Source organism: Mycobacterium sp. E802 (genome assembly GCF_001666875.1).
Lineage (GTDB): Bacteria > Actinomycetota > Actinomycetes > Mycobacteriales > Mycobacteriaceae > Mycobacterium.
In genome coordinates this window covers 1-56719 of the sequence record NZ_LZJD01000093.1, presented here as the reverse complement: position 1 = coordinate 56719, position 56719 = coordinate 1, and the positions used below count along the sequence as shown (strand labels likewise).

Sequence of the window (56719 nt, the reverse complement as noted above, 5' to 3'; positions counted from 1 at the left end):
GCATAACCGGTGACCGGCAGCTCTGGGTCGATGCCGCCCTGCATGCACACCTCGGTCGCCCCGGCGACGTGTGCCTCCCAGGCTCGGTCTGCGACCTCGTCGGTGGACAGCGAATAGGCGTCGGCGTCGCCTTTGCGTTGGGCGAACGCGCAGAACCGGCAACCGGTGTAGCAGATGTTGGTGAAGTTGATGTTGCGGTTGACGACGAACGTCACGTCATCGCCGACCACGTCGCGGCGCAGCGAATCAGCCAGCGCGGTAACGGCTTCCAATGCCGGCCCGTCCGCGGTAGCCAGCGCGAGGTACTCGTCGTCACTGCAGCCACCCGGATCACGCTCGGCGGATCGCAGGGCGGCCAGCACATCGGTGTCGATGCGTTCGGGGGCGCGGGCGGCCAGCTCGTGCACCTTGGCGCGGATCGACTCCCAATCGCCGAACGCGCTGTCGAGGTCACTGCGGGTCTCCGTGAGCCGGCCCTCGGAGTCGATCGCGGCATGCAGATCGATGCGGCCCAACGATTCGGAGGCCTCGTCGGGCTCCTGCCACGGCCGCCCCACCGGGTCGACGTCGAGGGCAAACCCGGTGTCGGGATCGGCCAGCGCATCGACATGCCCACGCACCCGCGGATCAATCCACGCCGCACCGGCCTGCACATACTGCGGTTGGGCGGTGAGCCGTTGCACCAGGTCATACCCGGCCTCGGCGGTGACGTCGGCCAGATCGTCCAGGGCCGGCCAGGGGCGTTCGGGGTTGACGTGATCGGGGGTCAGCGGGGACACCCCACCCCAGTCGTCGACCCCGGCGCCGATCAGCGCCAGGCATTCGTCACGGGACACCAGGTTCGGTGGGGCCTGGATCCGCATCTTGGGCCCGAGCACCAAGCGTGTCACCGCGATGGTCGCCAGGAAATCGTCGATCCCGGCATCCGGCGTCGAGGCCATCGCCGTGTGGTCCTTGGCCCGGAAGTTCTGCACGATGACTTCCTGCACATGACCGAACTCTTTGTGGGACTTGCGGATCGCGTGCATCGTCTCGGCACGTTCGGTCAGCGTCTCGCCGATGCCGACCAGCAGACCCGTGGTGAACGGAATCGACAACCGGCCGGCATCATCCAATGTGCGCAGGCGCACCGCCGGATCCTTGTCCGGGCTGCCGTAGTGCGCCTCGCCCTTGACCTCGAACAGGCGCCGCGACGTGGTCTCCAGCATCATGCCCATCGACGGTGCGACCGGCTTGAGGCGAGACAGCTCCGACCAGCTCATCACGCCGGGGTTCAGGTGCGGCAAGAGGCCGGTCTCCTCCAACACCCGAATCGCCATCGCCCGCACATAATCCAGCGTGGAGTCATAGCCACGCTCGTCGAGCCACTGCCGAGCCTCGTCCCAACGCGCCTCCGGCCGGTCCCCCAGGGTGAAAAGCGCCTCCTTGCAACCCAACTCCGCGCCGCGCCGGGCCACGTCGAGAATCTCGTCGGGCTCCATGTACATGCCCACGCCCTGCGCCCGCAGCTTTCCGGGCACGGTGACAAAGGTGCAGTAATGGCAGGTGTCGCGGCACAAATGCGTCACCGGGATGAACACCTTGCGCGAGTAGCTCACCGGCAACCGCCCCGCGGCGCCGCGGCGGCCGGCCGATTCCAAGCCGGCGTCACGCACCCGGGCCGCACTGGCGCACAGATCGGCCAGATCCTCACCACGGGCCGTCATCGCGATGGCGGCCTCGTCGACGTTGAGGGTCACGCCGTCGCGGGCGCGGCGCAGCACGCGCCGCAGGGCCCCTGATGTAGGCGCTGCAGACTTCGGTGGGACGGCCGGGGTGGGCAGATCGGCGCCGTGCTGGGGGTTCAGAGCCACTCCCGTGTAACCCCGTCGGTGTGCACAATCATCCACGCGTCTCACATTCTGAAACCAATGCGCCCGCCATATCGGCCACAGTAGACCCAGGCCATCAGGCGAGTGCGGGGCCCTTCCGGGACACAGACTCTAAAGGAGCAACGAACAGGTTGGCGACCAAGTAAGTTGTTTCCATCGGGAAGGGGAGCCGAGGGGAGCCGCGATGCCCATATCCGTCCGTTCGTATCTGGTTGCGGGAGCCGCCGCGGCCACCGCGACAGCCATTGCTGTGACCCCGATTCACGTCGCTCCGGCCGATATCGCCGTCCCCGCTCACCCCACCTCCACGCAGCCCCAGCTGTCTCAAGCCATGATCGATCTGCTCGCCGCGGCGAGCCGGATGACCGCCGCGGTCACGCCCAAGCCGTCCTCCGGCGGTGCCCCGGCGTTGAGCGTGGCCCCGGCTGCCGCGACGACGGCACCGGTTACCCCACAGCCCACCGCGATTGCCATCGCGCCCAATCTGGCCAACACGATCGATCAGCTGTACGGGGATATCGAGCCGTGGGTTCAGTACGGCTTCGAGGTGGCGGCCTCCATCCTCGGCTGGGTCCCATGGGTCGGCTGGGTCGCAGGCGGCCTGCTCATGGATGGCTACACATTCGGTGAGTCCCTCGTCGCCAGTGGCGTCTACAACTTCACCGACTGGCTGCGCGGTGACGGCGGGATCGTGACCAACCTCGCCGACTTCGGCGCCGATGCCGTCCTGGCTGTCGCGTGGCTGGGCCTGGATGTGGTGAACACGTTCATTCCGCTCCCGCCGATCCCGTTGCCTCCGCGCCCGCCGTTGCAAGGGCCGTTCCTGGCCAGCACCCTGGCCGCACCGGCGACCACGCTGGCGGGAGCGATCCAGAATCCGCTCGCCTCCCTCACCGACGCGCTCACCAAGGCCGGTGAGGACTTCGCCACCGCGATCAAGAATCTTCCTGGCCGGCTGGCCGAGGGCACCACCGCAGCCGATGAGAATCCGGTCGTCCAAGCCGTCGGGAACGCCGTCGAGGGCACCGAGGAAGCTTCGAAGAAGCTCGCGACCGGCGTGGCCGACACCATCAAGGCCGTTTCCGGCTACGCCGATGCGCAATTCGAACAGGCCACCGACGCCGTGAAGCTCAAGACCGCACAGAAGCACGGCGCCGCCGTCGTGCCAGATGTCGTCAGCCAGTCTCTGCGCGGCGCCGGGCCGGACGCAGCCGTCGACAACACCCAGTCCGAATCGGACACCGTCGTCACAGAGATCGAGCAGACGGGGCCGGACACGCGGCGAGCCCACGTGGTGCGCTCCGGGCGCGATGGTCTCCGCGGCGCCGTCGGCAACACCGCGGCGGACGTGAAAAAGGCCACCGACAGCGTGCGTTCGGCGTTCAAGGCTGCCCGCGACAGGTCGGGCGCGCACCGGGCCGACAGGACCGACACCAACGCGAAGAAGGCCACGTCGGAGCGCGGCAAGTCCAAGACCGCCGGCGGCAAGAAGTCCGGCGACAACAAGTAAGTCAGCGGCGGTGACGCCGGCGCAGCATCGCCACCGCCGGCAAGGCACCGACCACGATGAATATCAGTGAGCTGTAGGCCATCAGCCCGCGACCGGCGAAGATCAGGTCTTCCCCGGGGCCGCCGAATGTCATCAAAACGACGGTGGCCAGCCAGGTCCACAGCGGCAGTGCCGCGATTCGCATGGAATCGGTCCAGTGCATGGCCGCCCACACCAGCGCGGCGTTGAGTGCACCGGAGGCCAGTGCACTAACCGGAAACGGGATCGAGCCGACGTATGACGGCAGCAGTAATGCACCTACGACGGCGGAAATGACGCCGTCAACCGCGAGCAGTGCCAGGACGATGCGACCCAGCACGAGGTCTGAGGGCGGAGTCAGGTCGGAATGCTGTCGAGCAGACCAACCAGCGAACCCACCACCCACTGGAAGTTGTCCGCACGGTCCTGCCAGTGCTGCAGGTTCGGATCCAGATCGGGGTCCATGAATGTCCCTTCGACGCCTCTGATTCAGGAGGAGCTTACCGCGTCCGGTTTCGTCCATTCCAGGTTCAGTCCGGCCAGCAGGTCGGTTTCCCAGCCCTGACCGTTCCGCTCCCCCGCCTCGCCCGAAACAAGCACGTAGTGCTCCTCACCGAGGATCGGCAGGGCGAGTTTGTTGGACAGAGCGAAAGCCTCACCCGTAGTGGCGACGGTGACCTGCGTGGCGTGCGCGCGCATCGCGGCCACCTTGGCCGGCAGCTGCGCGGTGACGTCAACGACGGCGTCGATCCGGTCGTCCGGGTAACCGAACGGAACATCGCCGACGTCGATCCGAATCCAGTCCTCGGGCACATCGTGCAGACCTGTGAGTCCGGCCCGCATGGCCGTGCTGGCCATGACCGTCCAGTAGAACTTCGGAACGGACCAGCCGCTTTCGGCAGCCGCCGCGACCGCCGCCGTGGTGACGCGATGGGCTTGTTTGTGGTCGGGGTGTCCGTAACCGCCGTCGGGGTCGTAGGTGACGACGACGTGCGGACGCAGCTCTTCGATGATCGTCACGAGTTCACCGACGGCCTCGTCCATGTCGGCATCGATGAAACGACGGTGTTTGCGCCCCGGCGTACCTTCCATACCGGAGTCACGCCAGTGGCCCGGGCCGCCGAGGAATCGTGGCGCTTCGAGGCCGAGTGCGCCCAGCGCCTTGGTGAGCTCGCTGATCCGGTACCCGCCGAGTTGGTCGGCGTGGTCGACGGCCAATTGCGCGTACTGGTCGCCGATCACCTCACCCTCTTCCCCGAGGGTGCAGGTCACCACCTGCACATCGGCGCCCAGGGCGGCGTAATGCGCGATTGTGCCGCCGGTGGTGAGGGTTTCGTCATCCGGGTGAGCGTGGACAAAAAGCAGGCGTGGCGCTTCGTTGGGCATCGTGAAGAACGATAGTCGCGTATCGGCGGCCGCCGCGGGACCGGGCGGAAGCCACAACGAAATCCGTATTTTTTGTACCTGACCGACGCTGCCAGTTAGTTGCTGATGCAAGCGCTGGCGGAGGCGACTCGCCCCGGCATCGCAAGTGCTCTGCGTCGCATCGCCAGGTCCGTTGTTTTACACGTCACACCCTTATGTCTAATGTGCTCGCGCTAACTGTCGAGCCGGCGAGACGCTCCCATTACCGCTGGGTAACCTGATCGCACCTATTCGCGGGCCGTTCGCTGGCAAATTGTTGTCAGCTTCAGTCATGTATTTGCTACACAGCCCATCCAGGGCGCCCACATATCGATACTTGCGGTATCGCAACAATGTGGTATGTCGATGTAAAATCCCGGCTACCTGCGGTACAGCCGGTTGTTTCGCGACGTTTGCCGAGCAGTACGACCGTTCTGGTAAGCAAGGAAAAAGTTTCAAGTCTTTGCAGACAACTGAACTTACTTTCGGGTAACTTCTGCGCCGCCCTAGTTACGCTCCCGTAAGGAGATTCAATGCAACTCGCTGCTCGGTCGTACTTGGCCGCGGGGGTGGCACTCGTCGGTGCCAGCGCCATCGCAGTCAGCCCCATGGCGCCGCCTGCGCCAGACGTCCACCTTCCGGCGATTCAGGTGTCATCGGCCTCGGTAGCGCTGTCCGCCCAGGCCAATCCCCTCGAATTGTGGGCCGAGGTCATCGGAGCAGCCTTCGAGAACATCGACGGCCTGGGCCAGCAGATAGCCGCCGACCCGGCCCCGATTCTCACGCAGATCATCGCCAACCAGCTGCACACCGTGAATGTGCTGAACGGGGCGGCGCAAACAACGATCAACGGACTCAAAGAAGCCTTGGGAACTGAGGGGTGGGCCAGCTTTACCAACGCGTTCAAGGACTCCCTCGATCTGATCGCTGCCGGCGATTTCGAGAACGGCCTGGGCGGCGTGGTATCGAGCCTCGTGCTGCTGGCCCTGCCGCTCCAAACAGGAATCGGCCAGGCGTGGCCGGCGATCGCCCAGCCCTTCGTCAACCTGGGCCAGTTCGTCGCCAAGGTGAACGACAATGTGCCTGCGCTGCTGGCCAACGGACTCCTGACTCCGTTGATGGCCACCGCCGCCGCCACCGGCCACAGCATCGACAGCATCGTCAGCGCGGCGAAGTCCGCCGACTTGGCAGAGTTCGCCACGGCGCTGCTCAATACGCCAGCCACAGTCACTGGCGCCTTCCTCAACGGATACGACGTCGCAGGCTCTCACTCCGCCGGCTTCCTCACGGCCGCAGAAGGATGGCTACCCGGCGGCGCGGTCGCCACGATGATCAAGACACTGTCCAACATCGCCGACTCGATCAAGACACCCGGCGCGGACCGCGGCAACCTCTTCCGCAATCTTCCGGGCCTGACGGCTACGCCCGAGGCGGCTGCGGTGAACACGACCCTGGTCGCCGCCCCCACCGCAGTGACGCTTGATGTGGCACCGGCCAAGGCTCTGACGGCCCGCGTCGCTGACGCACCCGCCGCAGCGATCACCACCGAATCGAAGCCGGCCGCCGCCCAGGCCGAGAAGGCGGAGTCTGCCCCGATCGCTAAGGCCGACGCCACTTCTGACACCGACGCCGCCGCCGAGGGCGACACCGCCGACGATGCCACGACGGGCGTCACCAAGCTGTCGACTAAGGCATCGCCTAAGGCCGTCAAGGCACAGACGAAGGCGACCTCCGCCAAGGCCGTTGGGGACCAGGTGAAGTCGGCGGTCAAGAAGTTGACCAGTGGACTGAAGAAGGACAAGATCACCAAGAAGGCCACGGAGAAGAAGGCTTCGTCGAGCGCCTCCGCCAAGGGCTCCGACGACAAGTAACCACACGCGCCACCCGCAGGCCCCTCCGCAAGCGCGGAGGGGCCTGCGCTTCTTCGGAAGATCTCAGCCGCGACTCAGGTTTGGGCGGCATCGGAACGCTGCCGGCTCCCATCGAGGCAAAATGGCAACTCACGACATTTGCTTGCTCAGACAATCACCTGGCGAAGTCGCAGTCATGGATGACGGCAGGATCAGCGCTGGTTTGCCACCGCCATCCCCGATGCACCCCTAAATTCCTTGCGCGCCTAGCTATTTCACGTTGCGTACGACTCGATTAGCCGGTCGGCGATCGCCAGATTTCGGTTTTCAAAATCTATGAATTTGTAAACTTACTCTCAGGTAGCTTCTCGCCCGTCGGGGATTGCATCTATCTGGAGGAGAAGCCATGCAAGCCGCAGCCCATCCCTATCTCGCCGCCGGTGTCGCGCTGGTCGGGGCCGGCGCCATTGCCATGAGTCCGGTGGCGCCACCGATGCCGGACATCTCCGTTCCGGCCATCACCTCGGCTCAGGTGAACCTGTCGGCAGCGGCCGACCCCATCGAGGCCTACGCGCAACTGTTCTCGAACACCATCGCCAACGTGTCTACCCTCATCGACACCGAGATCACCGACCCGGCACCGGTACTGTTGCAGGTCATCTCGAACCAACTCGCCACCGCCAGTTCGCTCTTCGAAGGACTTCAGGGAGCCGGCGAGGGACTTGCGGCCATCCTCGACCCGGCCAATCCGGTCGGGATCCCGGCCCAATTGCAGCTTGCCGTGTCAGATTTGTTGGCCGGCAACATCAACGGCGCGGTGGCGAATGCCTGGAGTGCACTTCTCAGTCCCGTGTTGAACGCGGCGCTACCGCTACTGGAGCCGATCACCGCGGCCATCAGGCAGCCGATACAGAACTTGCTCAATGTGGTGGACACCCAACTTGCCATCCTCTATCCGGTGCTGGGGGCGATCAACGTCGGCTACGTGACGGTCACCGCCGCGGGCAATGTCGGGCAGGACATCCTCGACTCGATCCGGACGGCCGATCCGATCGGTGCCGTCAACGCGCTGCTCAGCGGCCCCGCCGTCATCACCGACGCGCTGCTCAACGGCGACGCGTTCGGCGGCGGTGTGCTCGGTCCGGGTCTCGGTCTGTTGTCGACCCTGCGGCAAGCCCGCGACATGATCGCCGCCGCGATCACTCCCCCCGCCGCCGACGCGACCGTGCGGTCGACAGCCAAACTGGTCACCCTCGACGTCGCCCCGGCAGTCGCAAAGACCATCCCGGCCGCCGAAACCGGCGGCGCCCTATCGCAATCCGCAGCCGACAGCGAGGCGGTCAGCAAGGCGTCCGGGGCCTCCGAGGACTCCGAGGCGCCCGCGACCCCGACGGCCGACGAGACGGGAGAGGCGAAGCAGAGCCTCGAAACTGAACCGGGCAAAACCGCAACCATGATGAACAAGCGCGTGAAGATGGTCACCGGAGTACGCGAAGGCATTCAGGGCACCGTCAAGGGGATGACCAAAGGGTTGAAGAACGCTGCCGAAGGGTTGACCGGCAAGTCCGGTAAGACGGACAAGGCGGGCAAGGCGGACAAGAGCCGGACGACGAAGTCACGGTCGTCGGCCAAGACCTCCAGCTCCCGCTCCGGCGACGCGGCCTGATTCACGACCGGTTCAGCGGGCCTCGACGGATCGATTCCGCGGGGCCCGCTGAGCTGTCATCTGGTCTTGGTCCAGTCGCCGGCATCACCGACGATGCCGACGGGTACAGCGCCGGTCAGGCTCACGTTCTGCACGCTGGGGCCGGCCGCGACGATCGTGGTGTCCTGCAGGATCGGCAATACCGTCGACATGTTCCACAGCCGTGGCTCGACAGCCTGGATGACCTCGGCGATGTTTTCCGAACCCTCCAGTGCGGCATCGATTTTCGGCTGCATGCTGCGATCGCAGATGCCGGTGATGTTGCTCGGCGCCTGCACCAGGGCATCGGAATCAGGGGCCGGCGCCGGTTGGGTCGGCGTCGGGGTGGTAGTCGGTGTGGCGGGCGCAGCACTGGTGGTCGGCTTGGAAGTCGGCGACGGTGGCACCCCGGGCACCGCGGTCGAGACCGCTGTCGCCTCCAGGGCCCGGCAGCCGTAGCGCGACGCAAGGCTGGTCGCCAGATCCCCTCCGGCCTGACGCCAGCCGACGACGGCGTCCACCCGGTTGTTGGTCAGCGCCTCGCCATACAGCGCAACGGGATCGAGGGCCAGCACCGAGGCGTCGATACCGACGTTGCGCAGTTGGTCGGCGGCGGTGTTGGCCACCGCTATCGAGGTCGGATCATTGGATGCCACCCCCAGGACCAAAGACAAGACCGCACCGTCCTTGGTGATGCGCTGCCTCTCGTTGGCCGGTTCGGCCGGCGCGCCAGGCGCCGGCGGCTCAGCCGGCTCCACCTGGTAACCCGAGGCGCGCAACAGATCCAGTGCGGCCTCCCGCGACATCGCCGGAGGCGCCGTCGGCACGTAGCCCGGATCCGACGGGGAGCGCACCTGGGCCTGCGCCAAGGTCACGGTGTTGTCGTCCCCCGCACCCACCGAGGCCAGCAGGTCGACGTCGATCAGACCCAGGATGGCCTTCCGCACCTGGACTTCCGCCAAGGCGGGCTGCTGGCCGCGCAACGTCAGCTGCATCACCCGCGGGGTGACGATCCGCGCGGTACGGACATCGGGGATGGCACTCAGCTGCGCGAAAGTAGCTGCGCCACCGTGGACTTGGGCCACCTGGGTATCGCCGTTGCGGATCGAGTCGGCCAGTGCGGCCGGTGCGCCGCCCCGGCGGAACAACACCAGATCCGGCTTGGCCGGCACACTCCAGTACCGGTCGTTGCGGGCGAGCAGGATCTCGTCGCGCTGTGGGTCGATACTTTCCACCCGGAACTGTCCGCCGGTGACGGGCAGCGCCCGGGCCAGCCCGGCACCGAAGCCACCGGGAATGTCCTTGACGATGTGGGCCGGCAGGATGTCATTGAACAGCTCGCGCCAGGCCGGATAGGGCTGAGAGAAGGTCACCACGGCCTGTTTGCCGCCCTCGACCGATTGCACGCCGGTGATCAGGTCGTACCCGGCCGGATCGACAACGCCTGGCTGGCTGACCATTTGACGCCACAGATACCAGTAATCGTCGGCAGCGATCGGCGCGTTGTCGGTCCACTGCGCCTCGGGACGGATCTTGTAGGTGACGGTGAACGGATTCTCGCTCGTCACTTCAGCCGATTCGAGCAGGGTGGGATCGAGTTCCCAGCGCGAACCGGTCGGGGACTTCGGGTCGGGCACCGGGCGGAAGGAACTTGGCAGCACCATCGAGGCCACCGCGGCGTTCACCGGGGACTGATCGGACAGCAGGTGCGGGTTGAACCCCGGCCCGATCGAATCGATGGCCATGATGATCTGCGTCGCCTTCATCGGCGGCGGCGGCGTGACCTCACTGGTCTCGGTGCTCTGCGGGGCCGGTGGCGGGCTCACCGTGCAACCGCTGAACAGGAGCGCCGGCACCGATACGAGCGCCCCGATCGTCAGATGGGCGCGGCGGCGGGGGGTCGGCACGCCAATCAGGGTATCGACCGGCTCAAGCCACCCGTGCCGCGCACCGACAGTCCGTCCCGATCTCTCGATCCGCAAAATGGTGGCCAGCATGCATCGCGCGTGTGAACGCGCTGCGCAAAATCGCCCGACACATCACCATGGATTCACTTTGACCGCCCGGGACTGGACCGGTGCGAAACCTTCCCCGAGGTTGCTGTGCATCAGCACAGGGCGCCCCGAGCGGGCCTATGGCTCGACACCGCAAACATCCGCAAAGAGCGATCAACCCGCTTCAGGTGGCGGCGATGCCGGCGCACCCTCCTCATCGATGCAGATATTTCCAGCAGATTTAACGGGGCATTGCCGAGCCGTGCTGACCGGCGAATCACGCCCCACACGAAGTTTCCGCGTACCCCTTGTTCTCCAGCTAAACCGATGACACCGGGGTCCACGCCTTTCCGTTGCATGACGCAACTTGCCAGACGACCTGAACAACCGGACGGTGCTTCTGTATGCAAAATCTTTAATTTTCCTGAGAAATTCTCAGGTTGACACTATCGTCAGCTCCGTCAGCTTCGGACCAGAGCAATCCGAGCAACCAAACCACCAGGGGGACGCACTATGCACGTCGGCGTGAAGCACTCGATGACAGCAGCAACAGCGTTACTCGCGGCAGGCGCGATTACCATAGGCCCGGCCGTCGGACCGGGCAGCGCGCAGGCCCCGGATGCGCTGCGAGCCGCGCATGTTGCGGACATCAACCTCATGGCGACACCGGATCCGATCGCGGCGCTCGAGGGTTTCACCGAATCGGGTCTGCGCCTCGTCCAAGGCATCGCTCAGCTGCCAGTGGCCGCCATCGCCGCTGCCCTCGCCATCGCCGACGGCGACCCACAGGCCTTCTACAACTCGATCCGTCAAGTCATCGACGCCCCGCTATGGGCCATCGATCCCGCCCTGGGCATCAACCAAACGTCACTCACCGGCAAGGGCCTGGCGGCGCTGTTCCCCGACCAGGCCGACGATATCCAGAGCTTCCGCAACGACGTGCTGTGGGCTGCGACCGAAAATTTCCGATCATCGATCGCCGACCTCATCGGGGTCGCGGACACCGACGCTCCCCTTGACGTGATCACCCCGCTCGCCGGTTTCGCTGCGGGCGCCCTCGACTCCGGGTATCGACTGGTGGAAGGCCTCGCGCTGGCCCCGTTCGGACCGCTCAAGGCGATCGTCGACATCGCCGGCGGCATGGAGCCCAACCTCGCGGTCTACAACATGCTCGACAGTTTCATCAGCGCACCACTGTGGGTGGCCGACTCGTTCATGGGCACCGGCCCGACCCAACAGGCCATCCCCATCGGGCTGAAGGCGCTGTTGCCCAACCGGGCCGACGGTATCCAGGACTTCCGGGACGACGTGTTGTGGAAGGCGACGAACTCTGTCCGTGAAGTCGTCCGCGAGGCGCTCGGGGTGGACCCGAGTGCGAATCCGAACAATCCGCCAAACCTCTCGGTCACCAGCAAGGTGAACGAACCTCCCGCGCAGAAGACGTTCGTCAGCCTCGATGTCGAAACGGCACCGCCGGCGTCGGAAGACATCACGAAACAGGACGTCACGACGGAGAAGGTGGAGGTCAAGAAGCCCGCGATCGAGAAGGCGATACCGCTGGTGAAGACGCGGAGTCAGCTTCGCGAGAGCCTCAACTTCAGCACGCACCAGGCCCGAACCGCGGTGTCCGCGGGCTCGGACACGTCGACAACGACCAAGCCCGAGACCAATCTCCAAACGACCGTCGATCAGCTCAAGGAGAAGTTCGGCTTCAAGGGCGGCAATGACAGCCCGGCCCCGGGCAAAGCCACCACCGCCGACGACTCAACCGGTGCCGCCGCCACGAACGACGGCGCCGACAAGAAGACCGACTCCAAGAGCGACGCGGCCTGAGAACTGGTGCGCCAGTAGCGATATCGCGGGGATTATCGCTACTGGCGCATCACAAAATGCCCGAGAAAACTATCCGCGCGCCTTGGCCCGCGCCTTAGCCCGGGCCCGCAGCGAGGCGGTCAGCTCCACCTTGCGCACGCGGACGACCTCGGGGGTGACCTCGACGCACTCGTCCTCGGCGCAGAACTCCATGGCCTGCTCCAGGCCCAATTCCAGTGGCCGGGCCAGGGTTTCCATGACGTCGGCGGTCGAGGACCGCATGTTGGTCAGCTTCTTCTCGCGGGTGATGTTGATGTCGAGATCCTCGGCCCGCGGGTTGATCCCGACGACCTGGCCCTCATAGGTGTCCTGGCCGGGTTCGACGAAGAACTGTCCACGGTCGGCGAGTTGGATCATCGCGAACGGGGTGATCGACCCGGAGCGGTCCGAAACCAGCGAGCCGGTGTGGCGCGCCCGGATCTCCCCGGCCCACGGCCGGTAGCCCTCGAACACCGCGTTGGCGATACCCGTGCCGCGGGTCTCGGTCAGGAAGTCGGTGCGGAAGCCGATCAGCCCGCGGCTGGGCACCACGAAGTCCATCCGGACCCAGCCGGCGGCGTGGTTGGTCATCTGTTCCATCCGGCCCTTGCGGTTGGCCATCAGCTGGGTGATGGCGCCGACGAACTCCTCGGGGCAGTCGATGGTCAGCTCTTCGAACGGCTCGTGCAGCTTGCCGTCGATGTTCTTGGTGACCACCTGCGGCTTGCCGACGGTCAGCTCGAAGCCCTCGCGGCGCATCTGCTCGACGAGGATGGCCAGCGCCAGCTCGCCACGGCCCTGGACCTCCCAGGCGTCGGGGCGGCCGATGTCGACGATCCGGATGGACACGTTGCCGACGAGCTCGGCGTCGAGGCGGTTCTTGACCATGCGGGCGGTCAGCTTGTGGCCCGACACCCGGCCGGCCAGCGGCGAGGTGTTGGTGCCGATGGTGACCGAGATGGCCGGCTCGTCGACGGTGATGCGTGGCAGCGCGTGGGAGTTGTCGGGATCGGCCAGGGTGTCGCCGATCATGATCTCGGGGATACCTGCCACGGCGACGATATCGCCGGCGACGGCTTCCTCGGTGGGGTTGCGGTCGACGCCCTCGGTGGCCAGCAGCTCGGTGATTTTTGCGTTGGTGATCACCGGCGAGCCGTCGACCTCACGCATCCAGGCCACCTGCTGGCCCTTCTTGATCTTGCCGTTGTAGATGCGGATCAGCGCCAGACGACCGAGGAAGGCCGACGCGTCGAGGTTGGTGACGAGCGCCTGCAGCGGGGCCTCCGGATCGCCCGACGGCGGCGGGATGTGCTCCATCAGCACGTCGAACAACGGGTCGAGGTTCTCGCCGTCGGGGTTCTCACCGTTGGCGGGCTGGGTCGTGGACGCGATGCCGGCGCGGCCCGACGCGTACAGCGTGGGCAGGTCCAGCGCCTTCTCGGCCGCGGCCTGGGCTTCGTCGTCCAGATCGGAGGCGACGTCGAGCAGCAGGTCGTGGCTTTCCTCGACCACCTCGGCGATCCGCGCGTCGGGCCGGTCGGTCTTGTTGACCACCAGGATCACCGGAAGGTGCGCGGCCAGCGCCTTGCGCAGCACGAACCGGGTCTGTGGCAGCGGGCCTTCGGAGGCGTCCACCAGCAGCACCACACCGTCGACCATGGACAGGCCGCGTTCCACCTCGCCACCGAAGTCGGCGTGGCCGGGGGTGTCGATGACGTTGATCACCGTCATGGTGCCGTCGGGGTGGTGGCGATGTACTGCGGTGTTCTTCGCCAGGATGGTGATGCCTTTTTCTTTCTCCAGGTCACCGGAGTCCATCAGGCGTTCCACGGCGTCGTCGCCGCGGTGCGTCAACGCACCCGACTGCCGCAACATCGCGTCGACTAGGGTCGTCTTACCGTGGTCGACGTGTGCGACGATGGCGACGTTTCTGAAACTGGGCCGTGAATCCACCCTGCGATTCTCGCAGGTAGGCCGGTCGATCACGAAAACGAGAGAGCACCGTCACGTTTGTGCGCACGCGAGGAGCAATAAACTGAAGGCCGCCAAGCTCGCCGCGTTGAAGCCCAAGAAGAAGTGCTGTCGCAGCAAACCGCGCTGCAAACGGTGCCCCGTGGTGCTGCACAAAGTAGCCAAGGCCGAACGCCATGGCCTGCACGGTATAGAGCTGGAAAAGGTCTTCAAGCGGGCGCGAAAGGCATGACGAAGGCATAGCTTTCGCGAGTACCGTTTCAGGTATCCGTCACGTTGCGATGGGCGTGCTTGGAGGTACCAGTCATGACGGTTTACGAAGCGCTCACAGTCGCTTTGATCATGGTGCTCGCCGCGGGGACAACGGTGGCGATCTATGTGGGCATGGCCAACTGGATCGGCGCCTGTTACATGGTCCGGTGCAGCGAGTGTCACCACCTCACCTTCGCGTCGGCCAACCGGCCGCAGGCGTCGTGCGCGCACTGCCGCCACCCGATGTTGCTGCACCCGCTGTATGCGACGCAGCATCCGGGTCACTCGGTGCGGGTGGTCGGCGACCGGCTGCGCTACTGATCCCCGGCGGCGGTCTGGTCGCCCTGGTAGTGCGGCACGCCGCGACTGCGGAACTGACGGCCGGTCACCTTCTCGGTGCGGATGCGGATGAAGTGGTCGCGTCGACCGTCCACCCACGGCTGCACGAACGTGCCGGCCACCTCCACCATCTCGTCCACATCGCTGATCGTCTCGGCATGCCCGACGACCGTCACGCTCCAACCGGTATGTAGATCGGCGTCGAGTTCGTCGGCCTGGAAGGCGACCACCTGATGGTCGGTGGCGGCAACCAGCTTGGGCCCCCCGGCCACGCGGATCACCACGTCGTCGTGCCAGAGCCGAAAGTTGACCGGCTGCACCGCAGGCAATGCGTCCTCGGTGAACACCAACCGGCCAACCCGCACCCGCTCCAGCAGATCCAGGCACTGCCTGCGAGTCAGAACGTCGAGTTCGGATCCTTTGGTCACGATGGTCAAACTCCTTCGACGAGCAGCAGGGTCCCTACCGGGGTGGAGCGAAAGTGGCCGGTGCTGATGGCGGTCAACCGCTCGATCGCCCGGGCGATGCCGTCGGCGAGTTCGTCGACATCGGGAGCTGCGTCGTAATCCCCGATGACGCCGAACACCAACCGATCGGCATAGCTCATGATCGCAATACCGGTGCGCAGATGCAGCGCCAACGGCGGAATCGGCAACAACCGCACCACCTCACGTCCCATCACCCGCAACGTGATCCGAGGGCCGGCCACGTTGGTCGCCAGGGTAACCACACCGCGCTGAGGCAAACGGGTGAGCAGGCGCACCGTCCACGCCGTCAACGGAAATGGAATCGCCTTCGCCGCGGACACCAACAGGTTTCCAGCCTGGCGCTGACCGCTGCCCTTGGCCCGGGTCAACCGATCGTGCACGCTGCGCAGCTGGGCGACCGGATCCTCCTGCTCCACCGGCAGGTACGGCAGCATCACCGACACCCGGTTGTCCAGCGCGTCGCCGGCACCTGATGCCTCGGCCGCCCGCACCGACACCGGGACGAGAGTGCGCAAGCTGTTTCGGCGTGGGCGCTCCCCGCGGCGGATCAGCATGGTGCGGAAGCTGTCGGTGATGGCGGCCAGGGCCACGTCGTTGACCGTGACGTCGAACCGCTTGCGCACCTTGTCGATGTCGTCCATCGGCAGTTCGACCGTGGCGTAGCGGCGCATGGTGGTGATCGGACCGGTCAACGACGAGGCGGCCGCGGGCCGCAGCAGCCCCTCGGCGAGATCGAGCGCACCGTGCACGGCCTGTACCGCCGCGCCGGGCAACGCCATGGTGGTGCGCAGGGCGCCGGTGAACCATTCGACGGGGTCGAGACCGGACCGGTTCGGCGCCTCGGCGCGCTCGGCCGGCTCGGCCGGCTCGGCCGGCTCGGCCCAGTTCTCTTGCTCGTCACAGAGCTGGCTGAGCAACCGGGTGGCGGCGACGCCGTCGGCGACACAGTGGTGCACCTTCATCAGGATGGCCCACCGGTTGTGCTGCAGACCGTCGATGATCCAGCACTCCCACAGCGGCCGATCCCGGTCCAGACGACGTTCCATGATGTCGGCGGCGAGCCTGCGCAACGCCGCCTCGTCACCGGGCCGCGGCAACGCGGCACGCCGAATATGGTGGCCCGCATCGAAATTCGGGTCGTCAGCCCATCGCGGCGCGGCGAGGTCCAGTGGCTGGGTGCGCAGCACCTGGCACAACCGCGGCACCGCCGTCGCGCGGTCGGTCAGTGCGGCAACGACGGTGTCGGCGTCGGGCATCGGGCCGGCGAGCACCGCGATGGCGCCCATGGCCAGGCTGGCATGTGGGTCGGAATCCTCGGCTTCCAAGAACCCGGCGTCAAGTGCGGTCAACTGGTCCATACGACCATCGTCTGCCTGTCGCGACGGGCTTGGACAGGGCCAAAAGTCCTCTGCTGGTCACCAACCACGTCGGTGAGGCTGGGATCCGACGAGCTCGCCACGTCCGGCCGCGTCGCGACTGCGGTAGACGATGTAGGGCCGGAACAGGTAGCCGATCGGCGCGCTGAACACGTGGACCAGCCGGGTGAACGGCCACAGGCAGAACAGCACGAGCGCGATCATCACATGGATGTGGAAGTACACCGGCGCCTGGGCCATCAGGTCGCCGCGCGGCTGCAGGATCCAGATCGAGCGGAACCACGGCGAAACGGTTTGGCGGTAGTCGTGTTCAGCGCCCTCGGGAGTGGCCCCGATCGCCGTGCAGGCGAACCCGGCCACCATCGCGGCCACCAGGACCAGGTACATCGTCTTGTCGTTGACCGTGGTGGCCATGAAGACGGGACCGGTGGTGCGGCGGCGGTAGATGAGCAGTGCGATACCGACCAGGGCCGCGATGCCGGCGATGCCGCCCAGGATCACCGCCTGCAGGTGGTACACGTGGTCGCTGATCACCAGATCCATCCACGATTCGGGGATGAACAACCCTATGACGTGTCCGACGAATACCACGAGCATGCCGAAGTGGAACATCGGGCTGGCGATCCGCAGCAGCCGCGACTCGTACAGCTGCGAGGAGCGCGTGGTCCAGCCGAATTTGTCGTAGCGGTACCGCCACCACGTGCCGACCGCGACCACGGCCAGCGTCACATATGGCACGACATCCCAGAAGATCTCCCAGCCTGACATCAGTGCACCTCCTGCGCCCGGCGGGGCGGAACGGTCAACTGGAATGGCTGCAGGCCAACGGATTCCGCCGGCGGACCGGACATCATGAGACGCGAGACGTCATCTCCCGAGGCCGGCGACGGCAGCGTGGCGTCCACCGCTGCGACGACGGGCGCATAGGGTGAGTGCGACTCGGCCAACGCGCGGGCCACCACCCCGATGGGCACCCGGTATTTGGCGAGCAATCGCCGGCCCGCTTCCGGGTCCACGGTGGCGGCGAACTCCAGCACCACCGGAAGATGGTCGGGGGCTTCACCTTTCGGTATCGCGACACCGGCGGCGCGGTAGGCCTGGGTGAACTCGACCATGTCGGCGCCGCGGTTGCGGGTGTCCCCGGACGTCCAGTAGGTCAACAGCATCGTGCACCGCTTCTGCAGGTCGAAGGTCTCGACATATTCCTGTGCCAACTCCATCTGGGGCCGAAGGCTCAGTCCGGCAACGGTTTCGCCGAGGAGCACTCGTGGCGCTCCGGTGAGGTGATCTAGCAGGCGCGTCGCGGCCTGCAGCCGCTCGGCATGGTTGTCGTCCGGGTAGGCGAGCATCAGCGACGCGGCCTGCCATACCAGGCGGTCCTGCAGGGTGTGCTCGGATCGGGTCCTACGCTTTTTCACTGGCCCTCCAGATCAATCCTGCGGGAACATGCCCGAAGGCACTCCCCTGCCGTCCCAGTTGAGCAGGTTGACCCGCGATGGTCGGTCGGCATTGGCCGCCATGCCCCCGGTGGTCTGGCGGTGCTGCAGCGCGTGGAAGGTCTCCACCGCCACGGGCACCGGCCCGCCGCTGGCCTCACCGAACGGGCCCGATTCGTACATACCCGGGCCACCTTCGAAGGACAGCGAGCATCCGGGTTCCTCGGCCCCGGGTATCGCCTCGGCACTGTAGGCGGTCGGGATGACGTAGCGCTCTTCATATTTCGCCAGTGCCAGCAGCCGGTACATCTCGTAGATCTGTTCCTCGGTCATGCCGACGGCCGCCGGGATGTGCGGTTGGGTGTCGCGGCCGAGATTGATGTCGCGCATGTACGACCGCATCGCGGCGAGCCGGCGCAGCACTCCCTCGACGACGGCGGTGTCCCCGGCGGTGAACAGCCCGGCCAGGTACTCGATCGGGATGCGCAGTGCTTCCAGCGCCCCGAACAGATTGCCGACGTCCTCCCCGTCGTGCCCGTCGCGGCTGACCGCGTCGACGACCGGCGACAGCGGCGGGATGTACCACACCATCGGAACCGTCCGGAATTCCGGATGTAGCGGCAGCGCAACGCCGTAGGTGTGGATCAGCTTGTACACCGGGGAGCGTTGCGCGGCCTCGATCCACTCGTCGGAAATACCTTCGGCCCGTGCCCCGGCGATCACCTCGGGGTCGGTCGGGTCGAGCAGGATCTGCCGTTGCGCCTCGTAGAGGTCCTTGTCATCCGGTACCGAGGCCGCGTCCAGCACCCGGTCGACGTCGTAGAGCACCAGCCCCAGGTAGCGCAACCGGCCCACGCAGGTCTCCGAGCACACCGTCGGCAATCCGACCTCGATGCGCGGATAGCACAGCGTGCACTTCTCGGCCTTACCGGTCTTGTGGTTGAAATAGACCTTCTTGTAAGGGCATCCGGACACACACATGCGCCAGCCCCGGCAGCGGTCCTGATCCACCAGGACGATGCCGTCCTCCGACCGCTTGTACATCGCCCCGGACGGGCAGGACGCGACGCACGACGGGTTCAGGCAGTGCTCGCAGATCCGCGGCAGGTAGAACATGAAGGTCTGCTCGAGTTCGAGCTTGATCTGTTCGCTGACCTGTTTGAGGATCGGATCGCCGGGGACGATCTCCGGCGAACCGGCCAGATCGTCATCCCAGTTGGCCGACCACGACACCTTCATGGGCTTACCGGTGATCAGGCTGCGCGGCGGCGCGGTCGGGATGTGCTCGCCGAGCGGTGCCGAGGTCAGGTTCTCGTAGTCGTAGGTCCAGGGCTCGTAGTAATCCTCGATCGAGGGCAGCTTCGGGTTGGCGAAGATCCTGGCCAGTTTGGCCAGCCGGCCGCCGTCGCGGAGCCGCAGCCGGCCGCGCCGGTCCAACTTCCACCCCCCGCGCCACTTTTCCTGATCCTCATAGGTGCGTGGATAGCCTTGTCCGGGCCGGGTTTCGACGTTGTTGAACCAGACGTACTCGGTACCGGCCCGGTTGGTCCAGGCCTGCTTGCAGGTCACCGAACAGGTCTGGCACCCGATGCACTTGTCGAGGTTCATCACCATCGCCATCTGGGCCATGACCTTCACTGGTACTTCACCTCCTGTGAGCGGCGGCGGACCACCGTCACTTCATCACGTTGATTTCCGGTGGGGCCCAGATAGTTCCAGGCGAACGAATGCTGGGCATACCCGCCGGCGAGATGGCTGGGCTTGACCAACAGCCGGGTCAACGAATTGTGGATGCCGCCACGGGTTCCGGTGGTTTCGCTCAACGGCACGTCGATGGTGCGTTCCTGGGCGTGGTAGACGTACACCACGCCCTCGGGCATCCGGTGGCTCACCACCGCACGGCACACCAGCACCCCGTTGCGGTTGACCGCCTCGATCCAATCGTTGTCCTTCACCTCGATCTTCGCGGCGTCCAGTGGGCTCATCCACATCGTCGGGCCGCCGCGGGACAGCGACAGCATGAACAGGTTGTCCTGGTATTCCGAGTGGATCGACCACTTGGAATGCGGGGTCAGATAGCGGACCGTCAGTCCGATACCGTCACGGCCGAGCTTGGATTCGCCGAACAGCCGCGCCATGTCCAGCGGGGGACGGTAGATCGGCAGCTGCTCGCCGAGCTCCTCCAGCCAGTCGTGATCGACATAGAAGTGCATGCGGCCGGTGAGGGTGTGGAACGGCTTGAGCTCCTCGATGTTCACCGTGAACGGGGCGTAGCGCCGGCCGCCGGTCTCACTTCCCGACCACTCCGGGCTGGTGATCACCGGCACCGGCCGAGCCTGGGTGTCGGCGTAGGTGATCCGGCGTTCCTCGTTGCCGACGGCCAGATGGATGAGTTTGCGTCCGGTGCGCCGCTCGAGTTCGCGGAACCCCTCGACGGCCAGCCGGCCGTTCGACGTGCCCGACAGGGCCAGGATCACATCGGCCATGCGTTCGGCCGTGGTAACCGCCGGACGCCCTTGTGCCGCACCGGAGTCCATGACCCCGAACTTCGCGGCGAGTTCGGCGACCTCCTGGTCGGGATGCGTGGTGACGCCCTTGGTGGTCAAGCCGAGCGTGTCGACCAACGGTCCCAGCGCCGACCACTTCTGGGCAATCGCGGTGTAGTCGCGCTCCACCACCACCAACGGACCCATGGTCTTGCCCGGCACCGGTGTCTCCCCGGTGGTCCGCCAATCATGTTCGGTGCCACCCGGGTACGCCATCGCCCCCGGCGTGTCGTGCTGCAACGTCCCCATCACCACATCGGTGCGGGTGCCCAGGTGCCGGGCGGCCAACGTGCTGAAGGTCCGGGCAATCGCGCCGAACGCGTCGAAGTCCGAACGGGTTTCCCAAGGCGGGTCCACGGCCGGGCTGAACGCGTGTACGTAGGGGTGCATGTCGGTGCTCGACAGGTCGGCCTTCTCGTACCAGGTCGCCGCCGGCAACACCACGTCCGAGAGCAGCGTCGTCGAGGTCATGCGGAAGTCGATCGACATCAGCAGATCGAGCTTGCCTTCGGGGATCTCCTCGGTCCAGGCCACGTCGTTGGGCCGCAGGTCTGGACCGGTGGGCTCGGCCTGCACATTGGAGGTCGTGCCCAGCAGATGGCGCAGGAAGTACTCGTTGCCCTTGCTCGAGGAGCCCAGCAGGTTGGCCCGCCACACGTTGAGCACCCGCGGCCAGTTGGCCGGATTGTCCGGATCGGTGACCGCGAATTTGAGCCCACCACTGGCCAATTGCTCGGCCACATAGTCCGGCACTTCCTTTCCGGCGGCCTTGGCCTCGTCGACCACGTCCAGGCTCGAGCGGTCGAACTGCGGATAGAACGGCGTCCACCCCATGGCCACCGCCGAACTCAACACGTCCATGGTGTGCTTGTCGCGGAACCGGCCGCGGCCCACCGGGCTCGACAACGCGTCGGCACGGTAGCCGTCATAGCGCCACTGATCGGTGTGCACATACCAGTACGACGTCCCGGCCATCTGCCGCGGCGGACGCGACCAGTCGGTGCCCATCGCCATCGCCGCCCACCCCGTCACCGGACGGCACTTCTCCTGACCCACGTAATGCGCCCAGCCGCCACCGTTGCGGCCCATCGACCCGGTGAGCAGCAGCAGCGCGAGCACCGCGCGGTAGGTCGCGTCACCGTGGAACCACTGGCAGATGCCGGCCCCCATGATGATCATCGAGCGGCCGCCGGATTCCTCGGCGTTGCGGGCGAATTCACGGGCCACCCGGATGGCCTGGGCCGCCGACACCCCGGTGATCGGTTCCTGCCAGGCCGGCGTGTAGGGCCGGGTGGCGTCGTCGTACCCTCCTGGCCAGTCGCCGGGCAGGCCGGGGCGGTGCACGCCGTACTGGGCCAACATCAGGTCGAACACCGTGCACACCAGATGGTCCCCGACCCGACGCACCGGCACACCACGGCGCAGCGTCGCGCCGCTGCCGTCGACGGTGTCGAAGCGGGGCAGCGTGATCTCGGCGGTTTCGAAGAGGTCGCCCAGGACAGTCAACGCCGGAGACAGGTTCTCCAGATCCAGATTCCACTTGCCCAGGCCGTCGTTGCCGTAGCGGAATCCGAGCGAGCCCTGCGGTACCGCGACACTGTCGCTGGCGCCGTCGAGCAGCACCGGCTTGAATGCGGCGTTCTCCTGCTCGGCGATCTCCCCGCCGAGATCGGCAGCAGTGAGGTTCTTTCCGGGAACCAGCGCGCCGTCGCGCTCCTCGAGCTTGACCAGGAACGGTAGATCGGTGAACTGGCGGACGTAGTCGACGAAGTATGGAACCCGTTTCTGCACAAAGCATTCGTCGAGGATGACGTGGCCCATCGCCATTGCGAGTGCCCCGTCGGTGCCGGCCGCACACGGCATCCACTCGTCGGCGAACTTGGTGTTGTCGGCGTAATCGGGGCTGACCGTGACCACCTTGGTGCCGCGGTAACGGACCTCGGCCATCCAGTGCGCGTCAGGCGTACGGGTGACCGGAACGTTGGAGCCCCACATCATCAGATAGGCCGCGTCCCACCAGTCCCCGGATTCGGGCACGTCGGTCTGATCGCCGAACACCTGCGGGGAGGCCACCGGCAGATCGGCGTACCAGTCGTAGAACGACGTCATCACCCCGCCGAGGAGCTCGATGAACCGCGAGCCCGCCGCGAAGGACACCATCGACATCGCCGGGATCGGCGAGAACCCGGCCACCCGGTCGGGGCCATAGGTTTTGATGGTGTGCACGTGCGCGGCGGCGATCATCTCGGTGGCCTCGGCCCACGTCACCCGGACCAGACCGCCCTTGCCGCGGGCCTGGTGATAGCGCTTGCGCCGCGCCGGATCGGCCTGTATGTCGGCCCAGGCCAACACCGGATCCTTCAGTCGGGCCTTGGCTTCGCGGTACATCTCCACCAGCACGCCACGCGCATAGGGATACCGCACCCGCGTCGGCGAGTACGTGTACCACGAGAACGCCGCGCCGCGCGGGCAGCCGCGCGGCTCGTACTCGGGGCGGTCGGGCCCGACCGACGGATAGTCGGTCTCCTGGGTTTCCCAGGTGATGATCCCGTCCTTGACGTAGATCTTCCACGAGCACGATCCGGTGCAGTTGACGCCGTGGGTGGAGCGCACCACCTTGTCGTGACTCCACCGGTCGCGGTAGAACACATCCCCTTCCCGCCCGCCGGTTCGGGTGACCGTGCGCAGGTCCCCGGAGAACTCACCGGCGGTGAAGAACCGTCCACTGCGTTCGAGCAATTCCTCGATCGATCCGCCGATGTGCGGCTTCGTCATCGATACGCCTCCTCGGGCTGCGCCGGCTCCCGGGCATGCAGTCGCAGCGCGGTATAACCGAACGCCACCAACGCCGTTGCCACCAGCAGCACAAGCCCTACCGTGTAGTCGTTTTCAATCGGATCGTAGGACGCCCCCATCACCAATGGTGGGAAGTAACCGCCCAAACCGCCCGCTGCCGCGACAATCCCGGTCACCGAGCCGACTTCCTTCGCCGGTGACCGCCGGGCCACCCAGGCGAAGACCCCGCCGGTGCCGATGCCAAGGAAGATCGCCAGCCCGATGAAGGTCGACGCCGACCATACATCGGGCGGCGGCTGGAACATCGCCACGAACGCCAGCACCGCCGTACCCGCAAAAGAGGTCAGCACCACGTATTTGGGGGCGATCCGGTCCGACAGCGCGCCGCCGACGGGGCGGGCGAGCACCGCGGCCAACGCGAATCCGGCTGTGCGGGAGCCCGCTTCGACCGAGGAGAACTCGTAGATGGTCTTGATGTAGGTCGGCAGGTAATTGCTGAACGCCACGAACCCGCCGAACACCACGGCGTAGAGGAACGACATCTCCCACGTGACAGGCAGTTTCAGGGCTGATTTGAGCTTCGGCAGCACCGGGTCGGTGTTCGGCTGGAACACCGGCGAGTTCCGCATCGCGACCAGGCACAGCACCGCCGTGAGCGCCAGGGCGACCGCGATGATCAGGTGGGTGGTGAACAACCCGAACCATCGGACGAACCTCGGGGTGAAAAACGCCGACAACGCAGTGCCGACCATCCCCATGCCGAATACGCCCGTGGCATAACCGCGGCGGCTTGCCTCGTACCAGTTGTTGGCGAACGGGATGCCGACGGCGAAGATGGTGCCCGCGATGCCGAGGAAGAACCCACAGATCAGTAGCAGCGGATAGGACTTGGCCTCACCGGCCGCCCCGACCGCCAGCACCGGCACGATCGAGGCCAGCGTCACCGCGAGGAACATCGTGCGACCGCCGAACCTGTCGGTCAGCGAGCCGATGACGATGCGACCGAGCGATCCGACCAGAATCGGCGTGGCCACGAGCATCGAGGCCTGCGTACTGCTGAGCCTCATGTCACCGGCATAGGTGGTGGAGAGCGGGCCGATCATGTTCCAGGCCCAGAAATTGATGGCCGAGACCCAGGTGGCCAGCGCAAGATTCATGCCCTGGCCCCGGAGTGGCGTGGTAGCCGTGCTCACCACACCAACAAAACATCATCTTCGACGGGACTGCGTCATTTTGCCGGAAACGTTGCAAGCAGTTTCACAGAAATGTAATCCGCAACAACAACGTGCCGAAATTGTGCGGCAGGCTCCCTGCCTGCTGAAACAGCCGATATACCAACCCAATACACCGACCGGTTATACCGATCGCAGCACCTGCGCCAACTCGCCGAGCCAGGCCCGATCGGCCGGTACCCATGGCAGAGCATCGAGTTCGTCCACGCTCACCCACCGAAGGGCCCGGTGATCGTGTGGTTGCGGACTTCCCGCCGTCAGCGTGACCCGGTACGCGCGCAGGATCATTCCCGCGTGCAGTTCGACGTCGACCCCCAGACGTGCGCCGACGGCCACGTCGACACCGAGTTCTTCCTGCAGTTCCCGGGCCAGCGCGTCGGCGTCGCTCTCCCCCGCCGCCACTTTGCCACCGGGCAGCTCCCACAATCCGGCCAGCTCGGGCGGCCGCTGTCGTTGGGCGACCAACAGTCGGTCCGCCGAGAACAGCGCACCGGCCACGACGATCTGCTCACTCATCGCGCCCGACGGTATACCGTCGGGCATATGGCCGTGTTATCGAACGATCAGGTCGACGCCGCACTGCCCGATCTGCCGGGCTGGGAACGTGCGGAGGGCGCCCTGCGCAGATCCACCAAGTTCCCCACATTCCTCGACGGTATCGAGGCGGTGCGCCGCGTGGCCGAGTTCGCCGAACAGAAGGATCATCACCCCGATATCGACATCCGTTGGCGGACCGTCACATTCGCTTTGGTGACGCATTCCGCCGGTGGCATCACCGACAAGGACGTCCAGATGGCGCGGGAGATCAACCGGATTCTGTCCGACCAGCCCGAATAGTCGCGATCCACCCCAGCGTGGCCAGCGTCGCCACGATGTAGATCAGCCCGGCCCAGGCCAGATACCAGGGACGGCCGATCTCCCAGATCGTCGGCTGCGCGAAGCTGAGCAGCCACGGCACTCCGATCAGGGTCAGCGCCAACCAACCCCAGCCGAGGATTCGCGCACCGAGCCGGTCGGCCAACGGCCCGTGCAGCAACCAGATCATCAACGGGATCAACCACACCCAGTGGTGCGTCCACGAAATCGGGGAAAGCAGCAACCCGAACAGGCTCACGATCACGATCGCGCCGAGCCGGTCGGCACTGCCACCGACAGCCCGCCAGGCCAACACGGCCAGCACCGCGGTGACGGCGATGCCGAGAAGCACTGCCGGACCGTACCCGGCGTCATGGCCGAGGATGCGCGAAATGCCGCCCCGCCACGATTGATTGAACGACGTCCCGATCGGCCCGATCCGGCCGGCGTCACCGAGCAGTTCGGTGAAGTACCGGCGCGCCTGATCCCCTATCACCAATGCCGAAACCGCGATCGTCGCGAAGAACACCACCGCCGAGAACACCACGGTGGCCCACCGACGCGCCCCGAGGAAGTACAGCCCCGACACCGCCGGCGTCAGCTTGACCCCGGCGGCCACGCCCACCAGCAATCCCGACAACCACCAGCGGTTGCTGTAGACCGCGTAGAGCACGGCCAGCACCAGGACGACATTGACCTGGCCGTAGTCGAATGTGCTGCGCAGTGGTTCGGTCCAGATTCCGACAGCGGTCCACACCATCGCGACACGCCGGTCGTCCTGGCCCAACAGTCGCTGACTGATCCGCACCACGCCGTACAGCGCGGCGATGATGCCGAGCTGCCAGCAGAACGCCACGAGCCCGAAGGGCAGCAGATGCAGCGGATAGAACACCACCGCCGCGAACGGCGGATACGTGAAAGGCAATGGGAAATCGGGCGTCTGATCGGCGTAGACGTAGTCGTAGAGCGCACCGGGGCCGTCGAGCGTGGCGGCACCGCCGACGTAGACGTGGAGGTCGACGAAGTTGGCGCCGTTGGGCACCAGATACGTCCAGGCCAGGCGCGCCGCAATGCTGAGGACCAGCAACAGCGGGGCCAGACGGTAGAGCCGCGCGGTTGCCGAGACGTGGGTGGCCGGTTCGGTGTTAACGGTCACGACTTTAGCGACCCGCTCTGTGCCACCCGGCGCACCCGCCCGCCGGCCCGTCGCATCACGCGCCAGGCACTGCCCGATAACGAATTCAGACGGTGCCGTAACGGTTGAATAACCGCCACACGTGTCCCTTGAGTCACACCAGTAACTCGATAGTTTCGGGCTCAGACGTGCAAGCAACCGATTGGGAGAACCATGATCTTCACCTGGAAAACAGTTTCCACCAGCGTGATCGCGGCCGCCGGCGCAGTCCCGGTCGCGTTGGCGCTCAGCGCAACAGCGAACGCCGATCCGGTGGCCCCGGCCCCGGCGCCCGCACCGGGCCTGCCGATCGTCAACCAACTCGCCGGCGTACCGGCCGCCGCGCCGCAGCTGCTGCAGAATGTCGGCTCGGCGCTGTCGGGCACCCCTGCCCCCGCCCCGGCACCGGCCCCGATGGCCACCGCATCGGTGACGCTGCCGCAGACCGCGGCCACGGCGCCCACCGCAGCTTCGGCCAACGCACCCCTGGGGTCTCTGGTACCGGGCCTGCCCTCGGCCCCGGCCGTTCCGGCTGCCGCCCCGGCCGCCACGACGGCTCCGGCCAACGGCCTGGCCTCGCTGGTGCCCTCGGCCGAGGTGAAGATCCCGCAGGTTCCCGGCATGCCGCTGCCGCTGCCCCAGTCGGTGAACATCCCGGGTGACCTCGCGTCGCTGGTTCCGGTCGCGGCCCAGACGGCCTTGCCTGCCGGTGCCCCGGCCGTTGCGGCGGCTCCGGCGGTCGCAACGCCTGCGGCTGCTGCTGCCCCGGCGACCGCGCCGGGTGTCGCAGCGTTGGCTCCGCTGCTGACCGCCGGCCTGCCCTGATCCACCGAACTGGTCTGACCGCCCGAAACGATGGGAAAGCCATGTCATCGCGTATGTCACTGAAAACGCTGTTCGGCACCGCCGCGGCAATCGGGTCCACCACCCTGTTGCTGTTCGGCACTGCCGTAGCCAACGCCGATCCGGCACCGCTGCCGATCGACGCGCAACAGGCACCCGGATTGTCGGCGGTATCGGAGTTGAGCCCGATCATCCAACAGGCTGCGGCCGACCCCGCCGGTGCGGCTCAGCTGTTGATGGCTGCCGCTCAGGCGTTCGCGGCCAACAAGTCGGAACCGGCCGCGTCCAACAACATCGCCACGGCGGTCAACCAGTTCGCCTCCCAACCCGTCGCCGCGCCCGAGCACATCCCGGCCGCGGGCGCGGGTCTCGACGCGCACCTGCCTGCGGGCGTCGACCCGGTCCATGCGGCCGGGCCGGCCCCCGAGGCGCTGCCCGCGCCTGCCCCGGAAGCTGCCCCCGCACCGGCTCCCGCGCCGGAAGCGGCCCCCGCTCCTGAAGCGGCCCCGGCTCCCCCGGCACCGCCGGCCCCGGGGGCAGTCCCGGCCGCTGTCACGATCCCGGCGCCTGCGCCCGCGCCCGCACCGGCTCCCGCGCCGGCGGGCGCACCGAACTTCGGCCCGGACGCGCCGACGACGCAGGACTTCATGTACCCGTCGATCAGCAACGGGTGTCTGAAGGACGGCGGAAACGTTCTGGCGACGGCGATCTCAGTGGCGGGTCCGGCCACGATTCCGCTGCCGGGGCCGAAGGCCGGGCAGACCGCCTACGTGTTCACCGCCATCGGCACCCCGGGTCCGGCCGCCGAACAGAAGCTGCCGCTCAACGCCACGTGGGTGAACCTCACCACCGGCAAGTCCGGGAGCGTGACGCTGCAGCCGCGCTCGGACATCAACCCCGAAGGCCCGACCACGCTGACCGCCATCGCCGACACCGGCTCCGGCAGCATCATGTCGACGATCTTCGGGCAGGTCACCACGACCGAGAAGCAGTGCCAGTTCATGCCCACCATCGGATCCACGGTGGTGCCCTGACCACACCATATGAATGGGGAAACGAAATTCCCGGTCGCTGGCCTCATGGCCGGCGACCGGGAATTTTGTGTAGGGGCTGAAAGTCGGAGGCTCAGTAAGCCATGAAGAGAATCATCTCCCGGTCGTATTCGCGGCCGGGGTGCTGCTGGGCCAGGTGCGCCTGGGCCTTCTCGACAAGGTCGTCCTCGTCGGTACCGCTGATCGCTTCGCCACACGGGCAGTTCAAATGTGTCTTCGCCATATCCTCACTTTCGCATATGTGAGATAGATGTAGCCATGGACTTGTACGACGTCATGCGCACCACCGGAGCCGCGCGCCAGTTCACCGACGATCCGCTGCCCGACGACGTGCTGGAACGAATACTCGACAACGCCCGCTTCGCGCCCAGCGGCGGCAACCGCCAAGGCTCACGCGTGGTGGTGGTCCGTGACCGCGCCACCCGCGAGGCCCTCGCCGATCTCGGCGTCACCGGATCGCGTCGCTACATCGCGCAGCAACGCAACGGCGAAAGCCCGTGGAACCCGGTGCATCCCATGCGGGTATCGGATGCCGACGTCGCCGCGGTGAAGGTTCCGCGAGCCACCCACCTCGTCGACGCCGCGGTGGTCCTGGTGGTGTGCGTCGACTTGGGGGTCGTCGCGGCGTTCGACCAGGATCTCGACCGGATCGGCGTCGTCTCCGGGGCTTCGGTGTATCCGTTCGTGTGGAACATCCTGCTGGCCGCGCGCAACGAAGGTTACGGAGGTGTGCTCACCACCATGGCCGTGGCCGAAGAACCCAAGGTGAAGGCCCTGCTCGGCATACCCGGGGATTACGCGGTCGCCGCAGTGCTGCCACTCGGCAAACCCGTACGCCAACTCACCAAGCTCACACGCAAGTCCGTGGCCGAGATCGCCACCCGGGAACGGTTCGACGGGCCGGCGTTCTGACGCGTCGTCGACGGTGCATTCAGATCGCGAATCCGCGCCGAAACGCGATCTGAACGCACGCTCGGCGCGGTTAGGCTTTGGCCTGCTTGGCCATTTTCGCCGCGGCCTTCATTTCCTTCTTGTAGGCCCGCACCTTCTGCAACGATCCGGGATCGACCACATCGGCCACTGACATGAAGCTGCCTTCGTTGCCGTAATCACCCGCGGCCTCACGCCAGCCCGCCGGCGTCACGCCGTACTGCTTGCCCAACAGCGCCAAGAAGATCCGCGCCTTCTGATCACCGAACCCGGGTAGACGCTTGAGCCGGCGCAACACCTCTTTGCCGTCGGGATCGCCACCGGTCCACAAAGCCGTCACGTCACCGTCGTATTCGTCGACGATCGCACGCGCCAACTCCTGCACGCGCTTGCCCATCGATCCCGGAAACCGGTGTATCGCCGGGGTTTGGGACACCAGGGCGATGAACTCGTCCGGGTGGTAGTCGGCGATCTCGCGGGCGTCGACGGCACCGAGGCGGTCGGCGATCTTCTTGGGGCCGGCGAACGCCGTCTCCATCGGGATCTGCTGATCCAACAACATCCCCACCAACAGCGCGAACGGGTTGGCCTCCAGCAGGGCGTCGGCCTCCGGATCTTGGACTAGCTGCAGTTTTCCCACGTCGTCAGTCTAGGACCAGCCACGTTTTTGACGCCGGTGTCGGCCCAGTGTGGGAAAGTACTCGCGATAACCGGTGGTGTGCCCATAGGAGATGGACATGAGACGCGTCGTTGTACCGCTTTTTGCCGCGCTGGCTACGGCGCTTGCCTTGGCCGCGACAGCCAACGCGATCCCCGACCAGGGCACGCCGGAGTTCGACAACTACATGCAGGGCCTGGACCGCAACGGCTTCCACTTGAACCCCGACACCGCGTGGCGGGTCGCGCATCAGGCGTGCGTCGGGGGCATCCCGGGATACATCGGATTGGAACTGGCCGCCCAGGGCGTGTTCGGCCCCGGTTCGGAGCAGCGCGTGTACGACGTGGCCCGAAAGTACGCCTGCCCGGTTCAGTAGCGGCACCGCGCGGCGGCCAGTCGCCGGTTTAAGGTTGGCCGCACGATGTCCGGCGAAGTTGCACTCGCGCTGGCCCTGGCGCTGATCCTGGCGGCCGTCGCCGCCGTCGTCGTGGTGCGCACCCGCAGGGTCGTCGCCACCCCCACCGAGCGCGCAGTACATGCGGCCTTACACACCGCCGCGCAGGCCGCCCGCGCGTTACGGCAAGGCCTGGACACCGAATCCGCCACCACCGCGGCGCCGTACCTGCGTGAGCTCACCGGCACGGCGGGATTGGCTCTGTTCGACGACGATGCGGCCCTGCTGGCCCGCGATCACGCCGATGAGGCGATCTGGCATCCCGACATCGTCGAGGTCTGTGCCGACACCGCTCGCGAATCCATCAACGCCGGACGTCGGGTGCTGCGCACCGTGCGATCGACCGCGGTGGTGGCCCAGCCGCTGCTCACCGAGGGCGGCGAGGTGCTCGGCGCCCTCGTCGTGCTGGCACCGGCCAGTCCAGGCCCCGGCATGCTCGGTGCGGTCGGCGAGGTGGCCCGTTATGCCGCCAGCCAGATCGAGTTGGCCGAACTCGATGCATCCCGCGCCCGCCTGGACCGGGCCGAGGTGCTGGCGTTGCGGGCCCAGATCAGCCCGCACTTCATCTACAACGCGCTCAACACGATCGCGTCGTTCGTCCGCACCGACCCCGATCGGGCCCGTGAGCTGATCCTGGAATTCGCCGACTTCACCCGCTATTCGTTCCGCGCGGCAGGCCAATACACCACGCTGGCCGACGAGCTGCGCAACATCGACCGATACCTGATCTTGGAACGCGCCCGATTCGGCGCCAATCTGCTGGTGCGGCTGCGGGTGGCGCCCGAGGTACTCAACGTCGTGGTGCCGTTCCTGGCGCTGCAGCCCCTGGTCGAAAATGCCGTGCGGCACGGGCTGGCCGGACAGGGCGGCGGATCGGTGGAGATCATCGCGCGCGACGCGGGCACCGAATGCGTGATCACCGTGGAGGACGACGGCGTCGGCATGGATCCCGACGCGCTCCGTGCCGGCCCCGGCGATGCACTGGCCGATCGCACCGACGAATCCGCGCACGTCGGGCTGACGAATGTGGATCATCGGCTGCGCGCGGCTTTCGGCAACGACTACGGTCTGGTGGTCGAGACAGCGGTCGGTGCCGGCACCAAAGTGGTGATGCGTGTGCCGAAGTTCCGCTCGGGGATACGAGCCAGCGGAGGTGCACTCACATGACGAGCGCGAAACTGACCGTCCTGGCCGTCGACGACGAGGCCCCCGCCCTCGACGAGCTCGCCTACCTGTTGGGCCGACACCCCGACGTCGCCGACGTGTACACCGCATCCGACGCCACCTCGGCGCTGCGTGAACTCAATCAGCACGCCATCGACGCGGTGTTCCTCGATATCAACATGCCCGGCCTGTCGGGGATCGAATTGGCCGGGGTGCTGGCCAATTACGCGCACCGCCCGGCCGTGGTGTTCGTGACCGCCCACGAGGACAAAGCGGTGGCCGCCTTCGACGTCGGTGCCGTCGACTATCTGCTCAAGCCGATCCGGCAGAACCGGCTCGACGAGGCGGTGCGACGCGTGGCTGCCGGCACCGCAACCGCCCACGGCGGTGGGGCTGCGGCGCACGACGATCAGGACTGGAACGTCATCCCCGCCGAGCTCGGCGGTATCACCCATCTGGTGCCCCGCGACAGCATCGGCTGGGTCGAGGCCGAAGGCGACTACGCCCGGCTGCACTCGGCTACTGGTGCGCATCTGGTTCGAATACCGTTGAGCACCTTGGAAACCCGATGGCGCGATCATGGCTTCCAACGCATCCACCGCTCGTATCTGGTGTCTTTGCGGCAAGTGACCGGTCTGCGAAGCGCCGACGGCGCCGTACTGGTGCGGTTGCGCGCCAACGGGTCCTCACCCGCGGTCGAGTTACCGGTGAGCCGCCGACAGGCACGCGAACTGCGCGACCGGCTGGTCCGTGATCCGATGCGCTCACTGAAACCGGCGGGCACCGATGAGTGAGCGCCCCGGATCCTCTGGGCGGCCCGCGCGCGAGCGCGTGGTCCTCGCCCACCGCCGCGGCGCCCGCATGGTGCGCACCCGCGTCGAGGTCGCCGAGCAGACCCAGGTGGGCGACGCCCTGGTTCGCGGGCTGGTGCGCACCCAGCTGGGGCTCGCGCTGCGGCTCACCGCGGTGGTGGTGACGATCGTCGTTACGCTCGTACTCGTCAACGCCATGGTGCCGGATCTGGCCGCGCTCAGCGTGTTCGGGGTCCGGCTCAACTGGCTGATCCTGGCCGGACTGCTCTACCCGCTGCTGTACGGCGTGGGACGGATGTATGTCCGGCTGGCCGAGCAGGGCGAACGGGATTTCGTCCGGGTGGTCGACAGCGAACCATGACCGGCGCCCCGTTGACCGCCGCCGCACTCCTGTTCGCCGCGGTCGCCACCATCGTGATCGGTATGTACGGCGTCCGCCTGTCGCGCACCACGTCGGACTTCCTGGTCGCCTCCCGCAGCATCGGACCGCAGTGGAACGCCGCCGCGATTTCCGGTGAATATCTCTCGGCGGCTTCGTTTCTCGGGGTGGCCGGGCTGATCGCCAAATATGGCGCCGACGCGCTGTGGTACCCGGTCGGTTTCACCGCGGGATATCTGGGCCTGCTGTTGTTCGTGGCAGCGCCACTGCGCCGGTCGGGGGCCTACACCGTGCCGGACTTCGCCGAATTCCGGTTGGGCTCGGTCAGATTGCGCAAGGTCGCCATGCTTGTGGTCGTGATGATCTGCCTGTTCTACCTGGCGCCGCAGTATCAGGGCGCCGGGTTGGCCCTGAAAACGCTTCTGGGCGTTCCGGTCTGGATCGGCCCCCTGTCGGTGGGGGCTATCGTGATCATGAATGTGGTGGCCGGCGGCATGCGGTCGATCACGTTCGTGCAGGCGTTCCAGTACTGGCTCAAGCTCACTGCAGTCGCCATCCCCGCGTTGGCGCTGCTGGGATTGTTCGTCGGCGACCGAGGCGAATTGGGCGGCCCACTGCCGCCGACCGTGCAGCATCAGACCACCGTCCAGATCGAGACCGACGTCGTGGTGCAGGTCATCGAACCGGCCGGTATCACGGTGACCGGCGATCTGGACGGCCGCCACGTCGACTCCGCCACGATCACCGCGCCCGGGCAGCACACCCTCGGCGCGGGTACCGCGCTGACCTTGGCGGCCGGTGCCGCGACGCCCGTCGTGGCCGGCACCCCGGGCACCGGCAGTGAGTGGATCGCCTCCGGTGGCGGCCTGGGCGGCGGACATCCGCTCTACCAGGTGTTGTCGATCATCGTGGCGACATTCCTCGGCACCCTCGGTCTGCCCCATGTGCTGGTCCGCTTCTACACGAACCCCGACGGGCAGGCCGCGCGCCGCACGGCCCTGGCGGTGGTGGCGTTGCTGTCGGTGTTCTACCTCTTCCCGGTCCTGCTCGGGGTGTTCTCCCGGCTGTATGTTCCCCAGCTGTTGATCACCGGAACCGCCGATGCCGCAGTGCTTTTGGCGCCGGGGGCAGCCGTCGGCGGGGTCGGCGGACAACTGCTGGCCGCCCTCGTGGCCGCCGGCGCCATCGCGGCATTTCTGGCCACGTCGTCCGGGCTGCTGGTCAGCATCGCCGGCGCCCTGGCCACCGACGTGCTGCGCGGCCGGGTCCGCGACTTCCGGGTGGCGGCGGTGGTCGGCGGACTGATCCCGATCCCGTTGTCACTGATGGTCTCCGGGCTGGAGCTGTCCCGCAGCGTCGGCCTGGCGTTCGCCGTCGCAGCGTCCACATTGTGCCCGCTGCTGGTGCTCGGCATCTGGTGGCGCGGCCTGACCGCGGTGGGCGCGGCATGCGGTCTCGTGGTCGGCGGGTCGGTATGCGGCGGGGCGGTCCTCGTGGCGATCACCGGTGGCGTGGACGACGCCCTTCTCGGCGGCTGGCCCGCGGTGATGGTGGATTATCCCGCCGCGGTCAGCGTGCCGATCGCCTTTCTCACCATGATCGGGGTCAGCCTGGTCACCCGACCCACCCCCGGCGTCGCGCAGATCTTCGCGCGCATGCATGTGCCCGAACGGCTCGGTCTGGGTATCGAGCGCCTCCCCACCGGCTGAGCCGCCTGCCGCTCAGCCCCGACGACCGACCGTTCGGCGCAACCACGCCCGAATTCGGCGTATCGACGGCCGATACCCGCGCCCTGTGACCCACCTCTCAACTAGGTTCGGTGCCCAGTTCCCTCACAGCCGACTGTCAGGAGTACCGGTGCCCGAAATCGACCTTCCCGAGAGGGTTGCCCCGACCGGGGAGCAATTCCTCGCCGCGCAGGCCAGTCCTGAATTCCAGGAGCTGCGTAACCGACTGCGCCGCTTCGTCTTCCCCATGACGGCGTTTTTCCTGCTGTGGTACGGGCTGTACGTGGCGCTGGGCGCGTTCGCCCACGACTTCATGGCCATCGAGGTGTTCGGCAACATCAACGTCGGCCTGCTGATCGGCCTGGGCCAGTTCCTGACCACGTTCCTCATCACCGGTCTGTACGTACGCTTCGCCAACCGCGAGCTCGACCCGCGGGCGACGGCCATCCGCGAAGAACTGGAAGGTACCCGATGACCACCACGATTCTCGCGGCCGAGACCGTCGGCAACCCCGTCGCCAACATCGGCATCTTCAGCCTGTTCGTCGTCGTCACGATGATCGTGGTGATCAAGGCCAGCAAGCGCAACGCCACCGCCGACGAGTTCTTCACCGGTGGCCGTGGCTTCTCCGGCCCGCAGAACGGCATCGCCATCGCCGGTGACTACCTGTCGGCGGCCAGCTTCCTCGGCATCGCCGGGGCCATCGCCGTGTACGGCTACGACGGTTTTCTCTACTCGATCGGGTTCCTGGTGGCCTGGCTGGTGGCCCTGCTGCTGGTGGCCGAATTGCTGCGCAACACCGGCAAATTCACCATGGCCGACGTGCTGAGCTTCCGGCTCAAGCAGCGCCCGGTGCGACTGGCCGCAGCGATCTCGACGCTGACGGTGTCGTTGTTCTACCTGTTGGCCCAGATGGCCGGCGCCGGTGGCCTCGTCGCCCTGCTCCTCGACGTCAACAGCCGGACCGGGCAGTCGATCGTGATCGCCGTCGTCGGTATCCTGATGATCGTCTACGTCCTGGTCGGCGGCATGAAAGGCACCACCTGGGTGCAGATCATCAAGGCGGTACTGCTGATCGCCGGTGCTGCGCTGATGACGGTGATGGTGCTGAGCAAGTTCGGGCTGAACTTCTCCGAGATCCTCGGCTCGGCGCAGTCGGCGATCTCCGGTGCCACCACCAAGGGTGTCGCCGAGCGGGACGTGCTGGCCCCCGGCGCACAGTACGGCGGCTCGTTCACGTCACAGATCAACTTCATCTCGCTGGCGCTGGCGTTGGTGCTGGGCACCGCGGGCCTGCCGCATGTGTTGATGCGGTTCTACACCGTGCCCACGGCGAAAGAGGCTCGGCGGTCGGTGGTTTGGGCGATCGCGCTCATCGGCGCGTTCTACCTGTTCACCTTGGTCCTGGGTTATGGTGCGGCCGCCCTCGTCGGCCCGGACCGCATCCTCGGCGCGGCCGGTGGGGTCAACTCTGCGGCCCCGCTGCTGGCGTTCGAACTCGGCGGCGTGATCCTGCTCGGGGTCATCTCGGCGGTGGCGTTCGCGACGATCCTCGCGGTCGTGGCCGGATTGACCATCACCGCGTCGGCCTCCTTCGCTCACGACATCTACGCCTCGGTTCTGAAGTCCCACAAGGTATCTGAGGCCGAGCAGGTGAAGGTCTCCCGCATCACCGCGGTGGTCCTGGGCGTGTTCGCGATCGGGCTGGGCATCCTCGCCAACGGTCAGAACGTGGCGTTCCTGGTGGCGCTGGCGTTCGCGGTGGCCGCGGCGGCCAACCTGCCCACGATCGTCTACTCGCTGTACTGGAAGCGGTTCAACACCCGTGGCGCGTTGTGGAGCATGTACGGCGGCCTGATCTCGACCATCGTGCTGATCGTGTTCTCCCCCGCCGTGTCGGGCAGCAAGACCGCCATGATCCCGGGCGCGGACTTCGATTTCTTCCCGCTGGCCAACCCCGGCATTGTGTCGATCCCGCTGGCATTCGCCCTCGGCATCATCGGCACGCTCACCTCACCCGACACCGGGGACCCGGAGCTCAACGCCGAGATGGAGGTGCGCTCGCTGACGGGTGTGGGCGCCGAGAAGGCGGTCGCCCACTAATCGGTCTCGAATGCGACGCTGTGGCTGTTCGGGAGCAATCCCGGCAGCCATAGCGTCGCATTCGGGGAAGCTCCGGCGCCCCCGGCACGTTTCAATGGCACATGCCCAAGTCCCGGGGGCGTTTCGCCTTCCCCCTCCTTGCCTACGCGTTCGCGGCCATCATGGTCGGCACCACCCTGCCGACCCCGATGTATGCGCTCTACGGCCAAGAGATGCATTTCGCGGTCCTGACCACCACCGTCATCTACGCGACGTATGCCGGCGGCGTGCTTTTCGCACTCCTGGTCTTCGGCCGGTGGTCCGATGTGGTCGGCCGACGCCCGGTGCTGCTGGCGGGCATCGGGTTTGCTCTGGCCAGCGCGGTGGTGTTCCTGTTCGCCGACTCGGTGCCGGTGCTGCTGATCGGACGGGTGCTCTCCGGCCTGTCGGCGGGTGTGTTCACCGGCACCGCCACCGCAGCTGTCATCGAGGCCGCCCCGCCGGCGTGGAAGAGCCGGGCCGCGGCGGTGGCCACCGTCGCCAACATCGGCGGGCTGGGCGCCGGCCCGCTGCTGGCCGGCCTGCTGGTCCAATACGCACCGCACCCGCTGCAACTGCCCTTCCTGATCCACATCGGCCTGGCGCTCGTGGCTGCGGTGGCGGTGTTCGTCGTCCCGGAGACCTCGGCGCGCACCGGCCGGATCGGGCTGCAGCGCCTGTCAGTGCCCGCGGAGGTCCGGACGGTGTTCGTCATCGCGGCGCTGGCAGCCTTCGCCGGATTCGCCGTGACGGGGATGTACACCGCGGTGGCTCCGTCGTTTCTGGCCACGGTGATCGGGATCGACAACCACGCCGTGGCGGGCGCGATCGCCTGTTCGATCTTTGCCGCCTCGGCGGTCACCCAGGTGTTCGCGAACCGGGTGGACACCGGTCGCGCGGTGGCCGTCGGGTGCGCGCTGCTGATCGCAGGTATGGCGATTCTGACTGCAGCACTGTTCTTTTCCTCGCTCGTCGGGCTTCTCGCGGCGGCCGTGGTGTCCGGTATCGGCCAGGGCATGAGCTTCAGTCGGGGCCTGGCCGCGGTGGCCGAGCTCGCCCCGGCCGAGCGTCGCGCCGAGGTCAGCTCCACCTACTTCGTCGTCGCCTATGTGGCGATCTCGCTGCCGGTGATCGGCGAAGGCCTGGCCGCACAAGCTCTGGGTCTACGCACCGCCGGCGTGGCCTTTGCAATCGGTGTCGCCGGGCTGGCCGCGATCTGCCTGGTCGCCATCCTCATCCGGGAGTCCCGCGACAAGTCCCGTATTTCTACCTAGGGACTACGCAGCTGCAAGGCCATAGCGTTGCCGTCATGACCATTGCCGCTGACCCAGCCCCCGCAAAAGCCGGGCTGTTCCCGTCCCCCGCCGAGGTCGAGGCCCAGACTCCGCCGGACCGGGACCGGGCCATCGACGTCATCCGCATCGTCTCGCTCGTCGGTGTGGTGTTCGGGCACACCATCATGGCCACCAGCACCATCCGCGATGACGTGTTCATCTGGAGCAACCTGCTCACCGCGTCCACCGTGTTTCAGGCGCTGACGTGGATCTTCCAGATCATGCCGCTGTTCTTCTTCGCCGGTGTGGCCGCCTCGGTGCAGTCGTGGCGACCGGGCTCTTCCTGGGGCGGCTGGCTGCTGAAACGGTGCACCCGGCTGTACCGCCCGGTCTTCTACTACCTGGCGTTCTGGACCGCCGCCCTCGCGGTGTTGCGGTTCGTGCTGCCCGAGCACGTCTACGAACCCGTTGCCGGCATCTCGATCCAGTTGCTGTGGTTCCTCGGCGCCTACGTGCTGGTGCTGGCGGCCGTGCCGCTGCTGGCGCGCATCACGACGACGGCCCAGCTGGCCGGCGCGATCATCAGCACCTATGCGTTCATCGCCGTGATCGACGCGGTCCGGATCAATCTCGACGGCTACGCCACGCTCGGTTATCTCAACACCGTGGTGTGGTTGATCCCCGGCATGTTCGGGGTGGCCTACCGGCGCAACCTGCTGTCCAGCGGGGCCGCGCTCAAGATCGGGGTCGGCATGCTCGGGGTGAACCTGGCGCTGCTGTACTTCGGGCCCTACGAGCTGAGCCTGGTGGGCATCGAGACCCAGCAGCTGAAGAACATGACGCCGCCATCACTACTGCTGGCCGGCCACGCGATCATGATGTGCGCGTTCGCAATTGCCGCGGCGCCGGCGATCAACCGGTGGGCACAGCGGCCACGGGTGTGGTGGCTGACCGCGATCGGCAACTCCGGGGCGATGACGCTGTACCTGTGGCACATGCCGCTGCTGCTGGGCGTGCACCTGGTGTTCGACTACCTCGGCCTGGACCGCTACGACCCGTCCGCCCCTGGCTTCGTGGCGCTGTCGATCGTGCAACTGGTGCTGATGGCCGGCCTGGTCGCGCTCGCCTTCGTCGCCCTGCGCCCCTTGGAGAACAACCCACTGCCCCGGTGGGACGGCGGCGTGGTGAGCAGTACCGGAGTTCGCAGCGCCGCCGTGGGCCTGCTGCTGTGTGTGGCCGGTGCGGCGACGCTGACCTCCGTGGCGTGGGGTCTGAAGGATCAGGGTGTGTACTGCGTGGCGGTGATGCTGGTGGCGCTCGTGGCCGCCCGCGCACTCGCCGACAAATAACGCGCCGAGGGTGCACACAGATCGTGATTCTGCGGTATTTCGCGATCTGTGTGCACCCTCGCGTGCGTGGTTACCCGCTCTTACGACGGAATTCGCGCCGGTTCTCCACGGGACCGTGGGCCCGCGGCTGAGAACGGCCGCCGTCCTTGTGCGCAGCGCCTCCCGACGACTGCGACTTCTTCCGCTCCAAAGCCTCCCGGAACTTGCGCTTGTTGTCGTCTTCCGGTTTGTCGTCAGCCATAGGCGCAGCGTAACGCTATCGACGGCCCGGCGGCATCCCATAAACGTGTGTGATGGGCAGTGTCAGCAGCACCCGGCGATCGTCGACCATGGCGCGGCGGTAATCGTCCCAGTCCGGATGTTCACCGGCGATGTTGCGGTACAAGGCGATAAGCCCCTCGACCGTGTCGTCGTCGGGCGCTGCGGCGGGCGGGGTGAGGATCGCGTCGCCCTCGGCCACCGCATAGGACCAGCCGTCGTCGGAGCTGACGTGGATGGACGCGCGCGGATCGCGCCGCAGGTTGCGGGTCTTGGCCCGCGGTTCGGTGATCGACACCTGGATCTGCTGCGCGCGGGGGTCGAAGTAGTACGAGACATTCGACAGCTGTGGACGACCGTCCTGTTTGATCGTCGCCAGCACTCCCAAGGAATTGCCGCCGATCAAGGCCAACAGCTTGTCGTCGAAAACCTGACGCCCCATGAGTCGAGCGTACGTCCTTACCGACGATCCGATGAGTGTGATTGACGGCAACACCCTCGACACCGCCTCGGCCACCTCGTTGTGGCCCCGGGGCAACCGCGGAAGGGCGATTAGGCTTCAGCCATGACCCGCTATGCCGCGTTCCTGCGGGGCGTCAACGTCGGTGGCATCAACCTCAAGATGGCCGAGGTGGCCAAAGCGCTGGAGAGGGCCGGGTTCAGCCAGGTGCGCACCATCCTGGCAAGTGGAAACGTGTTGCTGGACAGCAATTCCCAGGAAGCAAAGGTACGCACCACCGCCGAACGCGCATTGCGGGATGCCTTCGGTTACGAAGCCTGGGTACTCGTATACGACCTCGCAACGTTGCGGCAGATCTCGGCCGCCTACCCGTTCGAGCGTGAGGTCGACGGCCACCACTCCTACGTCACGTTCGTCAGCGACACCGATCTGCTCGACGAACTCGCCGCCCTGCCCCCGGGTGCCGGGGAGAAGATCCGGCGTGGTGACGGCGTGCTCTACTGGCAGGTCCCCCGGGGTGCGACGCTGGACAGCGCCCTCAGCAAGACCATGGGAAAGAAGCGCTACAAGTCCTCGACGACCACCAGAAACCTGCGCACGCTGGAGAAGGTGCTGCGCTGATTTCGGTACATTCGACCGGGTGACCACCAACTCGCGGGCCAAGGTCGAACTCACCGGCGTTTCCGAAACCGCGCTGATGACCTTGCAGGTGCGTGCGCATGAAGCGCGGCGGCCCGACGGCTTGATCGACGATCCGGTGGCGGTGCAACTGGTCGACTCGATCGATTTCGATTTCGGCAAGTTCGGCTACACCCGACGCCAGGACATGGCGTTGCGCGCCTTGGTGTTCGACCGGATGACCGGCAACTATCTGCGCGATCATCCGCGGGCCACCGTGGTGGCATTGGCCGAAGGGTTGCAGACCAGCTTCTACCGGCTCGACGCGGCCGGCCTCGGCCATGAGTTCCGTTGGCTTTCCGTCGATCTGAAACCGATGATCGACATTCGCAACAAGCTGCTGCCCAAGCCGGAGCGGGTCACACAGTGCGCGCAGTCCGCGCTGGACTTCAGCTGGATGGACCAGGTCGACACCGAGGAGGGTGTGTTCATCACCGCCGAGGGGCTCCTGATGTATTTGCAGCCCGAGGAGTCCATGTCGATCATCCGCGCCTGCGCGCAACGCTTCCCGGGCGGGCAGATGATGTTCGACCTGCCGCCATCGGTGTTCGCGTTCCTGACCCGCAAGGGGATGCCGACCTCGACGCGCTATCGGGTACCGCCGATGCCGTTCACGTTGACTCCCGCGCAGTTGGCCGATCTGGTGAACACTGTCCCCGGTGTGCGCACCGTGCGGGATCTGCCGATGCCGCCGGGCCGCGGCATGGTGTTCAACGCCCTGCTGCGGGCACAGCATCTGCCGATCTTCGACTCGGTACGCCCGTTGGTCGGGCTCCTCGAGTTCGGCTGAACCCCCGGGTCAGCCGGTCAGCGCGGCGGGTTCGGCGACAGTCTGGGAGAACTTCAGGTTCGGGTCGACGACGGGGCCGTCACGAAGCATCGCCGCATCGTAGGTGTAGTTCATCGACATCACCCACGGCCCGTCGACGCCCTGGCGGGGGATGTCGGCCACTGCCCGCTGGACATAGCCGGCCGCGAAGTCCAACAGCGGACGCGTGTGCATGCCGGGTTCGGCGATCGGCCGCACGGCGTCATGGCCGTGGGCGTCCATGTGGCTGAGCAGTCGGCAGAAATGCTCACACAGCAACCCGACCTTGAGCGTCCACGACGAGTTGGTGTAACCGAAGGCGAAGACGAAGTTGGGCACCCCGGACAGCATCATCCCCTTGTAGGCCACCGTCGACGGTAAGTCCACCGCCGCACCGTCGACCGTCAGGGTCATCCCGCCGAACAGCTGGACATTCAATCCCGTTGCGGTGACGATGATATCGGCATCCAACTGTCGGCCGGACTCCAGCAGGATGCCGTTCTCGGTGAACGTCGAGATCCGGTCGGTGACCACCGAGGCGCTGCCGTCGCCGAGCACGTCGAACAGATCGCCGTCGGGCACCGCGCACAACCGCTGGTCCCACGGGTTGTAGCGCGGGCTGAAGTGCTCGTCGACCGGATATCCGGCAGGCAACTGGCGCGCGTTGAACCAACGGATCACCGCGCGGGCGGCCTTCGGGTACTTCTGGCAGAACGTGTAGACGCCGCGCTGCTTGAGGATGTTCTTGCGCCGGGTCAGTGCGTAGCCACGCTCGTCGCCGAGAATCCGTTTGGCGGTGTTAGCGAAGGCGTCCTTGCCCGGAACCGACATCACGTATGTCGGTGAGCGCTGCAGCATGGTGACGTGGGCAGCGGTTCTTGCCATCGCCGGGACCAGCGTGACGGCGGTGGCGCCGCTACCGATCACCACCACCTTCTTGCCGGTGTAGTCGAGGTCCTCGGGCCAGTGCTGGGGATGCACGATGCGGCCGGTGAACCGGTCGGCGCCGTCGAAGTGCGGCGTGTAGCCCTGGTCGTAGCGGTAGTACCCACCGCCGCAGAACAGCCAGTTCGCCGAGAGTTGGATCAGCGCTCCGGTGTCAGCCCGCTCGATGTCCACGGTCCAGCAACCCGCGGCCGAATCCCACGCCGCACCGAGCACCTTGTGGTGAAAGCGGATGTGGCTGTCGATACCGTTCTCGGCGACCGTCTCACGCAGGTACGCCAGGATCTTGTCGGCGGTGGCGATCGCGTGCTCGTCCCGCCACGGCTTGAACGCGTAGCCGAAGGTGTGCAGGTCGGAGTCCGAGCGAATTCCCGGATACCGGAACAGATCCCACGTGCCGCCGGTGGCACCGCGAGCCTCCAGGATCGCGTAGCTGCGGCCGGGGTGTTCGCGTTGCAGGTAGTAGGCGGCGCCGATGCCGGAGATGCCGGCCCCGACGATCAGTACGTCGAGATGTTCGGTATCAGTCATGAAACGATGGTCGCGCCCACCCTCAGCGGGCGCCAAGGTCAAAAGCCACCACATTCGCTGACTTCTGGTGCACTATGCACCGCCGCTCTACGGTGGACGCATGGCCTGGGCACCGCCGTCACCACGGGTGAGAGAACTGATCCGCCAGTGCGCGCAGATCGTGGTCAACGCCCGTGCGGAATGGCTCGACGAGCTGGACGCGGCCGTCCTGGCCGCGAACCCGGCCATCGCCGCCGACCCCGAACTCGCGGCCGCGGTCAGTCGCAGCAACCGGGCCAACCTGTTCTTCTGGGGCACGGCCAACGTCCGCGACCCCGGGGCTCCGGTACCGCCGAACACCGGGCCGGAGCCACTGATCATCGCCCGCGAGCTGGTGCGCCGCGGCATCGACGCCTTCGCTCTCGACGCATACAGAGTCGGCGAAGGCGTGGCGTGGCGCCGGTTGCTGGAGATCGCCTTCGAACTGAGTTCCGATCCCACCGAACTGCACGAGTTGCTCGACGTGTGCTCGCGGTCGGTCAGCGCCTTCGTCGACGCCACCTTGGCCGGGATCGCCGCGCAGATCGACCTGGAACGTGACGAGCTGACCCGCGGCACGAACGCCGAGCGACGCGAGACCGTCGCGCTGTTGCTCGACGGCGCCCCGATCCCCCGGCAACGTGCGGAGGCGCGGCTGGGGTACGCGCTGACGGGAACCCACACCGCCGCGGTGATCTGGAGCGAGGACCCCGACGGTGATCTGTCTGGGCTGGACCGCGCCGCCCAGGCGTTCGGCCGGGCCTGCGCCGATCCGCGACCGCTGAGCGTGCTGGCGAGCAGCGCCACGCGCTGGGTGTGGGCCGCCGGGGGTACTCACGACCTCGACGCCCTCGCGCGGTCCACCGAGCCCTACCGCGGCGTGCGCATCGCGATCGGACCGGCCGGCGACGGCCTGGATGGCTTCCGGCGCAGTCATTTCGACGCCATCACCACGCAGCAGATGATGGCTCGACTGCACTCCCGCCAGCAGATCGCCCGATTCACCGATGTCGAGCTGGTCGCGCTGATCACCGCCGACCCCGATCGCGCAGCGGAGTTCGTCAGCCACAACCTGGGCGATTTGGAGGGCGCCGACCCCGAATTGCGAGAAACAGTAAGGGTATTCGTCGACGAGCAGTGCAACGCGTCACGTGCCGCCGCCCGGCTGTACCTACACCGCAACACGCTGTTGCGCCGGTTGGCCCGCGCCGACGAGCTGCTGCCCCGCCCACTTGCCGAGCGCAGCGTCCCGGTGGCCGTTGCGCTGGATGTGCTGCGCTGGCACGGCAGCCGGCCGGGCTGAGCGCGACTCAGTCGAACACGTCGTCCAGATAGCGCAACGCATCGGTCTTGCCGATGCCCAGCGCGCGGGCGGCCTCGGCGAACGAGTGCGCGGCTGCCGCCATCGCCGCATCAGCCGGGTCAGCCCGCGCCACGAACGTGCCGTAGCGTCCCCGCGTCTCCAAAACCCCCGCCGCTTCCAGCTCGCGATAGGCCCTGGCCACGGTGTTGACCGCCAGGCCGACCCGCCCCGCCAGGTCGCGCACCGTGGGTAGACGGGTCCCCGGCGTCAACCGCCCCTGCCGGATGCCATCGATGATCTGGATCCTGAGTTGATCGAACAACGGTTTTTCCGCGCTCGGATCGACCAGCACCCAATCCCCCAACTCGCCCACGTGCCCAGTATCACCCAAACCGACTACGTTGGTGACGTGCAAGTGACTGTCCTGTCCGGCGCCGGCATCTCGGCCGAGAGCGGTGTGCCCACGTTCCGCGACGTCGAGACGGGTCTGTGGGCCAAGGTCGACCCCTATGAGATCTCCAGCCTGGACGGCTGGCAGCGGCACCCCGAAAAAGTCTGGGCCTGGTATCTGTGGCGGCATTACATGATGGCGCACGTGGAGCCCAATGACGGCCACCGCGCCGTGGCCGCCTGGCAGGACCACGCCGACGTGCACGTCATCACACAGAACGTGGACAATCTGCACGAGCGCGCCGGCAGCTCCAACGTCTATCACCTGCACGGAAGTTTGTTCGAATTCCGTTGCGACGCTTGCGGTTCCCGGTTCGAGGGCAATCTTCCCGACATGCCCGAACCGGTCGAGACGATCGAACCGCCGGTCTGCCCGTGCGGTGGCCTGATCAGACCCAGCGTGGTCTGGTTCGGCGAACCCCTGCCCGACGACGCCTGGCAGCGGTCGGTGCAGGCGGTCAGCAGCGCCGATCTGGTCATCGTCGTCGGCACCAGCTCGATCGTCTACCCCGCCGCGGGCCTGCCCGAGGCGGCCCTGGCGGCGGGCATCGCCGTGATCGAGGTCAATCCGGAACGCACACCGTTGTCCGACAGCGCGACGGTCTCGCTGCGCGAAAACGCGACCACGGCTCTGCCGAACCTGCTGCAGCGGTTGCCCGCACTACTCGGTTAGGCCGGCCGGACCGCGCGCCCGATCGCGAACTCGGTGACGGGCAACGGCACCCAGGCGGGCATCGCCAGCTCACGACGGGTCTCGGCGACCCGGAAACCGCTGTCGGCGATCGTCTGCTCGGTGCGCCGATGGGTATGGCAGTTGCCGAACAACCGCGGCCACACGGTGGCGTCGGCCACGCGCTGCATGCGGGCCCGCCAGCCCGTACCGGCGACATGCTCGAGGTAGCGCAACTCCCCGCCGGGTCGCAGCAGTGTAATCAGCTGGCGCAGAACACCATCGGGCTCTTCGATGGAACACAGCACCAACGAGCAGACCACCGCGTCGAAAGGCTCGGCACTACGAAACGTCTCGGCAGTGTCGCTGGTGACGGTCACCGGAACCGGGGCCGCCGCCGCCGCGTCGCGGGCCGCCTCGGCAAGGTGACGCTCGGGCTCGATGGCGACCACTTGGGTCACCGTCGGCGGGTAGAACGCGAAGTTGGTGCCGGTGCCCGCCCCGATCTCGAGCACCCGCCCGCTGAGCCCGGCGAGGTTCTCGCCGCGCAAGCGGCGCAGCGCGGGTGGTTCCGAGTTCGACAGCGTCTTCCACACCCGGGCGAAGAACGGATTATCGACGGTTCGGTCAGTCACGGTTCTTCTCCTCCACTGCGAATCCCTTCAGTCGGGCGATCATCTCCACCGGCCCGATATCGGTGCCGATGATTCCCGAGACGATCTGACCGGTGCACACCGCCCGCAGCACCCGGTCGGTGAACTCTTCGACGTCCCCCCACGGAAGATACGGTTTCGAGATCAGGATGGCAGCCACTCCGTGGGCGGCGGTCCACAGTTCCAGCGCCATGGTCGTGGCGTCCCCGGCCGGGTACACGCCCTCCTCGATCAGCGCCTGAACGGCCCCGCGCATGTGCTGGAACGCCGAACTGTTGAGGGTGGCGTCGACGTCGCTTCCGGGCCTGCCCTCACCCATCGTCGCCAACCGGTACAACTCGGGGGTACGCCTGGCGAAGTCCACATAGGCATGCCCCTGGGCGCGCAACACCTCGATCGTGGACGTGTGATCGGCGGCTACGCGCTGCATCTGCTCGTCGAGCTTCTCGAAGTACCGCGAGCACACCGCGTCGAGGAGCGCATCCTTGTCGGCGAAGTGCAGATAGATCGACGGCGGCGTGACGCCGACCCGCTGGGCCACCGACCGGATCGACACGTCCTTGGCGTGGCCGGTTTTGAGCAGCAATTCTGTTGTGGCGTCCAGGATCTGGTCGCGCAGCAGCTCACCACACCCACGCGGGGCCCGGCGCCGTTTCCCAGGTTGGCCCACCACGCTAACCGGTGTCCGCCATGCTTGCGCCCGCGCGCTCCCGGTCACCCTCGGGTAGACCAGACAGATCATCGGGGCCGGACTCGCTTATGCCGATGCGCCGATGCAGCCGAGCCAGTGGTGCAGGCGCCCACCAGTTCCACCGCCCCATCAGATGCATGAACGCCGGGACCAACAGCATGCGCACCAGGGTGGCGTCGACGAGCACGGCCAAAGTCAGCCCGAGCCCGAACATCCGCATGAACGCCACCTGAGCGGCGATCAGCGCGGCGAACGAGATCGACATCAGCAGTGCCGCTGCGGTGACCACCCGGCCGGTGCGGGCCAGACCGAGGGCGACGCTCTCGTCGTTCCGTGCCCGAGGAGATACTTCGGTGCCGCCGGATTGCAGCCAGTACTCCCGAATCCGGGAGACCAGGAACACCTCGTAGTCCATCGACAGCCCGAAGGCGATGCAGAACAACAACACCGGGAGATTGGCCACCAGGGTGCCCGTCGGCGTCGTGCCCAGCGCGCCGAGGTGGCCGTCCTGGAAGATCCACACGAGCGCACCGAACGCCGCCGACAGCGACAACACGTTGAGCACCAACGCTTTCAGCGGTAGCACGACGCTGCCGGTGAGTAGGAAAAGCAGTACGAAGGTGATGGCCGCAATGATGCCGAGCACCATCGGCAATCGGGAGGTGATGGCATGGGAGCTGTCCCGGTTTACCTGCGCGAGGCCGGTGAATTGCACCTGGGCCGGAGCCGGCACCGCGTGCAGCGCATCGAGCTGGGCTTCCGAGGCGTCGCTGAACAGCGGTTCGTGGCTGGCGACCGTGAGATAGGCACTGCCATCGGCGATTCCGGTGCCCGACGACGGGGGGCCGACCCGTCGACCGTCGACAAAGGTGCCGCCGGGTGCGGACACCGAGACCTCGCCGGTGGCCCGCGACAGGTCGGCTGCGTAGCGGTCGATCTCCGCAGGCGGCAGTGCGGTGATGTCCGGGAGCACCACGGTGACGGCGGTCGAGGAGTCCACCGCGAAGTCGTTGCGCAGTTCGTCGCCCACTTGGCGGGCCGACGCCGACGACGGCAGCACCCGATCGTCGGGGAATCCCCATTTGATGCCGAGGAACGGCGCGCCCAACAAGAGCAGCAACGCAACCACGCCGATCCCGATCGGAACCGAACGGCGCATCACGCGCTTGCTCATCCGGTACCAGAAGGTCTGCTCGACGGGCTTGGGCACCGGTTCGGGCCGGCCCAGGATGCGGCGGATGAACCGACGCACGTCGTACGCGTCGAGACGGTCGCCCAGCAGGGCGATGGCGGCCGGGGCCACGACGACGGCCGCGAACGCCGCCAGCGCCACCACCGCGATGCCCGCGTAGGCGAACGATTTCAGGAAGTACATCGGGAACAGCACCATCGCCACCATCGACAGCGCCACCGTCATCGCCGAGAACAGCACGGTGCGTCCGGCGGTGATCATGGTGCGCACCAGCGCCCGATCGGGCTCGACGCCGTCGGCCAGCTCGTCGCGGTACCGGCTGACGATCAGCAGGGTGTAGTCGATCGCCAGCGCCAAGCCCATCGCGACGGTGAGGTTGAGCGCGAAGATCGAAACGTCGGTGACCATGGTGACCCCGCGCAACACCGCCAGCGATCCCAGGATCGCGAAGCCGCCGACCGCCAGCGGCAATGCGGCGGCCAACAATCCGCCGAACACCCACACCAGCACCAGGAAGCTGAGCGGAATGGCGATGGATTCCATCATCAACAGGTCTTTTTCGCTCTGACCGTTGATCTGGACGTAGATCATCGCCTCGCCGCCGGCTCGCACACTCACGCCGTCGCGGTCGTGGACCAGCTGCTCGGTGAGTTCCTTGGCGTGTTTCTGCGCACCGCTCTCGCCACCGTTGATCCCGGCCAGGATGAGCCCGGTCTTACCGTCCTTGCTGATCAGCGTTGCCGCCGCCGGGGCGGGCACGGTCCACGCCGAGCTCACCTCGGTGACATAGGGCGATGCCTTGAGTTGGGCGGCGATGTCGGTGCCGGCGGTCTTCGCGGCCGGGCTCTGGGCCCCGGCGGCCGAATCGTCGGTGACGCTGATGACGAGCTGCATGTCACCGCGGGCGAACTTCTCCGACAGCAATTGCGTGGCCTGCGCCGATTCCGAGGTCGGGTCCTGGAACCCGCCAGCCGAGAGGCTTTTGGCCACCGGGACGCCGAAGATGCCCGCGGCCACCATCACGAGGGCGGCGACCGCCAGGACACGACGTGGTGCGGCAATGGCCAGGTGGGCGATTCGGTGCAGCACTAGATGTCCTTCCCCCGGGTATCGCCGTTAAGTTAACAACGGTAAGTTGTCAGCGTCAACGTCGGGTCATGCTCTACATACGGCGACCGAAGCCCGAGGGTTCAACTCCCGCTTACGCGTGGGCCTTCGTCGTACGCGTGGGCCTTCGTCGATTTCCACGCCAGGGTTGTAGCCGGCGCGCTCCAGCGACCCTGAGGTAGAAATTGGCAGCAATCTGCGCCCATGCCCCAGTCTTCTCGTCGATTTCCACGCCAGGGTCGTAGCCGGCGCGCTCCAGCGACCCTGCAGTAGAAATCGGCAGCAATATGCACCCATGCCCGAGTCTTCTCGTCGATTTCCACGCCAAGGCTGCGCCCAGCGCGCTCCAGCGACCCTGCAGTAGAAATCGGCGCCCACCGATGGCGCCCGAAGATGCCGCAGAAGCCGGGGCCTACTCGCCAGAAACCTACCCAAAAGTAGGATTGCCACCATTTTCCGAACCGTGACTCAAAGATTCCTTAATGGTGACCCATACGCTCAGTGTCATGTGGATCGACGACACCAGTGCCGATGTCATCAAGGTTGATTTCGAGGCTCTCTACCACGGCGATGTCCTCGTCGAGGGTGACACCTCGGAGCAGTTCGACACCTACCAGGAACTGCCGAAGGCAGTATGAGAAAACGCGCGCCTCGCGGCGCGCGTTTCCCATGTGAGTTTGCCGTAGCTTCGTTCACCACGGCCCGCAGTCCTCGTCTCAGGCGAGGACTGCTTCTCTTTCGTCTTCTCCAGCACCGATCATGTTCGCCAGCCGACCGCTGATGATCTGCTCGGCTTCCGACACCATTCGCGACACCAACTGGCCGCAGGTGGGAATGTCGTTGATCAGGCCCATCGAGGTTCCGACCGACCAGATGCCCGCATCGAGGTCGCCGATCTCGTAGACCTTCACGCCGCGCTTGCCGGCCACCAGATCCTTGACGTCCTCGAATTGGCCGCCGTCTTTGAGGATCTGCACCACCTCACGCGAGACCGTGTTGCTCGCGACGCGGGCGGTGTTGCCCAGGCTGCGGAAGATCAGCTCCGTGTCGAGCTCGGTGCCCGCCACGATCGCCTCCTTGACGTTCTGATGGATCGCCGATTCCACCGTGCACATGAACCGCGAGCCCATGTTGATGCCGTCGGCGCCCAGCGCCAGCGCGGCCACCAGACCACGTGCGTCGGCGAAACCGCCCGAGGCGATCATCGGGATCTCGATCTTGGCCGAGGCCGCCGGGATCAGCACCAGGCCCGGGATGTCGTCCTCGCCGGGGTGACCGGCGCACTCGAACCCGTCGATGCTGATGCCGTCCACACCCAGACTCTGCGCCTTGACCGCGTGACGCACCGAGGTGCACTTGTGCAGCACCTTGATCCCGTTGTCGTGGAACATCGGCAGGTGCGGCGCCGGGTTGGAACCCGCGGTCTCGACGATCTTGATGCCGGAGTCGACGATCACCTGGCGGTACTCGTCATATGGCGGCGGGTTGATCGTCGGCAGGATCGTCAGGTTCACCCCGAACGGCTTGTCGGTGAGCTCCCGACACCGCTCGATCTCCTTGGCCAGATCAGCCGGGGTGGGCTGGGTGAGCGCGGTGATGAACCCGAGCGCACCCGCATTCGCCACGGCCGCAACGAGTTCGGCGCGGCCGACCCACTGCATACCACCCTGCACGATGGGGTGCTCGACCCCGAACGTCTCGGTGAACTTCGTCTTCAATGCCATATCAGTCCTTACCTCGGGGCCATACGGATCGCGCCATCCAGACGGATCACCTCGCCGTTGAGCATCGGGTTTTCGATGATGTGCACGGCCAGGGCGCCGTACTCGTCGGGATCGCCGAGGCGGGCCGGATGCGGCACCTGCCGCCCCAGCGACTTCTGCGCCTCCTCGGGCAACGAGCCCAGCAGCGGCGTCTTGAACAGACCCGGCGCGATGGTGCACACCCGGATCAGCTCACGCGACAGATCGCGCGCGATCGGCAGGGTCATGCCGACCACGCCACCTTTGGACGCCGAGTAGGCGGCCTGCCCGATCTGGCCGTCGAACGCCGCCACCGAGGCGGTGTTGATGATGACGCCGCGCTCCTCGCCCGCCAGCGGTTCGGTCTTCGCGATACGCTCCGCAGCCAGCCGGATCACGTTGAACGTGCCGATCAGGTTGACCTCGACCACCTTACGGAACCCGTCGAGCGGGAACGCGCCGTTCTTGCTCAGGGTCTTGATCGCGTTGCCGATGCCCGCGCAGTTGACGTTGATGCGCACAGGCCCAAGCGATTCCGCGACGTCGAGCGCCTTGGTCACGCCCGCTTCGTCGGTGACGTCGGTGGCCACGAACTTGGCCCGCTCCCCCAGCTCGGCCACCACCTCTTCACCCTTGAGGTCGATCACGACCACCTGGGCACCGGCATCCAGCAGCCGCTTGGTGGTGGCCAGGCCCAGACCGGATGCGCCGCCGGTGACGACGGCTACCGCGTCCTTGATCTCCATGTACCGCATTCCTTTCCGGCCAGCCCTGTGCCGACCCGTGGATTGTTCGAACTGAAACGGTGAACTAAACCCAGTCCCGCAGAACGGTTTCGGTGTCGGCTCCACGTTCGCGCGGCGGGGTGGGCACGGCCGTGGTGCTGCGTGAGAAGCGCGGAGCCGGCATCGGCTGCAGGTTGCCCTCGTCGTCGAAGAACGTATTGCGCTCGGCGACATGCGGTTCGGTGAGCACCTCGGCGAACGACAGCACCGGCGTCGCACAGGCATCGGTACCGGCGAACACCTTGGCCCAGTGATCGCGGTCGTGGGCGGCGAACGCCTGGGTGAAGGCCTCGCGCAGCTCGGGCCAGCGGGCCATGTCGTTCTGGGCCGGCAGGTCGGCGTCCGCCAAGCCCAGCCCCTTGAGCAGCTCGGCGTAGAACTGCGGCTCGATCGCCCCGATCGCCATGTACTTGCCGTCGGCGGTCTCATAGGTGTCGTAGTACGGCGCACCGGTGTCGAGCATGTTGGTGCCGCGCTCGTCGGACCACAGGCCGTTGGCCCGGAAGCCCCACATCATCTGCATCAGCACCGACGAGCCGTCGACCATGGCCGCGTCGATCACCTGGCCCTTGCCCGAGGTCTGCCGCTCGAACAGCGCCGAGAGGATGCCGACGAGCAGGAACATCGAGCCGCCACCGAAATCGCCGGCCAGGTTCAGCGGCGGTACCGGCCGCTCGCCCTTGCGTCCCACGGCGTGCAGCAGGCCGTTGAGCGAGATGTAGTTGATGTCGTGGCCGGCCTGCAGCGCTCGCGGCCCCTCCTGACCCCAGCCCGTCATCCGGGCGTAGATCAGCCGGTCGTTGACCTTGGCGCAGTCGTCGGGACCCAGCCCGAGGCGCTCGGTGACACCGGGTCGGTAGCCCTCGATCAGCACGTCGGCCTTGGAGATCAGGGTGAGGACCAGTTCACGGCCCTCGTCGCTCTTGAGATCGGCTGCCACCGAGCGTCGGTTGCGCAGCATCGAATCCCGGTCACCGGCGGGCACTCCGCCGCTCTTTCCGGGCCGCTCGATCCGCACCACATCGGCACCCAGATCGCCGAGGATCATCGCCGCATGCGGGCCGGGGCCGATGCCCGCCAGCTCCACAACGCGCAAACCTTGCAGTGGTCCTGCCATGCTCTACCGCCCCTTCGCGTGTTCGGCCACGGTTGACCGGTGACATAGCTTACTTGTATAACCTTCTCGACCGGCATGGCCATAGCCGGCCCCGCTCGGAGCGGGCCACTGGCCCGCCAGACTTAAGGTGCAGAGATGACCGTGACCCGCGAATACCCCGACGTTAAAGACGTATCCGTATCGCTCGAGGACGGCGTCCTGTCGGTGACGCTCAACCGACCCGACAGCCTCAACTCCCTGACCCAGGACATGTTGACCGCGGTCGCCGACGCCATGGAGCTCGCTGCGACCGACCCGGAGGTGCGGGCAGTGCGCCTCGGCGGCGCGGGCCGTGGATTCAGCTCGGGCGCAGGCATCAGCGAGGAAGATCAGAACGCCAAGAGCCACGACGCCGCAGGCGTGCTCGATGCGGCCAACCGCGCCGTCGCCTCGATCGTGAATCTGCCCAAGCCGGTCGTCTCGGTCGTTCAGGGGCCGGCCGCGGGCGTCGGGGTGTCACTGGCGCTGGCCGCCGACGTGGTGCTGGCCTCGGATCAGGCGTTCTTCCTGCTGGCCTTCACCAAGATCGGACTGATGCCCGACGGCGGCGCCTCGGCCCTGGTGGCGGCGAACATCGGCCGCGCCCGGGCGATGCGCCTGGCGCTGCTGGCCGACCGCCTCAGCGCGACCGACGCCTACGACTGGGGCTTGGTCAGCGCGGTGTACCCGGCCGACGAGTTCGACGCCGCGGTGGACAAGGTGATCGCCAAGCTGCGCTCCGGACCGGCGGTCGCGCTGCGCGAGACCAAGCAGGCCGTCAACGCCGCCACGCTCACCGAGCTGGAGGGCGCCTTCGCCCGGGAGCGCGAAGGGCAGCTGAAGCTGTTGGTGTCCAACGACTTCCGCGAGGGCACCCAGGCCTTCCAGCAGAACCGGCGTCCGGAGTTCTCCGACCAGTAGGGCGCCCCTTTCCTCGGCGAGCAGACATAAACCGGTACCTTTTCGGCCGAGAAGGTACCGGTTTATGTCTGTTCGGCGAGGAAAATCGTTGGACGCGGACCGCGCCGGGTGGGCACCATCGAACGGTGAGCGCCCAGCACGACATCGAGTTGCCGGTCCGCGCGGCCGGCGGCTGGCGGGTGCTCGCGCCTTTTCACATCCGTGAATACCGGTTGCTGATCGCAGCCGTGACGCTGTCGATCTTCGCCGAGGGCATGTGGTCGGTGGTGATGGCCCTACAGGTCATCGCGATCGACAACGATCCGGCCTCGCTGTCACTGGTGGCCACCTGCCTGGGCGCCGGGCTGGTGGCGTTCGTCCTCGTCGGCGGTATCACCGCGGACCGGTTCAACCAACGTGCCATCATCATCGCGGTCGAAACCGTCAATCTGGCAACGGTATCCACGGTGGCAGTGCTGGGCCTGCTCGATGCCCTGAAGATCTGGCACATGGCTGTCGCGGCAGGAATTCTCGGCATCGCCGCCGCATTCTTCTTCCCGGCCTACAGCGCGATCCTGCCGCGCATCCTGCCACCCGAACAGTTGTTGGCGGCCAACGGTGTCGAAGGTGTGGTGCGGCCGGTCTTCCAGCGTTCGATCGGTCCCGCGATAGCGGGCATGGTGATCGCCGCAGCGTTCCCCGCCCTGGGCGCGGTGGTGGTGGCGGTGTTGTTCGGATTGGGTTTGGCGCTGCTGGTGGCCACCCGCCCGGCGCCGAATCCCGCTGTGCCACAAGAAGACACCGCGCGGCCGCGGGTATTGCAGGATCTGCGTGAGGGTTTCGCGTTCATGGTGCGCACCCCGTGGCTGCTGTGGACGCTGCTGTTCGCGAGCCTGTTCGTACTCGTCGTGCTCGGACCGATCGAGGTGCTGTTGCCATTCATCGCCGCCGACCGGTTCCACGACGGTGCCCGGGCCTACGGATTCATCCTGGCGTTCTTCGGATTCGGCAGTGCGCTGGGCGCATTGACGGTGTCATCGCGTCGCATGCCGCGCCGCTACCTGACCACCATGATGCTGATGTGGGGCATGGGTTCGGTGCCGCTGGTGATCGTCGGCGTCACCTCGTCGTTCCCGTTGATGGCCCTGGCCACGTTCTGCGTCGGCGTCACCGACGGCGCCGGAATGGTGATCTGGGGAACGCTGCTGCAGCGCCGGGTGCCCACGGAGATGCTGGGCCGGGTGTCGAGCCTGGACTTCTTCGTGTCGCTGGCGTTCATGCCGGTGTCGTTTGCGATCGTCGGCCCGCTGTCCAAGCTGGTCTCGATGGAGTCCATCTTCCTGGTGGCCGGGCTGCTGCCGGCGCTGCTGGCGGCGGTGGCGGTCACCGCCGCCCGGATACCCCGTGACGAGCTGGCCCACCCGCTGCGCTGACCGCCTCAGGCCTCTCGGTGCAACCCGGTGAGATGTGTGTAGGCGGCGGCGTTGAGCTGGTTGTGGCCGACTTCGTCGTCACTGAGTTCACGGCGCACCTTGGCCGGCACCCCGGCCACCAGCGAGCGCGGCGGCACCACCATTCCCTGCGGCACCACGGCGCCGGCGGCCACCAGCGAACCAGCGCCGATCACCGCACCGTTGAGCACCACCGCACCCATCCCGACCAGGCTGTCCTGCTCGACGGTGCAGCCGTGCAGCACCACGTTGTGGCCGACGGTCACCCCGGCGGCGATCCGGCACGGGAAACCCGGGTCGACGTGAACGGTCACCCCGTCCTGGATGTTGCTGTTCTCGCCGACCTCGATGGGCTCGACCTCGGCGCGCAGCGTGGCGCCGTACCAGACGCTGGCGCCGGCGGCCAGCGAAACCTGGCCGATCACACTGGCATTGGGCGCGACCCAGGCCTCCGGGTCGATCTTGGGAGTATGACCAGCGACAGAAACGATCAAGGGCTCAGGCATGCCGGTCATGGTAGTCAGCCGGGCTGGTCACCGGACAAGGGCAGCCGAGGCCGACGGCGCGCACACCCGGCATTCCGGCTGCCGGCGTGCTGTGCATCAACATTCGAAAAGCCCAGCGCAGAGGCGTCGCGGCCGTTGCACTGGACAATTGGTCTTTGGTGTAAGCGCAATGTTGGCCTTACCATCCGATGCGGCGCCGCGGGGAACGCTGAGGTTGTCGTGTTCGCTCGCCAGACCGGTCGCCGTAGTCGCGCGGAGGACCCGCGTAACGCGTCACCGGCAGCCGACGAATACAGGCTAGGACGAGCGGGAGGAAAACCCACCGATGAAGACGCGCACCACGACACTGGGCTTCGCTGCGGCGGTCGCCGCGATCACGGCTTCTCTGCCGTTGTCGGTCACCGCAAACGCCGACCCGGCGCCGACCACGACGGCCGCCCCGGTGGTGGAGATCCCCGACCCGCAGGGATCGGGCTGCGACAACTTCAAGAAGGCCATGCCGGAGTGGAAGAGCCTCGCGACGCTGCCGGCCGGCAAGGTGCTGGCCAGCATCCCCGACATCAGCACGTTCAACGCCGCGCTGTCCGGCGGGTTGAACCCCGAGGTGAACATCGTGCCGGTGCTCGACAACGGCCCGTACGTGATCTTCGCGCCCACCAACGCGGCCTTCGATGCCATGGCGCCCGGGCAGCTCGACGCCCTCAAGTCCGATCCGGCCGCGCTCACCAGCTTCGACTACTACCACGCGTTCCTCGGCCTGCTCGGGCCCGACGACGTGAAGGGTCAGCGCCCCACCCAGCAGGGCGCCGAGGTCAAGGTGACCGGCAAGGGCGGCGACATCAAGGTCAACGACACCGCCAAGCTGGTCTGCGGCCCCATCCAGGCGGAGAACGCCCGCATCTACCTGATCGACACCGTGCTGGATCCCAACTCGCCGCCGGACGCCTTGGTGCCGACGGTGTCGGGTACCACCACCACGCCGACCACCACGACCACGCAGGCTGCAGAGCCCGAGACCCCGGCCGC

Annotated in this window: 54 protein-coding genes (1 of these 54 cut by a window edge); 27 read left to right on the top strand and 27 right to left on the bottom strand. The window is 66.8% G+C overall.

What is annotated here, in order from left to right; translation table 11 throughout:
- A protein-coding gene (locus A5699_RS14185) for a bifunctional FO biosynthesis protein CofGH (protein ID WP_067770261.1) crosses the window boundary here: on the bottom strand, positions 1 to 1853 show its 5' portion. The gene continues 727 nt to the left of window position 1, outside the view; the window shows 1853 of its 2580 coding nt (coding positions 1–1853); its start codon is at positions 1851 to 1853; its stop codon lies beyond the left edge, outside the window.
- Positions 1854 to 2055: 202 nt separating this feature from the next.
- On the opposite strand from A5699_RS14185, the gene A5699_RS14180 reads away from it, so the two are divergent.
- Positions 2056 to 3381: a hypothetical protein gene (locus A5699_RS14180; protein WP_157561248.1), complete on the top strand. Its 1326-nt coding sequence runs from the start codon at positions 2056 to 2058 to the stop codon at positions 3379 to 3381.
- A 1-nt stretch (position 3382) separates the two neighbouring features.
- Here A5699_RS14180 and A5699_RS14175 read toward each other — a convergent pair whose 3' ends face one another.
- Both A5699_RS14175 and mshB read right to left on the bottom strand, forming a co-directional pair.
- On the bottom strand, positions 3383 to 3805 hold the full coding sequence (locus A5699_RS14175) for a hypothetical protein (RefSeq protein WP_067770257.1): 423 nt from the start codon (positions 3803 to 3805) through the stop codon (positions 3383 to 3385).
- An 83-nt stretch (positions 3806 to 3888) separates the two neighbouring features.
- Entirely contained in the window at positions 3889 to 4785 is an 897-nt protein-coding gene (mshB, locus tag A5699_RS14170) for an N-acetyl-1-D-myo-inositol-2-amino-2-deoxy-alpha-D-glucopyranoside deacetylase (protein ID WP_067770255.1), read from the bottom strand.
- Between the two features lie 551 nt (positions 4786 to 5336).
- Here mshB and A5699_RS14165 point away from each other — a divergent pair.
- Together A5699_RS14165 and A5699_RS14160 are read left to right on the top strand one after the other, a co-directional pair.
- A complete protein-coding gene (locus tag A5699_RS14165) occupies positions 5337 to 6674 on the top strand; it encodes a hypothetical protein (RefSeq protein ID WP_142254156.1) in 1338 nt (445 codons plus the stop codon).
- 385 nt (positions 6675 to 7059) lie between these two features.
- A complete protein-coding gene (locus A5699_RS14160; protein WP_067770251.1) occupies positions 7060 to 8319 on the top strand; it encodes a hypothetical protein in 1260 nt (419 codons plus the stop codon).
- Between the two features lie 56 nt (positions 8320 to 8375).
- Here the strand turns inward: A5699_RS14160 and A5699_RS14155 are convergent, their stop codons facing one another.
- Positions 8376 to 10250 (bottom strand): ABC transporter family substrate-binding protein, encoded by a 1875-nt coding sequence (locus tag A5699_RS14155; protein ID WP_142254165.1) that lies wholly within the window; start codon positions 10248 to 10250, stop codon positions 8376 to 8378.
- Between the two features lie 618 nt (positions 10251 to 10868).
- On the opposite strand from A5699_RS14155, the gene A5699_RS14150 reads away from it, so the two are divergent.
- A complete protein-coding gene (locus A5699_RS14150; RefSeq protein ID WP_142254155.1) occupies positions 10869 to 12164 on the top strand; it encodes a hypothetical protein in 1296 nt (431 codons plus the stop codon).
- A gap of 69 nt (positions 12165 to 12233) precedes the next feature.
- Here the strand turns inward: A5699_RS14150 and typA are convergent, their stop codons facing one another.
- Entirely contained in the window at positions 12234 to 14135 is a 1902-nt protein-coding gene (gene typA, locus A5699_RS14145) for a translational GTPase TypA (protein WP_067770247.1), read from the bottom strand.
- On the opposite strand from typA, the gene A5699_RS29605 reads away from it, so the two are divergent.
- Together A5699_RS29605 and A5699_RS14140 are read left to right on the top strand one after the other, a co-directional pair.
- Positions 14101 to 14385: a hypothetical protein gene (locus A5699_RS29605; RefSeq protein ID WP_076241701.1), complete on the top strand. Its 285-nt coding sequence runs from the start codon at positions 14101 to 14103 to the stop codon at positions 14383 to 14385. The two genes, typA and A5699_RS29605, sit on opposite strands and share 35 nt — an antisense overlap.
- A 74-nt stretch (positions 14386 to 14459) precedes the next feature.
- Positions 14460 to 14726, top strand: coding sequence for a hypothetical protein (locus tag A5699_RS14140; protein ID WP_067770245.1), 267 nt, complete (start codon positions 14460 to 14462; stop codon positions 14724 to 14726).
- Here the strand turns inward: A5699_RS14140 and A5699_RS14135 are convergent.
- The 8 genes from A5699_RS14135 to A5699_RS14100 form a co-directional block, all read right to left on the bottom strand.
- Positions 14720 to 15172, bottom strand: coding sequence for a pyridoxamine 5'-phosphate oxidase family protein (locus A5699_RS14135; RefSeq protein WP_067770327.1), 453 nt, complete (start codon positions 15170 to 15172; stop codon positions 14720 to 14722). The two genes, A5699_RS14140 and A5699_RS14135, sit on opposite strands and share 7 nt — an antisense overlap.
- 5 nt (positions 15173 to 15177) lie before the next feature.
- Positions 15178 to 16590: a wax ester/triacylglycerol synthase family O-acyltransferase gene (locus A5699_RS14130; RefSeq protein WP_067770243.1), complete on the bottom strand. Its 1413-nt coding sequence runs from the start codon at positions 16588 to 16590 to the stop codon at positions 15178 to 15180.
- Positions 16591 to 16647: 57 nt separating this feature from the next.
- Positions 16648 to 17376, bottom strand: coding sequence for a respiratory nitrate reductase subunit gamma (narI, locus tag A5699_RS14125; RefSeq protein WP_067770241.1), 729 nt, complete (start codon positions 17374 to 17376; stop codon positions 16648 to 16650).
- Positions 17376 to 17957 (bottom strand): nitrate reductase molybdenum cofactor assembly chaperone, encoded by a 582-nt coding sequence (narJ, locus tag A5699_RS14120; RefSeq protein WP_082957712.1) that lies wholly within the window; start codon positions 17955 to 17957, stop codon positions 17376 to 17378. Before narJ ends, narI begins: the two co-directional genes overlap by 1 nt.
- An 81-nt stretch (positions 17958 to 18038) precedes the next feature.
- Positions 18039 to 19682 (bottom strand): nitrate reductase subunit beta, encoded by a 1644-nt coding sequence (gene narH / locus A5699_RS14115; RefSeq protein ID WP_067770239.1) that lies wholly within the window; start codon positions 19680 to 19682, stop codon positions 18039 to 18041.
- Positions 19679 to 23365 (bottom strand): nitrate reductase subunit alpha, encoded by a 3687-nt coding sequence (locus A5699_RS14110; RefSeq protein WP_067770237.1) that lies wholly within the window; start codon positions 23363 to 23365, stop codon positions 19679 to 19681. Before A5699_RS14110 ends, narH begins: the two co-directional genes overlap by 4 nt.
- Complete coding sequence (locus A5699_RS14105; protein WP_197508291.1) at positions 23362 to 24543, bottom strand: NarK/NasA family nitrate transporter; 1182 nt, start codon at positions 24541 to 24543, stop codon at positions 23362 to 23364. Before A5699_RS14105 ends, A5699_RS14110 begins: the two co-directional genes overlap by 4 nt.
- Positions 24544 to 24741: 198 nt before the next feature.
- Positions 24742 to 25134, bottom strand: a complete 393-nt coding sequence (locus A5699_RS14100) for a (deoxy)nucleoside triphosphate pyrophosphohydrolase (RefSeq protein ID WP_067770321.1) — start codon at positions 25132 to 25134, stop codon at positions 24742 to 24744.
- A gap of 27 nt (positions 25135 to 25161) precedes the next feature.
- Here A5699_RS14100 and A5699_RS14095 point away from each other — a divergent pair, with 27 nt between their 5' ends.
- Complete coding sequence (locus A5699_RS14095) at positions 25162 to 25455, top strand: 4a-hydroxytetrahydrobiopterin dehydratase (RefSeq protein ID WP_067770235.1); 294 nt, start codon at positions 25162 to 25164, stop codon at positions 25453 to 25455.
- Here A5699_RS14095 and A5699_RS14090 read toward each other — a convergent pair.
- Positions 25424 to 26695, bottom strand: coding sequence for a mannosyltransferase (locus A5699_RS14090; protein ID WP_082957711.1), 1272 nt, complete (start codon positions 26693 to 26695; stop codon positions 25424 to 25426). The two genes, A5699_RS14095 and A5699_RS14090, sit on opposite strands and share 32 nt — an antisense overlap.
- A gap of 126 nt (positions 26696 to 26821) precedes the next feature.
- Between A5699_RS14090 and A5699_RS14085 the strand changes: the two genes are divergently transcribed.
- Positions 26822 to 27472, top strand: a complete 651-nt coding sequence (locus tag A5699_RS14085; RefSeq protein WP_067770233.1) for a hypothetical protein — start codon at positions 26822 to 26824, stop codon at positions 27470 to 27472.
- 53 nt (positions 27473 to 27525) lie between these two features.
- A complete protein-coding gene (locus A5699_RS14080; protein WP_067770231.1) occupies positions 27526 to 28524 on the top strand; it encodes a hypothetical protein in 999 nt (332 codons plus the stop codon).
- A gap of 91 nt (positions 28525 to 28615) precedes the next feature.
- On the opposite strand, the gene A5699_RS14075 is transcribed toward A5699_RS14080, so the two are convergent.
- The gene (locus A5699_RS14075; RefSeq protein WP_003882209.1) at positions 28616 to 28765 is read right to left on the bottom strand and encodes a DUF1059 domain-containing protein; all 150 of its coding nucleotides are present in this window, start codon (positions 28763 to 28765) and stop codon (positions 28616 to 28618) included.
- Positions 28766 to 28800: 35 nt separating this feature from the next.
- Here A5699_RS14075 and A5699_RS14070 point away from each other — a divergent pair, with 35 nt between their 5' ends.
- Positions 28801 to 29454 carry a nitroreductase family protein gene (locus A5699_RS14070; protein WP_067770229.1) on the top strand — a complete coding sequence of 218 codons (654 nt, stop codon included), beginning with the start codon at positions 28801 to 28803 and terminating at the stop codon, positions 29452 to 29454.
- Positions 29455 to 29524: 70 nt separating this feature from the next.
- Here A5699_RS14070 and A5699_RS14065 read toward each other — a convergent pair whose 3' ends face one another.
- Entirely contained in the window at positions 29525 to 30112 is a 588-nt protein-coding gene (locus tag A5699_RS14065) for an HhH-GPD-type base excision DNA repair protein (protein WP_067770227.1), read from the bottom strand.
- Positions 30113 to 30203: 91 nt separating this feature from the next.
- Here A5699_RS14065 and A5699_RS14060 point away from each other — a divergent pair, with 91 nt between their 5' ends.
- The 9 genes from A5699_RS14060 to A5699_RS14020 all read left to right on the top strand — a co-directional run bounded on the left by A5699_RS14060 (position 30204) and on the right by A5699_RS14020 (position 39410).
- Complete coding sequence (locus A5699_RS14060; RefSeq protein ID WP_067770225.1) at positions 30204 to 30506, top strand: DUF732 domain-containing protein; 303 nt, start codon at positions 30204 to 30206, stop codon at positions 30504 to 30506.
- Between the two features lie 45 nt (positions 30507 to 30551).
- On the top strand, positions 30552 to 31751 hold the full coding sequence (locus A5699_RS14055) for a sensor histidine kinase (protein ID WP_067770223.1): 1200 nt from the start codon (positions 30552 to 30554) through the stop codon (positions 31749 to 31751).
- Positions 31748 to 32542 (top strand): LytTR family DNA-binding domain-containing protein, encoded by a 795-nt coding sequence (locus A5699_RS14050; RefSeq protein WP_067770221.1) that lies wholly within the window; start codon positions 31748 to 31750, stop codon positions 32540 to 32542. The genes A5699_RS14055 and A5699_RS14050 overlap by 4 nt, the downstream gene beginning before the upstream one ends.
- Positions 32535 to 32921: a hypothetical protein gene (locus tag A5699_RS14045; RefSeq protein WP_067770219.1), complete on the top strand. Its 387-nt coding sequence runs from the start codon at positions 32535 to 32537 to the stop codon at positions 32919 to 32921. The genes A5699_RS14050 and A5699_RS14045 overlap by 8 nt, the downstream gene beginning before the upstream one ends.
- Complete coding sequence (locus A5699_RS14040) at positions 32918 to 34648, top strand: cation acetate symporter (protein WP_067770217.1); 1731 nt, start codon at positions 32918 to 32920, stop codon at positions 34646 to 34648. The genes A5699_RS14045 and A5699_RS14040 overlap by 4 nt, the downstream gene beginning before the upstream one ends.
- Positions 34649 to 34796: 148 nt before the next feature.
- Complete coding sequence (locus tag A5699_RS14035) at positions 34797 to 35141, top strand: DUF485 domain-containing protein (RefSeq protein ID WP_067770215.1); 345 nt, start codon at positions 34797 to 34799, stop codon at positions 35139 to 35141.
- On the top strand, positions 35138 to 36769 hold the full coding sequence (locus tag A5699_RS14030; RefSeq protein WP_067770213.1) for a cation acetate symporter: 1632 nt from the start codon (positions 35138 to 35140) through the stop codon (positions 36767 to 36769). Before A5699_RS14035 ends, A5699_RS14030 begins: the two co-directional genes overlap by 4 nt.
- Positions 36770 to 36870: 101 nt before the next feature.
- Positions 36871 to 38061 carry an MFS transporter gene (locus A5699_RS14025; protein WP_067770211.1) on the top strand — a complete coding sequence of 397 codons (1191 nt, stop codon included), beginning with the start codon at positions 36871 to 36873 and terminating at the stop codon, positions 38059 to 38061.
- A 35-nt stretch (positions 38062 to 38096) separates the two neighbouring features.
- On the top strand, positions 38097 to 39410 hold the full coding sequence (locus A5699_RS14020) for an acyltransferase (protein WP_067770208.1): 1314 nt from the start codon (positions 38097 to 38099) through the stop codon (positions 39408 to 39410).
- Between the two features lie 70 nt (positions 39411 to 39480).
- Here A5699_RS14020 and A5699_RS29155 read toward each other — a convergent pair whose 3' ends face one another.
- Positions 39481 to 39651, bottom strand: coding sequence for a DUF5302 domain-containing protein (locus A5699_RS29155; RefSeq protein ID WP_139335135.1), 171 nt, complete (start codon positions 39649 to 39651; stop codon positions 39481 to 39483).
- 15 nt (positions 39652 to 39666) lie between these two features.
- Entirely contained in the window at positions 39667 to 40110 is a 444-nt protein-coding gene (locus tag A5699_RS14015; RefSeq protein ID WP_067770205.1) for a PPOX class F420-dependent oxidoreductase, read from the bottom strand.
- Positions 40111 to 40233: 123 nt separating this feature from the next.
- Here A5699_RS14015 and A5699_RS14010 point away from each other — a divergent pair, with 123 nt between their 5' ends.
- Positions 40234 to 40749 carry a DUF1697 domain-containing protein gene (locus A5699_RS14010; protein ID WP_067770203.1) on the top strand — a complete coding sequence of 172 codons (516 nt, stop codon included), beginning with the start codon at positions 40234 to 40236 and terminating at the stop codon, positions 40747 to 40749.
- A gap of 76 nt (positions 40750 to 40825) precedes the next feature.
- Complete coding sequence (locus tag A5699_RS14005; RefSeq protein WP_067770316.1) at positions 40826 to 41596, top strand: class I SAM-dependent methyltransferase; 771 nt, start codon at positions 40826 to 40828, stop codon at positions 41594 to 41596.
- Positions 41597 to 41605: 9 nt separating this feature from the next.
- On the opposite strand, the gene A5699_RS14000 is transcribed toward A5699_RS14005, so the two are convergent.
- Positions 41606 to 43090 (bottom strand): NAD(P)/FAD-dependent oxidoreductase, encoded by a 1485-nt coding sequence (locus tag A5699_RS14000; protein ID WP_067770201.1) that lies wholly within the window; start codon positions 43088 to 43090, stop codon positions 41606 to 41608.
- Between the two features lie 100 nt (positions 43091 to 43190).
- On the opposite strand from A5699_RS14000, the gene A5699_RS13995 reads away from it, so the two are divergent.
- A complete protein-coding gene (locus tag A5699_RS13995) occupies positions 43191 to 44411 on the top strand; it encodes a CdaR family transcriptional regulator (RefSeq protein ID WP_067770315.1) in 1221 nt (406 codons plus the stop codon).
- A gap of 7 nt (positions 44412 to 44418) precedes the next feature.
- On the opposite strand, the gene A5699_RS13990 is transcribed toward A5699_RS13995, so the two are convergent.
- Positions 44419 to 44784 carry a GntR family transcriptional regulator gene (locus tag A5699_RS13990; RefSeq protein WP_067770198.1) on the bottom strand — a complete coding sequence of 122 codons (366 nt, stop codon included), beginning with the start codon at positions 44782 to 44784 and terminating at the stop codon, positions 44419 to 44421.
- A gap of 36 nt (positions 44785 to 44820) precedes the next feature.
- Between A5699_RS13990 and A5699_RS13985 the strand changes: the two genes are divergently transcribed.
- Positions 44821 to 45534 carry an NAD-dependent deacylase gene (locus tag A5699_RS13985; protein WP_067770313.1) on the top strand — a complete coding sequence of 238 codons (714 nt, stop codon included), beginning with the start codon at positions 44821 to 44823 and terminating at the stop codon, positions 45532 to 45534.
- On the opposite strand, the gene A5699_RS13980 is transcribed toward A5699_RS13985, so the two are convergent.
- The 3 genes from A5699_RS13980 to A5699_RS13970 are packed head-to-tail and all read right to left on the bottom strand — an operon-like array spanning position 45531 to position 49156.
- The gene (locus A5699_RS13980) at positions 45531 to 46166 is read right to left on the bottom strand and encodes a class I SAM-dependent methyltransferase (RefSeq protein ID WP_067770197.1); all 636 of its coding nucleotides are present in this window, start codon (positions 46164 to 46166) and stop codon (positions 45531 to 45533) included. The genes A5699_RS13985 and A5699_RS13980 overlap by 4 nt on opposite strands.
- On the bottom strand, positions 46159 to 46857 hold the full coding sequence (locus A5699_RS13975) for a TetR/AcrR family transcriptional regulator (protein ID WP_067770196.1): 699 nt from the start codon (positions 46855 to 46857) through the stop codon (positions 46159 to 46161). The genes A5699_RS13980 and A5699_RS13975 overlap by 8 nt, the downstream gene beginning before the upstream one ends.
- Position 46858: 1 nt before the next feature.
- Positions 46859 to 49156 carry an MMPL family transporter gene (locus tag A5699_RS13970; RefSeq protein WP_067770194.1) on the bottom strand — a complete coding sequence of 766 codons (2298 nt, stop codon included), beginning with the start codon at positions 49154 to 49156 and terminating at the stop codon, positions 46859 to 46861.
- 524 nt (positions 49157 to 49680) lie between these two features.
- On the opposite strand from A5699_RS13970, the gene A5699_RS30160 reads away from it, so the two are divergent.
- Entirely contained in the window at positions 49681 to 49812 is a 132-nt protein-coding gene (locus tag A5699_RS30160; RefSeq protein WP_142254153.1) for a hypothetical protein, read from the top strand.
- A 78-nt stretch (positions 49813 to 49890) separates the two neighbouring features.
- Here A5699_RS30160 and A5699_RS13965 read toward each other — a convergent pair whose 3' ends face one another.
- The 3 genes from A5699_RS13965 to A5699_RS13955 form a co-directional block, all read right to left on the bottom strand.
- Entirely contained in the window at positions 49891 to 50898 is a 1008-nt protein-coding gene (locus A5699_RS13965) for a nitronate monooxygenase family protein (RefSeq protein WP_067770192.1), read from the bottom strand.
- A gap of 8 nt (positions 50899 to 50906) precedes the next feature.
- Entirely contained in the window at positions 50907 to 51662 is a 756-nt protein-coding gene (locus tag A5699_RS13960; protein WP_067770311.1) for a 3-hydroxyacyl-CoA dehydrogenase, read from the bottom strand.
- A gap of 64 nt (positions 51663 to 51726) precedes the next feature.
- The gene (locus A5699_RS13955; RefSeq protein WP_067770191.1) at positions 51727 to 52818 is read right to left on the bottom strand and encodes a CaiB/BaiF CoA-transferase family protein; all 1092 of its coding nucleotides are present in this window, start codon (positions 52816 to 52818) and stop codon (positions 51727 to 51729) included.
- Between the two features lie 135 nt (positions 52819 to 52953).
- Here A5699_RS13955 and A5699_RS13950 point away from each other — a divergent pair, with 135 nt between their 5' ends.
- Together A5699_RS13950 and tet(V) are read left to right on the top strand one after the other, a co-directional pair.
- Complete coding sequence (locus A5699_RS13950; protein ID WP_067770189.1) at positions 52954 to 53757, top strand: enoyl-CoA hydratase; 804 nt, start codon at positions 52954 to 52956, stop codon at positions 53755 to 53757.
- Between the two features lie 149 nt (positions 53758 to 53906).
- Complete coding sequence (tet(V), locus tag A5699_RS13945) at positions 53907 to 55169, top strand: tetracycline efflux MFS transporter Tet(V) (protein WP_157561250.1); 1263 nt, start codon at positions 53907 to 53909, stop codon at positions 55167 to 55169.
- 5 nt (positions 55170 to 55174) lie between these two features.
- Here the strand turns inward: tet(V) and A5699_RS13940 are convergent, their stop codons facing one another.
- Positions 55175 to 55693, bottom strand: a complete 519-nt coding sequence (locus A5699_RS13940; RefSeq protein ID WP_067770309.1) for a gamma carbonic anhydrase family protein — start codon at positions 55691 to 55693, stop codon at positions 55175 to 55177.
- A 325-nt stretch (positions 55694 to 56018) separates the two neighbouring features.
- Between A5699_RS13940 and A5699_RS13935 the strand changes: the two genes are divergently transcribed.
- The coding region (locus A5699_RS13935) for a fasciclin domain-containing protein (RefSeq protein ID WP_067770185.1) at positions 56019 to 56719 on the top strand (701 nt) is incomplete at its 3' end.

Excerpts from the sequence above, each read along its gene's own strand:
- A5699_RS14150 (WP_142254155.1), top strand. The coding sequence starts at position 10,869 with ATGACAGCAGCAACAGCGTTACTCGCGGCAGGCGCGATTACCATAGGC.
- A5699_RS14140 (WP_067770245.1), top strand. The coding sequence starts at position 14,460 with ATGACGGTTTACGAAGCGCTCACAGTCGCTTTGATCATGGTGCTCGCC.
- A5699_RS14075 (WP_003882209.1), bottom strand. The coding sequence starts at position 28,765 with ATGGCGAAGACACATTTGAACTGCCCGTGTGGCGAAGCGATCAGCGGT.
- A5699_RS14110 (WP_067770237.1), bottom strand. The coding sequence starts at position 23,365 with ATGACGAAGCCGCACATCGGCGGATCGATCGAGGAATTGCTCGAACGC.
- A5699_RS29155 (WP_139335135.1), bottom strand. The coding sequence starts at position 39,651 with ATGGCTGACGACAAACCGGAAGACGACAACAAGCGCAAGTTCCGGGAG.
- A5699_RS13950 (WP_067770189.1), top strand. The coding sequence starts at position 52,954 with ATGACCGTGACCCGCGAATACCCCGACGTTAAAGACGTATCCGTATCG.
- A5699_RS14105 (WP_197508291.1), bottom strand. The coding sequence starts at position 24,543 with ATGAATCTTGCGCTGGCCACCTGGGTCTCGGCCATCAATTTCTGGGCC.
- A5699_RS14005 (WP_067770316.1), top strand. The coding sequence starts at position 40,826 with ATGACCTTGCAGGTGCGTGCGCATGAAGCGCGGCGGCCCGACGGCTTG.
- A5699_RS29605 (WP_076241701.1), top strand. The coding sequence starts at position 14,101 with ATGGCGACGTTTCTGAAACTGGGCCGTGAATCCACCCTGCGATTCTCG.
- A5699_RS14100 (WP_067770321.1), bottom strand. The coding sequence starts at position 25,134 with ATGAGTGAGCAGATCGTCGTGGCCGGTGCGCTGTTCTCGGCGGACCGA.
- narJ (WP_082957712.1), bottom strand. The coding sequence starts at position 17,957 with ATGCTCGCCTACCCGGACGACAACCATGCCGAGCGGCTGCAGGCCGCG.
- narI (WP_067770241.1), bottom strand. The coding sequence starts at position 17,376 with ATGTCAGGCTGGGAGATCTTCTGGGATGTCGTGCCATATGTGACGCTG.
- mshB (WP_067770255.1), bottom strand. The coding sequence starts at position 4,785 with ATGCCCAACGAAGCGCCACGCCTGCTTTTTGTCCACGCTCACCCGGAT.
- A5699_RS14040 (WP_067770217.1), top strand. The coding sequence starts at position 32,918 with ATGACCGGCGCCCCGTTGACCGCCGCCGCACTCCTGTTCGCCGCGGTC.
- A5699_RS14015 (WP_067770205.1), bottom strand. The coding sequence starts at position 40,110 with ATGGGGCGTCAGGTTTTCGACGACAAGCTGTTGGCCTTGATCGGCGGC.
- A5699_RS14010 (WP_067770203.1), top strand. The coding sequence starts at position 40,234 with ATGACCCGCTATGCCGCGTTCCTGCGGGGCGTCAACGTCGGTGGCATC.
- A5699_RS14060 (WP_067770225.1), top strand. The coding sequence starts at position 30,204 with ATGGACATGAGACGCGTCGTTGTACCGCTTTTTGCCGCGCTGGCTACG.
- A5699_RS14070 (WP_067770229.1), top strand. The coding sequence starts at position 28,801 with ATGGACTTGTACGACGTCATGCGCACCACCGGAGCCGCGCGCCAGTTC.
- A5699_RS14055 (WP_067770223.1), top strand. The coding sequence starts at position 30,552 with ATGTCCGGCGAAGTTGCACTCGCGCTGGCCCTGGCGCTGATCCTGGCG.
- A5699_RS14180 (WP_157561248.1), top strand. The coding sequence starts at position 2,056 with ATGCCCATATCCGTCCGTTCGTATCTGGTTGCGGGAGCCGCCGCGGCC.
- A5699_RS14030 (WP_067770213.1), top strand. The coding sequence starts at position 35,138 with ATGACCACCACGATTCTCGCGGCCGAGACCGTCGGCAACCCCGTCGCC.
- A5699_RS14025 (WP_067770211.1), top strand. The coding sequence starts at position 36,871 with ATGCCCAAGTCCCGGGGGCGTTTCGCCTTCCCCCTCCTTGCCTACGCG.
- A5699_RS14020 (WP_067770208.1), top strand. The coding sequence starts at position 38,097 with ATGACCATTGCCGCTGACCCAGCCCCCGCAAAAGCCGGGCTGTTCCCG.
- A5699_RS13955 (WP_067770191.1), bottom strand. The coding sequence starts at position 52,818 with ATGGCAGGACCACTGCAAGGTTTGCGCGTTGTGGAGCTGGCGGGCATC.
- A5699_RS14095 (WP_067770235.1), top strand. The coding sequence starts at position 25,162 with ATGGCCGTGTTATCGAACGATCAGGTCGACGCCGCACTGCCCGATCTG.
- A5699_RS14080 (WP_067770231.1), top strand. The coding sequence starts at position 27,526 with ATGTCACTGAAAACGCTGTTCGGCACCGCCGCGGCAATCGGGTCCACC.
- A5699_RS30160 (WP_142254153.1), top strand. The coding sequence starts at position 49,681 with ATGTGGATCGACGACACCAGTGCCGATGTCATCAAGGTTGATTTCGAG.
- A5699_RS14085 (WP_067770233.1), top strand. The coding sequence starts at position 26,822 with ATGATCTTCACCTGGAAAACAGTTTCCACCAGCGTGATCGCGGCCGCC.
- A5699_RS13960 (WP_067770311.1), bottom strand. The coding sequence starts at position 51,662 with ATGGAGATCAAGGACGCGGTAGCCGTCGTCACCGGCGGCGCATCCGGT.
- A5699_RS14050 (WP_067770221.1), top strand. The coding sequence starts at position 31,748 with ATGACGAGCGCGAAACTGACCGTCCTGGCCGTCGACGACGAGGCCCCC.
- A5699_RS13940 (WP_067770309.1), bottom strand. The coding sequence starts at position 55,693 with ATGCCTGAGCCCTTGATCGTTTCTGTCGCTGGTCATACTCCCAAGATC.
- A5699_RS14130 (WP_067770243.1), bottom strand. The coding sequence starts at position 16,590 with ATGGACCAGTTGACCGCACTTGACGCCGGGTTCTTGGAAGCCGAGGAT.
- A5699_RS14165 (WP_142254156.1), top strand. The coding sequence starts at position 5,337 with ATGCAACTCGCTGCTCGGTCGTACTTGGCCGCGGGGGTGGCACTCGTC.
- A5699_RS13965 (WP_067770192.1), bottom strand. The coding sequence starts at position 50,898 with ATGGCATTGAAGACGAAGTTCACCGAGACGTTCGGGGTCGAGCACCCC.
- A5699_RS13995 (WP_067770315.1), top strand. The coding sequence starts at position 43,191 with ATGGCCTGGGCACCGCCGTCACCACGGGTGAGAGAACTGATCCGCCAG.
- A5699_RS14160 (WP_067770251.1), top strand. The coding sequence starts at position 7,060 with ATGCAAGCCGCAGCCCATCCCTATCTCGCCGCCGGTGTCGCGCTGGTC.
- A5699_RS14000 (WP_067770201.1), bottom strand. The coding sequence starts at position 43,090 with ATGACTGATACCGAACATCTCGACGTACTGATCGTCGGGGCCGGCATC.
- A5699_RS14045 (WP_067770219.1), top strand. The coding sequence starts at position 32,535 with ATGAGTGAGCGCCCCGGATCCTCTGGGCGGCCCGCGCGCGAGCGCGTG.